This window comes from Acidobacteriota bacterium, from assembly GCA_018268895.1.
Taxonomy (GTDB): Bacteria; Acidobacteriota; Terriglobia; order Terriglobales; family Acidobacteriaceae; genus Edaphobacter.
On sequence record JAFDVP010000001.1, the window covers coordinates 115,217 to 171,185 of the forward strand.

Below are 55,969 nucleotides of genomic sequence, written 5' to 3' on the forward strand. Positions count from 1 at the left end.
GGTCTTCCTCCAGCGGCATGAACTCGATGAAGCGAACGATGACGCCTTCCTGGCGCGAAAATTCGGCAAAGCGTTCGATCTCGTGGTCATTGAAGCCGCGCAGCAGGACGCAGTTGATCTTCACTGGCCCAAGGCCAACCTCTTTGGCGCGTCGTACTCCCTCAAGTACCCGTTCAAAGCTGCGGGGCACACGGGTAATTGCTGTGAATGTCTCAGGATCGACGGCATCCATGCTGACGGTGATGCGGCCCAGTCCCGCATCCTTCAGCGGCTGAGCAAGATCGCTCAGCAGATGTCCATTTGTGGTCAGGGCGATGTCCAGCGGACGTTCGCCGACGGAGCCGTCGGGGAGATATGCGGTCTTCATGCCGGAAAGCTCGCGTACCATATCGACCAGCCCCTTTCGCAGCAGGGGTTCGCCGCCGGTAAGGCGTATCTTTTCGATCCCGAGAGAGACGAAGACACGAATCATACGCAGGTAAATATCGATAGGAAGCTCTGTGAACTGAGCGCCTTCGTTTCCGGTACGGCAGTAGACGCACTTGTAGTTGCAGCGGTCCGTCACTGAGACCCGCAGATCGGTGATGGCGCGCCCATGGCTGTCGGTCAGGCGCTCCTTCTCACGAAGCGGTGCGGGCGGCGTCTCGGGTAGGGTGCCGTCGATCGTCTCGATCTGAGAGAAGGTCGCCATGTCGCTTTATTCCGATGCGATGAGGGTGCAATGAAAACATCGGCAGCCGACGCATCCGCTTGAGTTATGAGTATAGATGGCGCTCCTCGAGAAAGGAGTCATTCCATGAGAAAAGCGACATCTGTCGATGTCGCTTTACTCGTGCGAAAGCAGTTAGCTCTTTGCCGCTGCAATGGCCTTCGTCAGTTCGGGGACGATTTCGAAGAGGTCGCCCACGACGCCGTAGTCGGCAACCTCGAAGATCGGCGCGTGCTCATCCTTGTTGATGGCGATCACGGTCTTCGATCCCTTCATGCCGACAAGGTGCTGGATTGCTCCTGAGATTCCCACCGCGAGGTACAGCTTCGGTGAAACGGTCTGTCCGGAGCTTCCTACCTGTCGCTCCATGGGCAGCCAACCGTTGTCGCAGATGGGCCGCGAGGCGGCGAGCTCCGCGCCGAGGGCCGATGCAAGCTCCTGGACGATGGCGATGTTCTCCTGCTCACCGATGCCGCGCCCGACGGAGACGATGATCGGGGCCGACGACAGGTCGACCGTCTGCGCAGACTCGCGGAAACGCTCGCCGGGTTTGTTGCGAATCCTGGCGGCATCAAGCTCAAGCGTGAAGCCCTCCATTGCGATCGGAGCAGCCCCGGAGGCTTCGGCGCGAAAGCTGCCTGCCTGTACGGAGACGAAGCATGGGCCTGGACCGGTCTGTTTGTAGTCTGCGTTCAGCTTGCCCTGAAGTAGCTGCCGCACAAACACGGGGCCGTCATGAATGGCGATGACATCGCTGATCAGTACCTGCTGGAAACGAGTCGCCAGCGCCGGGGCAAAGTCGCGCACCTGGTAGGTGTGAGGGAAGAGGACGAACGCGGGATCGAGCTTTTTGATGAGCTGTTCGATCGCTGAGGTGAAGCCGTCGGAGGTATACGTCTTCAGCAACTCATGCTCAACCGCATAGACGGCTTTCGGCTTTACATCCGTCTCCCACGGAAGCGACTGAACGCTCTCGCCAACGATGGCAGCCGAAAGCTCCGCCCCCAGTTTTGCGGCGAGCTGCTGGCCGGCGGCGAGCGCCTCGAAGCTCATGCGATTCCATGCTCCTTCGCGCTGTTCCAGAACAACAAGCACTCCGCTCATATCACCCTCGCTTCAAACTTCAGCTTCTCGACGATCTTCGCCGCAACCTCGGCAGGAGTGCCGGTAAGTATCTCCGTCTTCTTCTGCTTCTCGGGCAGGTAGACCCGCTCGAGCGTCACGGCCGCTGCATGAGCAGGAGCCTCTGCCGCCACGGTCTTCAGCTCCTTGGTCCTGGCCTTCTTAATTCCCATCAGCGTCGCATAGCGCAGTTTGTTTCCACCCGACTGGATGGTGAGCAGCGCCGGCAGGGGCATCTCGACATACTGAAACCATCCATCTTCGAGCTCGCGTTTGACCTTCAGGCCTGCGGGTGTTGCCTCGACGTGCATGATGAGAGTGGCGTGGGGAATGCCGAGCAGCTCAGCGAGAACGACGCCCGTCTGGCCGAGCCCCAGGTCGTCGGACTGCAAGCCGGTGAGGATGAGGTCCGGCGACTCGGCCTTCACCGCATTGGCCAGAAGCCGCGCAACCCCCACGGTATCGAGGTCACCAAGGTTGTCGGCCTCGATGTGAATGGCGCGGTCCGCGCCCTTGGCGAGCGCCTCGCGCAGCGTGGACTGCACGCGCTCCGGACCGGCGCAGACGACGATGACCTCTCCCGCGCCGTTCTTCTCTTTCAACTGCAACGCCTCTTCGAGCGCGTAGGCGTCCGGCTCGTTGATGGTGTAGCTGAGATCGCTCTCGTCGATCCATTTGCCGTCGGCGGCAACGCGGACCTGCGCGTCGCGCTCCGGCACCTGCTTGATGGCTACAACAATCTTCACTGCACTCCTCCAGCTTCTTTCTGTGATGCGGGAATCGCCCGCGCGGTCAGTTGCGCGATGTCGAGCAACTGAGGAGGGGCATCACTCACCGCTGTCAGCGCGTCGCGGAACATCGTATTGCAGAACGGGCACGCCGTGCCGACGACCTGCGCCCCAGTATCCACAAGCTCCTTCGCACGTACATGGCTGACGCGCTCACCCTTCTCTTCACCAAGAAATGCCAATCCGCCGCCGGCTCCGCAACAGAAGCTGCGCTCGTGCGAGCGTGGAGCTTCAATAAGCGTGCCGGCCAGCGCAACGACAGCACGCGGCTCCTCGTATACATCCTGATAGCGGCCGAGGTAGCAGGGATCGTGATAGACGATGCTCTCGCCGCCTTGCTTCGGCAGACGGTCTTTGTGCCGCGCCATGAACTCGGAGTGATGCTCGATCTCGGGAGCAATGCCAAACTCGCGCCAGTCGTTGGCGATGGTGCGGACGCAGTGCGGGCAGATTGCGACGATCTTCCGCACCTTTGCTGTCTCAAAAGCTTTCAGGCCGCTCTCGGCCAGTGTTTGAAAGACGAGATCGTTGCCCAGGCGTCGCGCCGGATCGCCCGTGCACTTTTCTTTCTTCAACACGCCGAAGCTCGTTCCGAGATACTGCATCACACGCGAGAAGTCGGCGATGATCTCGCGCCCCTTGGGATCGTAGCCACCCATGCAGCCCAGCCACAGGCAATACTCCTGCGTCCCATCGAAGATGGGAAACGCCTGCTTCTGAATGAATTTGTCGCGCTCCACGGCGCTCAGGCCAAGCGCGTTGCCATGCTTCTCGAGCGCAAGGAAGAGCTTGGTGCCATAGTCGTCCTCCCATGCTCCAGTGTTGGTCGCGCCGCGGCGCAGGCCGACGATGATGGGCACATGCTGGATGCCGACGGGGCACTGATACTCGCAGCTTCCGCAGGTAGTGCACTCGAACGCGGCTTCCATGCTGAGCAGCTTCTGGTGTGCATCGGTAGGCGCATTAGCGCGGCTCCCACTAAGCAAGGGAATATCGGAGGCAGGCCCGAACTCGTTCAGGTAACCACGCATACCGAGGACGATTTCCTTCGGACTAAGCACCTTGCCGGTGTTCGCGGCGGGGCAGTGCTCCGTGCACCGGCCGCACTCCACGCAACTGTAGGCTTGCAGCGAGATCAGTTGCGTCACATCTTTACCCGCGACCAGGCCGAAATCCTCATCGCCCGCGAGCGGAGGAATCTTCGAGAAGCCGTCGCGCTTGAGAAAGACCGTTACCGGACTGAGCACAAGGTGCAGGTGCTTGGTGTGCGGAATCAATGGAAGAAAGACCACCAGCGCCAGCGTATGCGTCCACCAGAGGGCTTTTGCACCTGCGCCACCGTCGTTGACGAAGAACTCCCCGAGATAGCTGACCATCAGCAGAAAGATAAGGAATGCGATCCACCCAGACTCATAAGAGACCTTTTCACCGAGCCAGATTGGCCTGACGAAGAAGCGGCGGATGAACAGCCCAGCAATCGAGACGGCTACCAGCAATGCCCAAGCGGCAGCGAAAAGGAAATAAAAACTTCCGACGATGCTTTGAGGGGACAGAAAGCCGAGCCCGACTCCGTTTGCCAGGTGGTTGAGGCTCACGAGTGCGAAGGCAAGAAACCCCCAGAAGACGAAGGCGTGGGCAAGGCCGGGGAGCGGTCTCTGGCGGATGACCTTGCCCTGGCACAGGACCTCCCAGAAGAAGTCCCACACGCGGAGTCCGATAGGGCTGAGGGAAAAGTCTGCGTCTTTCTTTGAGCGCAGGATATTACGGAGAATTGGCCCGAAGCGCCAGAAGAATAGCGCCGCAGAGCAGAGAAGGCACAGGACGAGAAGGCCGGACTCAAGGGAAGAGAAGTGTCCTGGTTCAGCTAGCGTGGCTGAGAGGCTGAGGCCTGGATGCTCCGTATCGAGCAACAGTCCCGCTATTTGGTAAGCACCTGCTGCCACTGCGAGCGTTCCTGCAACCATCCGAACCTGTCCGCGGCGGACAGCCCCGCAGGCTGACGCCGCTCTTTCGAATAATCTCTTCGGGAACGCCCGAGCCGATTCAGCGAATGCTTAGTAGCTGATGAACTCGTTTGTTCCGCGGCGCAGACGAATGCCCATGATGAAGAAGGCCACGGCGAGTACACCAGTGAGCACGTCCCAATAGAACATGGGGTGCGCCCATCCCGGAGAGAGCGTAATGTCCTGACCGGCCCATACCGTCACCAGCGTACTGACGATAAGAAACTGCCAGCCGATCACCAGGAAAAGCTGGCCGCGACGGCGGCGCTTGTCCAGCAGTTCGACCTCATCGGGGCTCAGATTACGTTCTTCAACGGGTATCAGCGTGTTCGCCATTGGTCTTCTAAATCTCCCTGCGTATTCTTCCGATTCGATAGGAAGGCAGCCGATGCCATAGGGCATCGGCGCTCGATTCCATTAAAACATAGCCTTCCGTTTCATAACGATTACCGCCCGCTCACAGGGTTGATCCTTCGTTTCGTCCAGCGCCGGTCAGCATAATTGAATACGGATTCATTCGTAAAGCGGCTTTGCGTAAATTCACAATAGCCCAAGGAAGACTTATATAAACGCGACCGACTGAATGCCAGCGACCTCAAAACGCTTGCGGCAGCGGATGTTTTTGCAGCCGACCATGTCGTCGCGGCGAACCATGTAGCTCTGGGCCTTGGCGAACCGTGCGCGGTCGCGATCGTCGGCGTTTCGGGGGAGCTGGGCCTTCTTGCGGCGCACGATCCAGCCCAGTTCGTACTCGCCAGGTTGTCCGCAGTGTGGACAGGTCATGGTGTGGGTGCGCTGTTCGGGCCGCTCGTCGAAAAAGTCACGTTCTTCCATCTCTGCACCTCTTCAGGGGGCGGCGGCTGTTTTGCCGTCCACGTCCCACAGCCGCCCGGCGGTTACCAGACGCTGCGAACAAAGTATTGCATAATCGCAGAGGGCCTGGCTCAACCGCGCCGCCGCCCCGGAGCTTACGAATGGCCAAAGAGAAGAAGCAGGTATTTTCCACCGTGAAGGCCGTCAAATCGAATGCGCGCGATCGCGTCGGAACTCCGCCACCCGAACGTGTGTTGCCCGACCCGAAGCAGAAGCGCGCCGCAAGGCCAAAGCACAAAGAAACCCTCGCCGATCTGATCGGCAGGACAGGAGAAGAGGCATGACCAACCTTCGCACTAGCGTCCTCACGACTGCATTTGTCACCCTCGTATCAGTCGCCGGAGTCTCAGCACAGACCATCCAGGTGAACAAGGAGAACCGCACCATTGCGATCACCGCGACCGACAAGGTGACCCTGATGGCCGATCAGGCGACGCTGCACATCGGCTTTATTGCCTACGGCCCCGACAGCAACACGGCTTACGCCAACGGGTCGCGCATCTCAAACGCCATCGTGGATGCACTCACAAAGGCCGGAATCCCGAAGGAGACGATCCAGAGCGAGAACCAGCAGGTCTCTCCAGTTCAGCCCTACCAGATCGAAAAGCTGACTGAGGCGCAGAAGGCGCAGCGCCAGTTCCAGGTAACGCAGAGCTGGACGGTGAAGATGGCCGCCAATGATGCGGCCAAGGCGCTCGACGTGGCGGTGAAGGCCGGGGCGAACCAGTCCGGCCAGATCGAGTGGGGCTTCAAGGACGACAACGCTCCCGACGCGGAGGCCGCTGCCAAGGCCCTGAAGCGTGCCCGTACCCAGGCCGAGCAGATGGCTGCCGGACTGAACACGAAGCTCGGCTCGCTGCTCTACGCCAGCAACGAGGTGCAAGCAAGCGGACCGCGCCCGATCATGATGCGCGCGATGGCTGCTGCCCCGGCGATGGACAAGGTGGAACCGCTGGCCATCAATCCGCGCGAGATCGAGCGCTTGGCGACCGTTTACGCTGTCTTTGCGATTGAATAGCCAGGCTCCAGGCGTTGCTGCAAAGTCGTCATGTCTGAGCGCAGCGAAATCCCAGTACTGTTCTGCTGAGGGACCAATCATGCCGAAGTACACCTATCGCGAACTCAAGCCCACACCCGAGGCCGAGGCCATCTATCGCCGCTGGCTGGCGCAGCTCAACGAGGAGTTCACCAGGCACCAGTCTGTCGACCGCCGGTCTGATATTGTCCGCGACGAGCTGTATCAGATATATCTAGGCAAACAGCATGGCGGTCGCATGAACGCAATGCTGAGCAGCGAGCTTGCCACCAATGTGCTCACCGAGTCCTTCGACCCGCGCAACGTCACTCTTGAGCCGGAGTACTACGGCGATATCGACGCCGAGAAGTATGCCGTTCGCAAGCCGCTGATCTGGTTCTGGCAGATGTTCGACCGCTCACCGCTGGGGCTCAACCACTGGCTCGGGTTCAAGTTTCGCTGCATGTTAGGGCACCACATCTTCCGCCACATGGGCAAGGGCGTAAAGATCTTCCACAACGTCGAGTTCACCTATGGCTACAACCTCACCATCGAGGACAACTGCACCATCCACAAGAACGTCATGCTCGACGATCGCGGAGAGATCATCCTGCGCGAGGGTTCCAGCGTCTCGGACTACGCCAACATCTACTCGCACACGCACGACATCAACGTGCAGGCAGATGTGACGAACAAGCCCACGGTGATCGGCCCACGAGCGCGCATCACCTACCACGCCACGGTATTGGCTGGAGCGCACATCGGCGAGAATGCCATGCTCGGCGCGATGGGCCTTGCGACAAAGGCTGTTCCTCCAGGAACCGTCTCCGTTGGTATACCGGCCAAGGTCAAACGTGAGAAGAACGCTTGAGGCGGGTACCGTTTTTTGAGTGCAATCTTCGATAAGCTAAAGATATGAATCAGGACGTTGTCCTCATCCTTATGCAGGTCGTGGCGCTGGTCATGGCCTTCTGCGTTCACGAGTGCGCTCATGCCTGGACTGCCTGGCGGCTGGGAGACCCCACGGCGCGCATGCTGGGTCGCGTGACCCTGAACCCGATGAAGCACCTCGATCCCTTCGGCTCGGTCCTGATGCCGCTGGTGGCGCTGGTCTACCACTGGCCGTTGATTGGGTGGGCCAAGCCAACGCCGGTTACGCCACGCAACTTCAAGAACTATCGCCGCGACGACATCCTGGTCACCATCGCCGGTCCCATCAGCAACTTGCTACTGGCGACCGCCGCATTGATTCTTCTCCTCATCATCAAGCATGCCGTTCCCGGAGGAGCGCTCTCCGTCTTCACCGCGATGGCGCTGGCCATGCACTACCCCGGGGTCTCAACGGAAAATCTGCCGGCGCTCTTTCCTCTGGCGTTACTCTTCTACTACATCATCCTGATCAACCTGCTACTGTTTGTCTTCAATCTTGTGCCGTTTCCTCCGCTGGATGGCAGCCGCATTCTTCGCCATTTTCTGCCTTACAGCGTATTGCAGGTGTATGACCGTATGGGCATCTTCGCCCTGTGGATATTTATGCTTGTCGCCGGAGGCTTCATCTTCCGCATTTTTCTTGGACCTTTGCAGTCGACCTTCGACAGCATCCTCGCCGCGCTTTAGAGTGCGTCTTCCCGTATCATCATGAATTGAACGTAATGACCGAACAGACCTCCTCCAACTCGCGCTCGCGCGTCCTCAGCGGCATGCGCCCGACCGGCAAGCTGCACCTGGGCAACTACATGGGCGCGCTCTACAACTGGGTCAAGCTGCAACACCAGTACGAGTGCTACTTCTTTATCGCGGATTGGCACGCCATGACCACGGGCTATGCCGACACCTCGAATGTGGCAAAGGATACGCTTGAAGTCGCGATCGATTTTCTCGCCGCCGGCCTCGATCCCAAGCTGTCGACGATCTTTGTCCAGTCGCAGGTTCCGCAGCACGCCGAACTGCATCTTCTGCTGAGCATGATTACTCCGCTCAGTTGGCTGGAGCGCGTGCCCACATACAAGGACCAGCAGGAGCAGCTCAAGGAGAAGGACCTCGCGACCTACGGCTTCCTCGGCTATCCGCTGTTGCAGGCCGCCGATATCCTTCTTTATCAGCCGAAGTTTGTTCCCGTAGGGCAAGACCAGGAGGCGCACGTCGAGCTCACCCGCGAGGTCGCACGCCGCTTCAACCAGTTCTATCCCGGCGACTTCTTTCTAAGTCCGGAGGCGAAGCCCTGGGAGCTTCCGGCCATTGAAGAGAAGGCGCGTAAGATCGCCGGCGACAAGAGTAAAAGCACGTTTACCGCGTATGAATTGTTCACCGCCGCACAACAGACGAAGAAGCTCACCGGGTTTGGCCGCATCGACGTGCTGCCCGAGCCGCAGGTACTGTTGACTCCTTCGCCTAAACTGCCTGGCACCGACGGACGCAAGATGTCCAAGAGCTATAAAAATACGATTGAGCTCTCCGACACTGAACAGGCTATCCGGTCCAAGATCAAAACGATGGTGACCGACCCGGCGCGCGTACGCCGCGAAGACCCGGGCAACCCGGACGTATGTCCTGTCTTCGATCTGCACAAGGTCTTTTCCACAGCGGAGACGCAACAGAAGGTCCGCGAGGGATGTACGACGGCTGGCATCGGCTGCATCGAATGTAAGGGGTGGGTGGCCGATGCCATCGTGCAGGAGATTGCTCCGATCGCTGAACGCCGTAGATACTTTGAGTCCCACACCGACGAGGTAAAGGACATTCTTGCGAATGGCAACAAAAGGGCTGCCGCAAGAGCGGAAACAACGATGAACCAAGTCAACCGAGCGGTAGGACTTCTGTAGAGAATAATGGCCGACGAAACTCTCCATCCCGAAACCGAAGCCGGCGCAGAAGCTACATCGCCAGAGATGACTGCGCAGCCTATGGAGCCGCAGCCGCAGGAGACCTTTGCTCTCAAGCACCCTGTCGCTGCTCCCGAAGCAGAGCCGAAGCGCGTTCCAAAGGACAAGGACAAAGAGAAGGAAGAGGCGTCCCAGTCGCCGTTCTCGGTCTTTGTCGGCCAAGTCTATGACGGCCCGCTCGACCTTTTGCTCGATCTTATCCGCAAGCAGAACATCGACATCTACGACATTCCCATCGCGCGCATCACCGAGCAGTTTCTGGAGTACACCCGGAAACTCCAGCAGAGCGATGTCGACGCAGCCGGCGAGTTTATCTACACCGCCTCGCTGTTGATTCATATCAAGTCGAAGATGCTGCTGCCACGCGATCCCAGCGACGTCGCCGGAGGAGACGCCGAAGACCCGCGCCGCGAGTTGGTCGAGCGCCTGCTCGAGCATGAGCGCTTCAAGGCCGCCGCGCAGATGCTGCTGCAGAAGCAGCAGATTGAAGAAGCCATATGGACCAATCCCGGCATCCGCGAGTTCCGCGAAACGGCCGAGGCCGAGCGCGAGATCGCGGCCGACACGGTCGACCTCGTCCGCGTCTTTCAGGAGATCCTTGACCGTGTCCGTAAGCGGCCTGTGCTCGACGTCGATGAAGAATCCGTCACCGTTGCGCAGATGATCGACTACGTGAAGCGCCGTCTCGTCATGGAAGACAAGCCCGTCTCGCTGCGCCGATTGCTTCACAATACGCACACGGAACGCGCGTTGATCTGCATGTTCCTCGCAATGCTGGAGTTGGTCCGGTTGCAGGCTGTGCTGCTGCATCAGCCGGTCCAGCAGGGGGACATTCTCATCAAGAAGACCGACAACTTCGACCAGGTCTTTGCCGATCAGCAACAGGCGAGAGACGACTGGCGGTAAGCCCTTTTCTTCGTTTGATCGCGCCGGAAAGTTTAGGCCTTGTTTTCCTCAGGTCGATCTATAATTAAATCGTTGCTTTTCTTATAGATACGGATAAGTTCATCTGACTGTAATGTTCCATTCATCTTCTTCAGTTACCATTGCGACGGACATCTTTAGTTTCGTGCAAGGAACGACCTGATCTTCTAGGTGATCAAGTTTATGGCAACTCAAGCCACCCTTCCGTCAGGTCGATTACTTGATGAGAAGTTGAAAAAGAGCTCTCCCGGAAAGACAGGCTTCATCGTCTTTCTGCTGTTGGTTTTAGGCGGGGTCGCCTACATTGTCAACCGGCTCGCAATTGACCTCTCGTTTGTCCATACCACGACAATTTATCCCTACCTGTTGCTTGGCGTAGCGCTGATGATCGCGCTTGGTTTTGAATTCGTGAACGGATTTCACGATACCGCCAACGCGGTGGCGACCGTCATCTATACGCACTCGCTTGAACCTCATGCCGCAGTCGTCTGGTCTGGTGTCTGGAACTTTATCGGGGTGCTGACGAGTTCGGGCGCCGTTGCCTACTCCATCATTACGTTGCTTCCCGTCGAGTTGATTCTCAAGGTGAGTAAAGGCTCCGGGTTTGCCATGGTCTTTGCGCTGCTGGTGGCGGCCATTCTGTGGAACCTTGCAACGTGGTATCGCGGCCTGCCTGCTTCGAGCTCGCATACCATGATCGGCTCGATTATCGGCGTTGGAATAACCAACCAGCTTCTGCATGGCGCAAGCGGATTCAGCGGCGTCGACTGGGACCAGGTCACCAAGGTCTTCAAGGCGTTGCTTGTCTCGCCGGTGGTTGGCCTTGTAGGTGCTGCGCTGCTGTTTCTTGTCTTCAAGATCGCGCTTCGCGACCCGCGTCTTTACGAAGCCCCCAAGGGCACGGAGCCGCCACCGTTTCATATTCGCGCGCTGCTGGTGCTTACATGCACGGGCGTAAGTTTTGCTCATGGCTCCAACGATGGACAGAAGGGCATGGGACTGATCATGCTGGTTCTGGTTGGGACGGTCCCCACGGCCTACGCCCTCAACCATGCGGTGGGAACCTCCGAGGTCCAGACCTTTGCCGCCGTCTCGCAGCAGACAACCCAGGCCATCTCGCACTACATCGATCCCAGCGTTACTGTCAGCGATGCCGGACCCGAGCTCCAGCGCTTTGTTGCAACGCGCGAGTTTCATTCGGAGACAATGCCTGCCTTGCAGCAGACAGTGACCGCCATCGAGCGAGAGGTCACTCGCTTCGGTTCTCTGCGCCGCGTTCCCGACGACATGCAGGCCAATGTCCGCAACCAGATGTATCTGGTGAGCGAGAGCATCCATCTCATGCCGAAGTACGGCCCCAGGCTCGATGAGGACGACTCGAGCATCTTCGCCAACTATGCGGGCTTTCTCGATCACTCGACGAAGTTCATTCCCACATGGGTGAAGGTTGCGGTCGCGCTCGCTCTTGGGTTGGGCACAATGGTCGGCTGGAAACGCATCGTCGTGACCGTCGGCGAAAAGATCGGCAAGACGCATCTGACTTACGCGCAGGGAGCGGCGGCCGAGCTGATCGCAATGGCAACGATTCTGGGCGCCGACAGGTTCGGTCTTCCGGTGAGCACGACACACGTTCTCTCATCGGGAATTGCCGGATCGATGGCTGCGAATAACAGCGGGCTTCAACTGAAAACTCTGCGCAACATTGCACTGGCGTGGTTCTTTACGCTGCCTGCCGCGGCCATGCTCTCGGGTGGGCTCTACTGGCTGTTCAATCAGTTCGTCAGATAGCGAACGGAGCGATTGCGGTTCTCCGGGCCAGTTTGGACGACACCCTGTCTCTGTGCAAAACGCGTCCTTAATCACACCGATCATCAGGTCAAATGGCTGCGCCGTTCTTATACACTCAGAGGGGAATGAGCCTTAAAGCCAAGATCGAAGCCGTCATCTATGCCTCAGAAGAACCTGTAACCCTCGCACAGCTAGTCGGGCTGTTAGGCCAGGAGGCCCAGGTCGAGCTGGACCAGATCGCCGCTGCACAACACTCGCTCGCGCTTGGCGAAGGCGAGGTTGTCGATGCCGATCGGGCAGACAGCGTCGAAGCGAACGATGCCGACGCACTCAATGCCGAGGTGGTTGCCGAGGAGGCTACCGAGCCTGCTGTTGAGCGCGAAGCTGCTCCGGTGGCTACCGAGCCGGACGCGGCAGTTGAGGGCGACGCTGACAAGCTGGCTGTGCGTGAGGCCAAAGACGAGAAGGAGAAGTCCCGGCGGCTGCGCGAATACTTTCGCTCGCTGCTCGATGAGCTTGTCTCCGACTATGCAAACGGCGATCGCGGCTTGGAGATACGCGAGGTGGCCAGCGGCTACCGCCTTGCAACCAAGCCCGAGTATCACGATGCAGTTCGTGGCTTTGTGAAGTCGCTGAAGCCGCCGCTGAAGCTCTCGCTGCAGGCGCTCGAAACGCTTGCCGTCGTCGCGTACAAGCAGCCGGTGACAGCCCCTGAGGTCTCCGAGATTCGCGGCGTGGACTCAGGCGGCGTGCTCGGCAGCCTGATGACGCGCAAGCTGGTCACGACAGCGGGCCGCAAGCAGGTCATTGGACGTCCCATTCTCTACAAGACGACCAAGGACTTCCTGCTGCGCTTCGGCTTGAAGGACATCAACGAGCTTCCCTCGATCGAAGAGTTCGAGAAGATGGCCGGGGAGCTGGCCGAGCAGGAAGAGATCCCGATGGACTCGGTCGCCCATGAGCACCATGCTCCTGAGTCGCCGGGTGAGCTTGAGGAAGAGCGGCACACCCATCTTCCCCAGGCCGATGGCAGTCCAGACCCCGTGGACGATCCGCTGGACGACCAGCTACCCGACGATACCCTGAGCGATGAGAGCGTTTCAGCCGTTGGTGTGGAATCGAAGCAGGACTGAATGTACTCCGTCCCTGATAACTGGATACACTGGTAGCTGAGCAACACTTGACCGCGATGAGCAGCTCCGCAGTCGGAAAGCTGGAACCAGTGTCGAAAAACAATCCCAAGAGCAAACCGGACCCTTCCCAGGAAGCTCCCACAGGCGACCGCCTGCAGAAGATCCTTGCGCAGGCCGGCATCGCCAGCCGCCGCAAGGCTGAAGAGATCATCCTCGAAGGCCGCGTTCAGGTAAACGGCCAGACCGTCACAGAGCTTGGTACGCGCGCCGACATCACCCGCGACCATATCCGCGTCGATGGCAAGCTGCTCCACGGGCGCGAGCAGCAGCGCTACTACATGCTCAACAAGCCGCGCGGCTACGTCACCACGCTCGCAGACCCTGAGAAGCGGCCTACAGTGATGGAATTGATGACAAAGACCAAGGGACCCCATGGGGACCACGTCCGTCTCTATCCCGTCGGCCGGCTGGATTACCTCTCCGAAGGCCTGCTCCTGATGACGAACGACGGGGACCTCGCCAACCGCTTGTCAAAGGCGGCGGCCGGCGTGGAGAAGACCTATCTTGTGAAGGTTTCGGGGGTGCCCACCGCTGAAGGGATTGAGCAGCTTCGGCGAGGCATCATGATCGATCGCGGCCGCCTCAACGAGATACGCAGTGGACGCCGGGACCGGGTCATCACGGCACCGGCGAAGGTGGAGCAGGTGCGGGGTGGCGACAATCCCTGGTACGAGTTGACCTTGACCGAAGGCCGCAATCGACAGATACGAAAGATGTTTGAAGAGATCGGCCATCACGTCGAAAAGATCCGGCGGATCGGCTACGGCGCTCTTCGCCTCGATGTGCCCCCAGGCGATTTCCGCGAGTTGACTGCGGGCGAAGTGACTGCGCTGGGTCGCGCCGCGCGTGGGCAGAAGGTCACTCCTAAGCAAAAGATGCCGGAGCATGCACAGCTCAAAAAGCCCGTTCCGCCAAAGTCAGCCAAACGGCGGCCGGTAAGAGACAGGCGATTCTCATAGATCATTTGTCGTAGGTGAAGAGGGCCAGGCTGAATCTAGTTAGGCACCTGCCGGAAGGGCTGGCGACGGCCATTTCTACAGCAAATTTAAATCTTTTGAAACACCCTGTTGATATCCCACAAAAGTTCGTTGTGATTCTATTGACACGTCACGATCCGGGCGAACAGAATACTCCCGCTGTTCATCTTTCGGTTGGTGACAAACGACCTTCTGGAAGCATCCAACTGAATATCGTCCGGGTAAACGGCGCAACAGCCATTAGCCAGCAGAACGAGGGTGTTGTGAGCAGTAAAGGAGTAGCGGTGGCAATTGAAAAGGCAACATTTGGAGCAGGTTGTTTTTGGGGTGTTGAAGCCAGGTTCAATGAAGTAACTGGAGTGATCGACACAGCGGCGGGCTACGAGGGCGGAGATCTCGAGCACCCAACCTATAAAGATGTTTGTACCGACCGCACCGGCCATGCGGAAGTCGTTCAGGTAACCTTCGACAACTCTCGGCTGAGTTACGAAGCGCTGCTGGACGCGTTCTTCGCGCTTCACGACCCCACGCAGGTCAACCGGCAGGGGCCGGACTGGGGAACCCAGTACAGGAGCGTCATCTTCACACACAATGACCGGCAGGCTAGCGAAGCTCGGGCAAAGATCGCCGAGTTGAACGCCTCGGGCATGTATCGCGATACGATCGCGACGCAGGTTCATCCCACCCGCACCTTTTGGAAGGCGGAGGAGTACCACCAGCGCTATCTGGAGAAGCGCGGCATGGTTAGCTGCCATATCTGATTGCGAATGAAGACAACAACGAGCCGAGGGGTCCTTTTGTTGCAGGCTCCTCGGCAACCTTTTGCCTGAAATGTGGTAAACTACTCTTGCGAGTAGTAATGAACTATCCGCAAAGCATCGCAGGCGAAGACTTCAGCTTATATCGAAGATCTGGCCAGAGACTGCGATCGCTTCCTCCCATCGCCTGTCTTTTCACCACGAAAATGTGGAGACATGAGTTGGTTGCTCTGGCTGGAGGCACGTCATCGGACGCGCTTCGCCGTGCAGCAGCAGCTTTTCGCGAATCAGATCCCGAGAGCCATGCTGAATCCAGGATTGGCGGCCAGTGCCGCATCTGCATTTCTCTGTCTGGTCGAATGAATCGGCCTTATACCAAAGGATTTTTCTTGACTACAGCAACTCTTGAGCAGCATCCGGTCTCGCAGGAACTCCCTGCGGAGCCCACACCCTCCTCCCCAAACCAGCGTTTTATCGACTTCAACATCCCGGACTCCCTCAAGAGCCGTCTGACGAACGCTGGATTCATCAACCCGACGCCGGTGCAGGCTGGAGCGATTCCGCCGGCACTCGATGGCTCCGATATCCTTGCCACTGCCTCAACTGGTACTGGCAAGACCCTCAGCTTCCTCGTACCCATCATCGAGCGCCTGGATGCGACCTCTGTGCCCAGCACGCGCGCAAAGCGTAACCCCATCCGGGCCCTCATTCTTCTTCCTACGCGCGAATTGGCAATGCAGGTCCTGGACGTTTACTGGAAGCTGATGCCCAGCGCAAAGCATGATGCCACGCTGATCTGCGGAGGACTCTCAGAGAACGTTCAGTTTGACAACCTCGACCGCGGTCCTCGTCTTGTAGTCGCAACTCCGGGCCGCCTTGAGGACTTCCTCCGCCGCCGTGAGATCGATCTCTCCAAGGTCGAAATGTTCGTTCTCGACGAGGTCGACCGGATGCTCGACATGGGCTTTCTGCCAGCCATCCGCCGTATCGTCACTGCCGTTCCCAAGACGCGGCAGACGATGTGTTACTCGGCTACGCTCGATGCCAACATCCAGGAGATCGTTCGTGACTACGTGAAGAATCCTGTTCGCATCGAGATCGGAAGCACCTCGAAGCCTTCGGACCGGGTTGAGCTGCGCGCCTATACGGTGATGCAGGACCAGAAACTCGGCCTGCTGAACCAGATGCTGAACGAAGAGCAGGGAACGTTCCTGGTCTTCTCGCGTACCAAGCATGGCGCCGACCGTATCGCGCGCAAGCTCGAGAAGCTGGGCCACGACACGAACGCCATCCACGGCGACCGCTCGCAGTCACAGCGCACGGCGGCTCTCAAGGGCTTCGCGACCGGCAAGCACCGCGTTCTTGTGGCGACCGACGTTGCCGCGCGCGGTATCGATGTCTCCGACATCGCGCACGTCGTCAACTACGACCTGCCGAACGCCAGCGAGGACTTCGTTCATCGTATTGGCCGCACGGGGCGCGCCGGCGCGAAGGGCGTTGCGACGACCTATGTCATGCCGCAGGAGCGTCACGAAGCCCGCAAGCTGGAGCGCGAACTGAAGATAAAATTCGACTGGCGCGAGGCCGATAAGAACCTCGAGAAGGAGGAGCGCAACAAGCCCCTAGACCTCAACGCGCTTCCCGCTGCTTCGTCCGACCCCATCGATGCGCTGCTTGCACTGGAGACGCGCTCCTGGCGCAACGGTTCCGGGCAGGACAGCGAAGCGTCAAACAGTGGTCGTCCTGGCGGGTTTCGCGGACGTCGTAAAGGCAACGCCGCCCGCCCGCAGGGTCACGGTAAGAGCAATAACGCGCACCCCGGACGCAATGCCTCGCACCCGCGCGGCGGCAACTCAGGCAACCGGCCATCCCGCGGCAACCGGGGACGCTGACAGTCCTCCACAACGCTCCGCCCGCAGGCCAACCAGCCCAGGCGGAGCTTGTGCTTCGTTCACATCGCGCGACAGACTTAACCGGACTCAATGGCACCGGAAAACCGACCTTCATGAACGTTCGCTTAGAGTGAGTGGTGGCCCCCCGTCGAGTTGGCAGGTCCTTACCTCCGGTCTGTATAAATCATGCATTACACTGGCTCAGCACAACAGGCTGCTTAAACTATGCCCAACGATCAAGCTGAGGGAACACAGGTGCGTTGCACCGGTTCCATGCAAAGCTACCTGCGATATGAACGCATCTTCGTCACAGTTTTTCTGCTGTTCGCATGCGCGACCCTGGGGCACTTTTCGCATGAATCCTATTACATTTATTCAACAGATCACCATGTCTCTCTGTTTGAGGCGCCGAAGGTGCTTTATGCGCCCGAGGCCTATCGAGTCGCGATTCCATGGCTAGGGCGTTTAGTCGCTCACGTTGTTCCTGGTTTGGATTCAAGCGTTATCTATGCGGCTATCGGCGTTCTATTCATTTTCCCCGCTTTGTACTTGTTCTATCTCCTGGCGGTGAAGGACATCGCGGTCGAGCGCTCGATATACGGCCGCGTTGCCGCCGTTGCGCTATTTCTGGCATTCATCCAGTTTCCTTTGACCTGGGTTGTTCCCTGGCAGCGTCCTGAAACACTGCCAAATACCTTCTATCTGGCTGGCGTTCTCTGGTTGCTTTCGAAACAAACCAGAGGCGTTCTGCCAATTGTGTCGCTTTTGGTGCTGACACTCTGGCAGAGCTTCGTTCGTGCCGATATCCCCTTTGTCTTCGGTACGGCGCTGGCCCTGGGAAGCATGTTTGGCGATGCGTTCGCGGATTTCGGCAGCAGGCGCTCCAATCTCCTGACTGGAGGGGCTATCGCTGCCCTAGCGGTGACGATACAGCTTTACCTGCAGCGAATACGCTTTCCACATCTGGAGTACCCTCCGGACACCGCAGTTGTTCAGTTGTGGCGCAACGTTACTCCTCATGGGATTGTTGGCTTTGCGCTGGCAATGATGCCTGTTGCTCTTGTCGTATTGATACTCCAGGTGAAGCGAGTTCGAGTCACAGCGTTCGATTCCCTGGTGTTGGTTGCCAGCGGCCTCTACCTTCCGCTTTGGCTCACGGTGGGTATTGTGAGTGAAGTTCGCATCTTTGTCCCGTTCCTCTTTGCTGTTTGTGCCGTAGGCGCCAGGCTGGGAGCGGCAACTGCCATCAATGCGATTGAAGGCCATGGCTGAGGCGTGCAATCTCCCAGGCGATGTGTAAGCCTCACGTTTGAATGGTGGCAGGCTTAGCGCCTGCAATGCAGTGAAGGCTGTAAAATAGAAGAAATACGATGATCTCCGTTTCGAATGTCACTATGCGCTATGGATCGAAGCTCCTCTTTGAGGATGTTTCGGTCACGTTCACCACGGGCCGCCGCTACGGCCTCACCGGCCCCAATGGCGCCGGCAAATCCACCTTCATGAAGGTGCTCACCGGCGAGATCGACGCCCAGAAGGGCTCTGTCGTTCGCCCTAAAAAAGTCGGCGTCCTCAAGCAGGACCAGTACGAGTTCGACGCCTATCGCGTGATCGACACCGTCATCATGGGCAACAAGGCCCTGTGGGCGGCGCTTGAAGAACGTGAGCGCATCTACGAGAAGCCGGAGCTGACGGACGAAGACGGTTCGCGCCTCGGAGAGCTCGAGGGCATCGTCGGCGACGAGGACGGCTATGAGGCCGAGTCGAACGCCGCAGTGCTGCTGCAAGGCCTCGATATCCCAGACGAAGTGCACGAACGCAAGATGAGCGAACTGCAGGGCGGCCAGAAGGTCCGCGTGCTCCTTGCGCAGGCCCTCTTCGGCAACCCCGAAGCTCTGCTGCTCGACGAGCCGACGAACTATCTCGATCTCGACTCCATCCACTGGCTGGAGAACTTCCTCAACCGCTACAACGGCACAGTGATCACCATCTCGCACGATCGCTACTTCCTCAATTCAGTCTGCACGCATATCGCCGACATCGACTACGAGACGATCATCACCTACACCGGCGGCTACGACGACATGGTTCTGCAGAAGACGCAGGTCCGCTCCCGCATCGAGAGCCAGAACGAGCAGCGCGAAAAGAAGATCGCTCAGCTCAACGATTTCATTGCGCGCTTCTCCGCCGGTACGCGCAGCTCGCAGGTCAACTCGCGTAAGAAGGAAGTCGAGCGGCTTGCAACGACCGAGCTTGCACGCTCGAATATCCAGCGCCCGTACATTCGCTTCGAAATGCTGCGCCCCTCGGGCAAGCACCTGCTCGAAGTCGAAGGCGTCAACAAGTCCTACACTCAACCCGACGGTAAGACAGAACACGTGATCAATAACTTCTCCTCCGCCGTCATGCGCGGTGAGAAGGTTGTTCTCATCGGCCGCAACGCGCAAGGCAAGACGACGATGCTCAAGGCGCTGCTGGCCAACGCCGGGCTCGACGAGTCGCAGGCCTCCGACATCGACTCAGGCACCGTGAAATGGGGCCACGAGGCGCAGATTGGTTACTTCGCGCAGGACCACAAGGGCTCGATCCAACTCGGCATGACGGCGGCCGACTGGCTGCACCAGTTCGACCCGCAGGCCACCAAGGAAGACATCCGCGGCATTCTCGGCCAGATGCTCTTCCGCGGCGAAGAGGGCAACAAGAAGACGGATGCGCTCTCAGGCGGAGAGGCAGCGCGGTTGCTCTTCTGCAAACTGATGCTGCAGAAGCCGAATGTGCTTGTGCTTGACGAGCCGACGAACCACCTCGACCTCGAGAGCATCAACGCACTCAACCAGGCGATCCAGAAGTACGAGGGCACCGTCTTCCTCGTCACACATGACCAGGACCTGATCGAAGAGGCCGGCACGCGCATCTGGCACTTCGAGGGCGGCCCCGACGATTTCCGCATTACGGACCACAAGGGGCCGTATGAGGAGTATCAGCAGCAGCTTGCTGTTGCCGCAAAGTAGCGCATATTTATTCAGGCGTCATACAAGAAGAGCGCGGCATTATCGCCGCGCTCTTCTTTTTATGCATGTTCTATACAGTGTTTATGCAGCTTTTCGCGCCTCTATCCTTCGGCATGGAATAATAGAAAAGAGAAGTCACTCTACTTCTTCAAAAAATCAGGCTCAGGCGGTCGATATGGCAAGTTCAACCCTGCACAGCGACACAGCAGAAGATCTCAAGGTGCAATCCACCACAACCTCGCGCCTCATCGCGCTTGAGGACAAGTACGGCGCGCACAACTACAAGCCTCTGGATGTCGTTGTCGAGCGCGCCTCAGGTGTGTGGATCTATGACGTCGAAGGCCGGCGGTATCTCGACTTCCTCGCCGCGTACTCTGCCGTCAACCAGGGCCACTGCCATCCCCGCATCCTTGCCGCCATGCAGGAGCAGGCGCAGCGCGTTACGCTGACCTCGCGCGCCTTCCGCAACGACCAGCTTCCGCTCTTCTACAAGGAGGTCTCCGACCTCACCGGCTATGAGATGACGCTGCCCATGAACTCCGGCACCGAGGCCGTCGAGTCCGCGCTGAAGCTCGCGCGCAAGTGGGGCTACAAGGTCAAGGGCATTCCCGAGGGCAAGGCCGAGATCATCGTCTGCGAGAACAACTTCCATGGCCGCACGATCTCAATCATCAGCTTCTCCACCGAACCGCAGTACCGCGACGGCTTCGGCCCTTATCTCTCCGGCTTCAAGATCATTCCGTTCGGCGATGCTGCAGCTCTCCGTGAGGCGATCACGCTCAACACCGCAGCCTTCCTCGTCGAGCCGATTCAGGGCGAAGCGGGTGTGCTGATTCCGCCCGCCGGCTACCTGGCCGAGGCGGCCGCGATCTGCAAAGAGAACAACGTTCTCTTCATGGCCGACGAGATTCAATCGGGCCTCGGCCGCACGGGCAAGCTCTTTGCCTATGAGCACGAGGGGATCAGGCCAGATGTGCTCATCGTTGGCAAGGCGCTCGCAGGCGGCTTCTATCCCGTCTCAGCGGTTCTTGCTTCGCGCGAGATCATAGGCCTGCTCAATCCCGGTGACCACGGCAGCACCTTCGGTGGAAATCCGATGGCCTGCGCGGTTGCGCGTGCCTCGATTCGCGTCATCGTCGAAGAACGGCTCGCCGAGCGCTCTGCCGAACTGGGCAGGCTGCTGATCGACCGCATCCGGCAGATTCGCAGCCCGCAGATTCGAGAAGTACGCGGCATGGGCCTCTGGGTTGCCATCGAACTGAACGGCCCGGCGCGTCCCATCTGCGAGGCGCTCATGCGTGAGGGTCTTCTCTGCAAGGAGACGCACGACAACGTCATCCGCCTCGCTCCTCCGCTCACCATCGAGCGCGAAGACCTGCTCTGGGCCTGCGACCGCATCAAGGCAGTCCTCGAAGAGATGGCATAGCCGTCAAAGGCTATGCCACAACTACTTCGCTGGCGTATCCCGCATCGGGAAGCCCCGTGTTCTGCAGAGTAAGATTGCACGGCCGATAACTGCCGTCATGCTGGCAGCGGACTGCAACGCTGTTCGCCAGCGTCGCCTTCGCATCGATCTTCCGCGACTTGGGGAAGAGCCATACCGGGTTCCACGACTCGTGCTTCGTATCGAGCGCATATTTGGCCTCCGTTGGGCATGGATACTTCGCCAGCATTGTGGGGTCGATCGTTAGCCCCAGTGCCGCAGCTTTACACATCATCCACCCCAGCGGGATCTCCGACAGGGCAGAGCCGCTATCAGCGTCTTCTGCATAGCCGCCGCCTATATCCGAGTGGACACCGGTAAAGTAGACCTGCGAGATCGTCTGTCCCGGAGCCGGAGGCGTTGTCCAAAGCGTCGCCGGAAACTCTTCTCTCTTTTCATCGATCGCGACGGCGTGATACGCGTTCAGAATTCGGGGGTTGAGGCCCGTGTCCAGGAACCCATACAGCAGCGGACTCACACCGCCGATGATTGCAGGTATTCCTAGCGCGCCTACCGTGTCCCAGACACCAACCATCTTGATCTGAGGCTGAACCATGCCATACGAACTCAACGTCGCCAGCATCTCTACTCGCTTGTCCTTGTTCCGGTACGCTTCAAACGCAACTTCAACCTGGTTCGGGTCGGGATTCTTGGTAGGCAGGCCGCAAGCACCAATCATTCCGGCTATGCTTCGCGCCGTGTAGGCTCCGCGGCTGAAGCCGAAGATGAAGATGTCATCGCCCTCTTCGTAGATGCTGGCAATACTCGAATAGCCATCCTTGACCTTCTGGAAGAGGCCGAAGCCGAAGGCTCCCCCTGCCAGCTTCTCAATCGGCAATCCATCCGCGCCAACGCCCGGATCGTAGAACTTGAATTGTTGCCCCGGAATGGAGGAGATTGCGTTGGATATCTTCCAGACGTTGCTGTTGTTTCCCGTGCCGTCCCATGTCCCGTCCGCGCAGAATGCAATTCGTCGGCTCATCGTCGTCCCTCTCACGATTCATAGATTGTGTTGGGGGCCCGTGGCACACACAATACCACCTCTCTCGCGATGGCGACTACGCAGGTTGAAGAATTCATGCGGCAGCTAAATCTTTTCAGGGCAAGGTTTGCGTCATTTCGCTTTGTCCGGCTCCGCGCGAAACGCTGCGAACGCGCGCTCCAACCCTTCACGCGTCGAGATCAGCGGCTGCCACCCGATGCTCTTCAGCTTCGTATTGCTGAACTGGTTGCCGCCCCACATCGCCCGCGTCTTGTAAGGCGTAAAGATTGCTGGAAGTTGTCCCTTCGATTTGGCGCTGTACCTCTCCACCATCTTCGATCCCCACATCAGCGCGAAGTAGGGAACCGGGATCGACTTCACCGGCTTCACCTTGCGTTTGTAGAGCTTCAGATACTCACGCGAGGTCACCAGATCGTCGTCCACCACGTTGAAGACCTGCCCATCCACACCCTCATGCAAGGCAGCGACGACAATTGCCTCGGCGCAGTTGTCCACATAGGTCAGCGGCAGCAGGTTCTTCCCGCCAAGGTGAAGAAACCTTCCGAAGAGACTCAGGCCCACGCGGTTTGAGAAGTGTCCTCCCCCGGGCCCATAGATCACGCCCGGCCGCAGCACCACCAGCTCGAAGCCATACCGCTCGCGATACTCCCAGAACAACTGCTCCTGCCTGAGCTTCGAGTGCGAGTACACATCGCGCTGCTCCGGGTGCCGCTCGAGCGGCGTGCTCTCATCGACCATCGCGCCGCGCGGCAACTCCGCGACTCCCATCGCGCCAAACGAGCTGACCAGGACTACGCGTATCGGCCGCAACTCGTTCACCACGGCCTCCAGCAGGTTGCGTGAGGCGACGACCGAGTCCAGGAACATCTCCGCCGGCGAACCCTTCAGCGCCGCTGCTGCGTGGATCACGATGCCGCATCCAGTCAGCGCCGAGCTAATCTCCACCGCGTTGCGCAGATTGACCGCAACATACTCCAGCCTTGCCGCTGGATATCGTGCGGCGATGGCATCAAGCCCACAGGCCTTCGATTTGTCGCGCAACATGCAGCGCAGGTCGGTCTCTCCGTGCGCGAGCAGCCGCTCGACGATGGCCTTGCCCAGAAAACCTCCGGCTCCGGTGACAAGTATCTTCATCGCGCACCCTCCGTCACCGTCGGCGGATACACCTGTCCGATCACGCGGTCCATTACGTCGGCCACGCGCACAATCTCGGAGTAGGGAATCGGGGGAGCGCCGCCGTCCCTGATCCCTGCGTAAAACAGCTCCAGTAGCTTCGACATGCCTGCAAAGAAGTGAAACTCGGCGCGCCGGAACTGGCCGACGTTTTTCTTCGCCTCGCCCAGATACCTCCCCGCCATCTGCAATGGAGGGGCCAGCCGTCCCACCGCGCTCGGATACCTTTGCGATGCCGTAGATACAACGGTGCGGTTGTTGAAGTCGACCTCCACCGTCGCTTTCGTTCCGTATACCTTCAGCGTGTTCGCCACCGGCCGCGCATGAGAGCATAGGCTGCCATACGCCGACACTCCACCTGCGCGCAAAAACACACGAAGCTCATCCAGCATGGCGTCCGTTGCATCGCCGCGCACGGCCTCGCGCCGCTTGAACGCAAAGGCGTGGATCTCGGGCTCCACGTCCGGAAACAGCGGAACGATGCGGTTGAAGATGTGGTCCATCATGTTCTGAAACAGCTTTCCAGGCAGCCGATGGACCCAGTGCCCGGCATCGCTCATCAGCGCCTGGCCGTAGGCTCCCGCAAGGTCGTAGCCGATGAAGGCTTCAACATGCACTGGCTCGCCAATCACGTCACGCGCTAGCATCTCCTTGAACTGCATCGCAGGCGGATCGAAGTTGGGCCAGTAGTTGATCGTCATCTGCCGCCCGCCTGCAACCACTGCGCCAATCAACTCGCGCGAGGCTGAAGCCGTTAGCGCCAGCGGCTTTTCCAGAAAGACATGAGCGCCGGCCTCGACACACTGCCGTGTCAGTGGCACATGCGCGGCAGGCGGCGTCGTGATGTGTACGACGTCCAGGCGCTCCTTCGCCAGCATCTCGCCCACGTCACCATACCAAGCGGGAACGCCGTAGCGCACCGCAAGCTGCTCGGCCAGCAGGGGCTCGCGATCGCACACGGCGGCGAGCTCCGCACCATCGAGGTGTTTGACGACCTCGGCATGCCCATCGGCGATCTTTCCGCAGCCAACGATTCCTACGCGCAGTGTCTTCAGAGACGGCATCTCTATCAGGTTACAGAAAGCAGGCGATGCAATGGCAGCTCTCTTCCGCCAATGCAGTAACGCGTGCGATAACCCTATCGCATTGCGCTTTATGTGGAACGCTTTCGCGCATTCTCACAAAATGGCATACTAACCATCCAGTAAGCGCAACGACATCGGGAAGGGAAGTGCCTGTAGTTTATGCCAGAGACCGAACCAGCCAGAGAGCCTGTAAAAGCCCGGGGAAGAAATGTGCTCGGTCAGCCGCTGGAGGTCTGCGGATGCCAGCCGATGACAGGCTTCTATCGCACGGGCTGCTGCGAGACCGGTCCGGACGATCTCGGTGTCCACACCGTCTGCTGCATCGTCAGTGAGGAGTTTCTGCGTGTTTCCCGGCTGCTCGGCAATGACCTGAGCACCCCCATGCCCCAGTTCGGTTTTCCTGGCCTGAAGTCCGGCGACCGATGGTGCGTCTGCGCCGCTCGCTGGTTCGAGGTCCAGCAGGAAGGCGCAGGCTGCCCCATCATCCTGGAGGCCACACACGAGGCGACGCTCGCCATCGTTCCCTTCGAAATCCTCATTCAATACGCTGTCATCCCCGACACGCTGCATTAGCGGCAGCACAAAGTGGCCGGAAGAGGTGCCTGGCAGTTCCGGCTTCATCGACCTGGTTCCAGCTAAAAAAGCGTCGTGTATCGACGTAAGACTTCTAAAAGCCTGTCAATAAGAGAGGTCCACGCGAACCTCTCTTGACAATTGCCTACTATTGGCTTGAACTTAGGAGTATTACCAGATTTCACCTTCAAGCCCAAACTGAATCCAGCTTCGGCAGATTTCACAGCCGAATGCAGCGGTTAGCCCTCGACTTCTCCGAGTACCGCCCTACATCGTGTTGTTCTTCAAGGAGCCAGTACACAATGAGCGATTCCTCAGGTTTTAAACGCCTACTGACAGTGGTTGCAGCGGCCCTTCTGGCCATCTCGACTGCCTTGCCCGCTTCCGCGCAGAATGCCGCCGTGGGCAACATTACAGGAACCGTTACCGATGCCACGGGCGCGGCCATCCCAGGTGCAACTGTCACTGTACTCAACAACGACACCGGGGCGACACGTTCCGTGACCGCAGGAGCAAATGGAGATTTTACCGCCCCGTTTCTGCAGCCCGGCCACTATGAACTCATCTTTTCAGGCGCCGGCTTCGGCAAGGTCGACCGTAAGAACCTTGTCCTGACCGTCGGCCAGACGCTCGCCGTCGATGCCACTCTCCCAAATGCTTCGGCGTCGTCGGAGATCACAGTGACCGATGCTTCTCCGCTGATCGACACCGAGAAGACCGAGGTATCGCAGACGGTCGATTCGCAACTGGTCGCCAATTTGCCCGTAAACGGCCGCCGCTGGGACAACTTCGTGCTGCTCACTCCCAACGTGGTTCCCGACGGCAATACGGGCCTGGTCTCGTATCGTGGAATCTCCGGCCTCTACAACACCAACCTCGTTGACGGCACCAATAACCAGCAGGCCTTCTTCTCCGAGGCGCGAGGCCGCTCGCTGGGCGCGCCCTATGTCTTTTCGGCTGACTCGATCAAGGAGTTCCAGTCCTCCGCCTCCGGCTACTCAGCCGAGTTTGGCCAGGCCGCCGGCGGTCAGATCAACGCCATCACCAAGTCCGGCACCAACGCCATCCACGGCGACCTGTTCTACACGCTGCGTTACCCTTCGCTCAACGCGCTCGATCCCTTCGCCAAGTTCACCGGACGCAACAACAATCAGCCGTTCCTTTTGCAGCCGACGGTGCATCAGCAGCAGCAGTTCGGCGGCTCTGTCGGCGGCCCCATCATCAAGGACAAACTCTTCTACTTCTTCACCTACGACGGTTTCCGCAAGGTGAACCCCATCCTCTTCACGTCGTCCGTCCCCAGCGCAACCATCCTTAGCTACGCCACCACGTCGCCCAGTGCTACGTGTCCGGCTGGCGTTACGTATCAGCAGTGCCTGGCTGCGGCGCAGTACATCGTCAACAGTCTGACTGCATTTCCTCGCGATACGAAGCAGGACATCTTCTTCCCCCGCCTCGACTATCAGCTCAACGAGAAGAACCATCTCTCCGCCAGCTTCAACTGGCAGAACTTCAAGCTGCCGAACGGCTACCGCACCGACAACACACGCAACAACGACTCCAACACCTCGAACGGCCGTAACGACTTCCACGAGCGCTTCCTGGTAGCCAACTGGGAGTCCGTCGTCACTGCGAATTCGGCGAACGCTCTGCACTTCCAGTGGTCGCGCGATCTTGAAACCAGCGGCTCGAACGCACCCGGGCCCGCGACCTCCATCTCCGGTCTCTTCTCTTACGGCGGCAACCTCGCCCTTCCTCGCCCCGCCTTTCCCGACGAACATCGCTGGCAGGTGGCCGATGTCTATTCCATCACCAGGGGCAAGCACTCCATGAAGGCTGGCGTGGACCTCAACTTCATCCACGAATACATCGCCAACCTCTTTCAGGGCAACGGAAACTATACCTACTCCGGAGCTCCCTCGGCGGCGTTCGGCAACTGGGTCCAGGACGTCTACGGCCTGAACGGCGCGCGCCACTATCAGAATTACACGCAGGTCGCCGATCAGCTGAGCAAGGTCCCCGGTTCGGACGATTTCTGGAACAAGGACCTCTCTGCCTTTGCTGAAGACAGCTGGAAGATCGTCCCCACTCTCACCGTGACTGCCGGCGTCCGGTATGACACGCAGCTTGTGCCGCAGCCTCCGCGTCCGTATACGACCAGCGCTAATGGACAGCCGAGCCCTCTTGGCCGCCTCTATACCAGCACCATCAATATCAACTACAAGATGTTCCAGCCACGCCTGGGCTTCTCCTGGTCGCCGATGTCCGGGACCGTTGTGCGTGGTGGATACGGCATGTTCTACGGCCTGACCTCGAACTCCACCTTCTACGCGCTGCGCGTCGAGAACGGCGTCTTCCAGCAGCAGTACAACTTCTCCAACCCAACTGCCGCTGGCGCTCCCGCCGCTCCGAACGTCCTCTTCACGCCTCCCGGGCCGGCGCTCGCTGCGCCCTTCGCGGGAGCTGCCACACCGCAGACCGTTGGTCTTGGAAATGCGACGTTGCCCACGATATCCTTCCGTGGTCTCAGCCCATCGTTCTCCAACCCCTTCACGCACTCCATGGACCTCAGTGTCGAGCAGGAGCTTCCGCTCCACTCTTCGCTCTCGCTCGGCTATGTGGGCACGCGCGGTATGCGTCTGCCGTACTTCATCGATGTCAACCAGCCCGCACCTTCCAGAACGCAGACCTACGATGTCTACAACACGGCCGGCGTTCTGACGCAGCAGGTGACTGTACCTTTCTCCCCTGCGACCTCAGCTCGTCTATCACCCGGCGACGGCAGCCTTCTTGCGGGATTCAGCGGCCTCAACTCGTGGTATCACTCGCTCGCCGTCACCGTGCGCAAGCCCATGGGCCACGGCGTACAGCTTCTCCTCAACTACACCTGGGCCAAGGCGATGGATAACAGCCAGGTCTCCGGCGTCAACGGAACCTTCAACGGCACGAATATCATCCTCGATCCCACTAACCTCAAGAACAACTATCCCAGCAACATCAATATGACCCGCGAGTATTCAAGGTCTGATCTCGACATGCGCTCGCGCTTCGTCGGAAGCCTGGTCGCCACGTCGAACTTCACCGTGCCCGCGTACGCGCGCCACGTTGTCAACGGCTGGACGCTCTCCGGCACATACACCGCGCAGTCTGGCATTCCGCTGACTGCGTTCATGTCGAACAACCCGTCGTCCTCGGGCGCAGCATACTCCGGCCTTGACGGCACAGCGACCGGCCTCGGCGTCAACCTGAACAACGCGCCTGGCGGAGCTTTCGGACGCGCTCCGTTCCTTGGCCGCAATGCGTATGTCTACGGTGGCGTGCGCAACCTCGACGCTCGTCTCTCGCGCGACTTCCCCATCCACGAATCGATTAAGTTCCAGATTCTGATGGAGGCCTTCAACGCGGTCAACAAGCGCCAGGTGCTCGGCGTCTCCAACCTGGCCTACTCCTTCGCCGCGCCACTTACAACCGGCGGCAACGCTCGCATCGTTCCCTATACCGCGACCGCGTTTGGCACTCCAACGCAGACGACGGGCGTTCTTTACGGCCCCCGCCAACTGCAATTTGCGGCCAAGCTGTTCTTCTAAACTGCAACCAATGCCCAAAAGCAAGCCCGGCGGATAGCCGGGCTTACTTTTGGCAAGAAGGTTTTCTTCAACGCGTCCCATCCCCAGCCGATCCAAGGGGATGTGCAAAAAACGAAGAGGTGGTGCGCCCGAGAAGATTCGAACTTCTGACCTACAGCTTCGGAGGCTGCCGCTCTATCCAGCTGAGCTACGGGCGCGTATCTCTAGCCTAGCATGATGGCCCACGATTGACAGGTCTCCATGGCACGGTTCAGCATCGAACTGTTGTAGCTGCATCACTTCAGTCCGTGAAAGAGAGACACACCATGCTTTTCCGCCCCGTCGCTTCGTTTGCCTGTACCATGCTCCTCGCCGCCTCTGGATTGGCGCAGGGTGCCAAGCCCGTCCCCAGCCCGCCCGAGTCGGCCAATGTCCAGCTCAAGAGCGGGTCGATCACCGTCAAATACGGTGCCCCGTCGATGCGCGGCCGCAAGATCGTGGGAGAGCTCGTTCCCTACGGCAAGGTCTGGCGCACAGGCGCGAATGAGGCCACAAGCCTTGAAACCAACGTGGCGCTTAAGATCGGCGGCACCAGCGTTCCGGCTGGGACCTACACGTTTTTTACTCTGCCCGGTGAAAGCCAGTGGCTGCTGATCGTCAACAAGCAGACCGGCGAGTGGGGCCTCGACTACCACCAGGACCACGACCTCGCCCGCATTCCCATGAAGTCCGCAAAGCTCGCCTCGCCGCAGGAGAAGATGTCGATTTCGTTTGAGAACACCAGCGGCAACTCTACTGAGCTTCACGTTAAGTGGGAGAACACCGACGTCTCCGTGCCCATCACCGCGCAATAGGCATCAGTGGTTCCGTTCGGTCGCTGTTTTTGGATAGAGTGTCATCCTGAGCGAGGCGCGCAGCGCGAAGTCGAAGGACCTGCGGTTTGTCCGTGACGGGAACGGTCCTTCGGCTCTACCGTTTTTCGGAGGCCTCACGCTCCGCGCGCAGCTTCTCCATCACAGCCGAGACCAGCTCCTTCGCTCCGTTCAGATTCGTCATCACAGCCTGTAAATCGAGCGCCGGAACCTTCGGGTTCCGGTTGCTTGTGCAGTACACGCCATGCTGGCCGACGAGGATCAGTGCGTCCGTCAGGCAGTCCATCGAGGCAGCAAGCCTGCCCCTCGCCTCACCCATCATGAACTCGTACTTCTCCAACTCCGCGCGCCTGTCGTCGCCGATGCTGCGGAACTCCGGGGCCGCCACGCTACCACTCCTTCGCGGCAGAGTCCGGGGTGAGTGCCGCCGTGTCCCTTACGCCATTCGGAGCAGGCTTCCAGCGCAAAACCGGCTTGCGAGCTGCCGTCGTCTCATCCAGGCGGCGCAGCCGCGTCGTCTGCGGGGCCGTCTGCACCACCTCAGGGTTCTCCTCCGCCTCACGCGCAATCTGTTTCAGTGCGTCGATCAGCAGGTCAAGCTCCTCGCGGCTCTCGCTCTCCGTCGGCTCAATCATCATCGCCCCCGGCACCACCAGAGGGAACGAGACCGTGTACGCATGGAATCCATAATCGATCAGCCGCTTGCCCATGTCGCCCGTCTTCACGCCGTTCTTTGCCTGGCGCTTGTCCGAGAAGACGACCTCGTGCAGTGACGGAGCTTTATATGGCAGCTCAAACGTGTCTTCAAGTTTTGCGCGGATATAGTTAGCATTCAGCACGGCATCTTCCGTCGTCTGCCGCAGACCGTCAGGGCCGTTCGCCAGAATGTATGCTAACGCCCGCACGAACATGCCGAAGTTGCCGTAGAACATGCGTACGCGACCAATGCTCTGCGGACGATCGTAGTCCAGCGCAAGCGTGCCGCCAGCCTTCGTCACGACGACAGGCTTCGGCAGAAATGGCTCGAGAATCTTCTTGCACGCCACCGGACCCGACCCAGGGCCACCGCCTCCATGCGGCGTCGAGAAGGTCTTGTGCAGGTTCAGGTGCATCACGTCCACGCCAAAGTCGCCCGGTCGCGTCTTGCCCACCAGCGCGTTCATGTTCGCACCGTCCATATACAGCAGTGCGCCCTTGGCATGAAGAATGTCGGCGATCTTGTGGATCTCGCTCTCGAAGACGCCAATGGTCGAAGGATTCGTAAGCATCAGCGCGGCGGTATCTTCGTCCACCATGCGCTCCAGCTCCGCGATATCCACCATACCCTGCGCATTCGACTTCAGGTTCGCCACCTGGTAGCCGCACACCGCCGCAGTCGCCGGGTTTGTGCCGTGCGCTGAGTCTGGAATAAGAATCTTCTTACGCGCATTGCCCTTGCTCTCGTGATACGCACGGGCCAGCAGGATACCGGTGAACTCACCATGGGCACCCGCTGCAGGCTGCAGCGTGATCGTGTCCATGCCGGTGATCTCCACCAGACAATCGCTCAGCAGCTTCATGATGCCCAGCGCGCCCTGCGACAGCGCCTCCGGCTGATACGGATGCGCCTCGGCGATGCCCTCAAGCCGCGATACCACTTCGTTCACGCGCGGGTTGTACTTCATCGTGCAGCTTCCCAGCGGATACATCCCCAGGTCGATCGCATAGTTCCACGTTGAAAGACGTGTGAAGTGCCGGATGATCTCGATCTCGCTCAGCTCCGGCATTACGCCCAGGTCCGTGCGCACCGCATCGCCCAGCAGCCCGGCGGCGTCGACCGCGGGAACATCCAGCTCCGCCAGCCGGTAGGCCTTCTTGCCTGCGGAAGACTTCTCGAAGATCAGGTCTTCGTTTTGGTTGACGTGCGTCGTTACTTTTCTAGGTGTTCCTACAAACCTTGTATCGCTCATTCGTCTTCCTCAAAACTCCATCTGGTCCACAGCATTTCCAGTCGCCGAATAACTCCCGGCCTGTGGTCCATCCAGATCCTCTTCACGCAGCGACAACGCAATGACCGTTCCGTTCTCCAACTTCAACGTCAGCGAGTCGCCTTCATCCAGAGTCGCTTCTTCAACCTTCTCGCCGATTTGCGCGCACAGAGCATTGCGGTATTCAGGCTCACCATACGCCAGCGAATACTCGCTGAACAGAACATGCGGCCAGGCGTAAAAAGTCAGCAGGGGAGACTCGAAGCGGAGCTGCAGATAGTCCTGCACAAACTCCACCGCGTTCAACTCCTCGCCAACGACCCCGCTGATATCCACGTCTACTCCAACACCTCTGCTGCTGCGTCTATCTGTGCCTTCGTTGTCAGCTCCGTCGCACACCAGAGGCTGGTATTCGGCCCAAGTTCCGGATACCACTTCACAAGCGGCAGGCCGCCAACGATCTTTTTCTCCAGCAGCGCAGCGTTCGCCTTCTCCGCATCTTTACCCAGATCAATCACAAACTCATGGAAGCGCGGCGCACCGCCAAACAGTACCTTGCCCGTCTTGCCCAGCGCATCCGCGGCATACTTAGCCTTCGCCAGATTCTGCACGGCGAGGTCCTTCAGACCTTCCTTGCCGTACACCGTCAGGAAGACCGTGGTCATCATCGCCACCAACGCCTGATTCGTGCATATGTTCGAGGTCGCCTTCTCGCGCCGGATATGCTGCTCGCGCGTCGACAGCGTGAGCACGAAGCCACGCTTGCCATCCATGTCTTTGGTTTCGCCGACGATGCGGCCCGGCATCTGCCGCAGAAACTTCTCCTTGCACGCGATCACGCCGCAGAACGGTCCGCCGTAGCTCGGCGCAACGCCAAAGCTCTGCGCCTCGAGCGAAACAATATCCGCCTCCGCCGGCGGCTTCACAATACCCAACGACACAGCTTCTGCAATCGAGACGATCAGAAGCGCGCCCTTCTTGTGCGCAATGTCTGCAATCGCTGCCACGTCCTCGATCGTGCCGAAGAAGTTTGGCGACTGAATCAGCACGCAAGCGGTGTTGTCCGTAATTGAGGCATCCAACGCAGCCAGATCGACACGGCCGTTCTCGGCATAGCCGACTTCGGCGAGAGGAATCTCCTGGTGCTGCGCATAGGTCGCGACCACCTCGCGATACTCCGGATGCACTGTGCGCGCAATCACTGCGCCATCGCGTCCGGTCACGCGCACCGCCATCATGATGGCCTCCGCCGCCCCTGTCGAGCCGTCATACATCGACGCGTTCGCGATCTCCATCCCCGTCAGCTCGCAGATCATCGTCTGGAACTCAAACATCGCCTGTAGCGTTCCCTGCGCGATCTCCGGCTGGTACGGCGTATAGCTCGTCAGAAACTCGCCGCGCGAGACGATGGTATCGATCAACACCGGGCGATAGTGGCGATACACGCCTGCCCCAAGAAAGCTCACATATCCGCGAGCGTTCTTGTCGGCGAAGGTGCGAAAGCGCTCAATGATCTCCGACTCGCCATGCTGGCGTGGGATCGCAAGATCGCGCTTGAACTGGTACTCCTCAGGAATGGTCGCAAATAGATCGTCGATCGATGCTACGCCAATCTCGGCCAGCATCGCCTCGCGGTCCGCAGGGGACTTCGGCAGATAACGCATCGTTTAGTGTCCGGTCTCTTCAGCGATAAACTTCTCGTAGTCGGCCGCCGACAGCAGGCCGCCCAGCTCCGAGGCATCGGTAACGTCGACCCTCATCAGCCACGTCGCGTTCGCATCGGTGTTGATCTTCTCCGGCGCGTCCTTCAGCGCCTCGTTGATCTCCGTCACCGTGCCCGTCACCGGCGAGTACAGGTCCGAGACCGCCTTCACCGACTCCACCGAGCCGAAGATCTCACCGGCCTTCACCGGATCGCCCACCTTTGGCAGGTCGACAAAGACAATGTCGCCGAGCGAGCTCTGCGCGTAATCCGTAATGCCGACCGTGCCCTTCGCACCGTCGACGCTGATCCACTCATGTTCCTTCGTGTACTTGTAATTCGCAGGATAGGGCATAGATTTTCGGAGGTCTCCTCCTCCATTGTAGTGTGCCGGAAGTGGAAAACTGGCCGGTAAGTGCCCGTTTATCGTGGGCCAAACGCCGGATACGGCTCCAGCTCCGTCAGCAGGGGAAACGATATCATCCCCAGCTTCGCCAGCGGCAGGCTTTCCACCGCCTCGCGGGCCGCGGCCTCGCTGGCCACCTCCAGCACCAGCGCAGCGCCGGGCTTGTCCTTCCGCCGCCATATGCTGCGGACCACGCCCGCCGCATACAGCTCACGCACGCGCTGGCCCTCGGCGGCGATCAGCTCCGGCGTCCACTTCTCCGCGGGGAACTCGCCGGTCTTACGCTCCGTCAAAACAAGAAACTGCATCGTCTTCTCCCATCATTCTTTCGTACTGGATTGATAAATGGTCATCCTGAGCGAAGCGCAGCGAAGTCGAAGGACCTGTATTTTGCTCTGCGCCGTAAAAACGCTTTGTACGGAACTACTTCTTCGCTCGTTTGTAGAACGGCGTAGGCACGACCCGCGCCTTCACCATCTGCCCGCGAATCTCCACGGCAACCTCAGTATCCAGCGCCGCGAACTCCACCGGCACATAAGCCAGTGCAACGTTCTTCTTCAAAAACGGCGCCGGCGACCCGCTCGTAATCTCGCCGATCCTCTTGCCACCGAGCGAGAACACCGGGTACCCATCGCGCCCAATCCCGCGCTCCACCATCTCCAGCCCAACGAGCTTGCGCCCCCCTTTGCGATCAGCCCCGCCCTCTTCCTGAATCTTCACCAGAGCATCGCGTCCGACGAAGTCGCCCTTGTCGAGCTTGGCATAGCGGCCCAATCCGGCCTCGAAGACGTTGATCGTGTCCGAGATCTCGTGCCCATACAGCGCCATCCCCGCCTCAAGCCGCAGCGTATTCCGCGCTCCCAGCCCGCAAGGCAGAATCCCGAACTCCTTGCCCGCCTCCAGCACCTCGTTCCACACGCGCGCGCTCGTGGCCTCGTCCGATGGGATGTAGATCTCGAACCCGTCCTCGCCCGTGTATCCCGTGCGAGCGATCAGCACGTTGTACAAACCGCAGACCTGCCCCCACGTAAACCAGTAGTTCTTGATCGGCGCAAGGTCGACAGGCGTCAGCTTCTGCAGCGTCGCGTGCGCCTTCGGTCCCTGGATCGCAATCTGCGTGTAGTAGTCGCTGAAGTCGTTTACATGCACACCCGGCATCGAACCGATCTGCGACCGCACCCAGGCTACGTCCTTCTCCCGCGTGCCTGCGTTGATCACAATCAGGTAGTCGTTGTCCGAAAGCTTGTGCACCACCACGTCGTCCACAAACGTCCCACTCGGATACAGCATCGCCGAGTACTGCGCCTGCCCCACCTGGAGCTTCGAAGCATCGTTCATGCACAGCTTCTGCACTGCCGCCAGCGACCCCGGCCCGCGCAGTTGTATATCGCCCATATGCGACACATCGAAGACGCCAACGCCTGTGCGCACGGCCATGTGCTCCGCCGTCAGCCCACAGCAGTCAACCGGCATGTCCCAGCCGCCAAAGTCCACCATCTTCGCCTTTGAGGCGCGGTGAACGGCGTTCAGTGCAGTTTTGCGAAGGGGGGGCTGTAGTTCTGACAAGATCGTAACCTCTGGAGTTCATCGTAGTTTGCTGGCACTGCGTGGTCAACGAACGGTGCATTGCGCCCGAAGAAAAGCTGTGGCATTGTTACTTCCATCGTTCCTGTTCCGAGGTCCCCTTTTGCGATCTGATCGTCTGTTCATCCTGCTCTACGCCTTCGCTATCACTCTCACCTGCTCTGTACAGGCTCAAAACATACCGGAGCCAATACCGGGCGTGCAGATCACTAACGGTAGCTACCCGTGGGCTGTCGATGTCTATGAAGGCAAACAGCAACTCGTCCCGATTCACCATACGAACGTCGGGGTGAACAACCACAAGGGAGCCAATGTCGCCGGCTCGCTCGCCGGTAGCGTCTTCTACAAACCAAAGATGACCACCGAGATTGAAGGAGCGCACGCTCGTGTAGCGCTGCATGCCGACAAGCCCGTCTTCTACGTCCATGTAATGGATGACGACCCCGCAGGAGATTCCTCTGGCAATCTCCTCGCCAGATGGGCCATCGTCCGGGCAAAGATCGACAAGGACCGTCGTGTCCTTGCTCGGGTCAACTTCACGCAGCTTACTGGTACCGCAAAGCGCAGCGATACCCAGGTAGACGTCGATGTCGAAAAAATTTCAGATGGCTGGCTGAAGATCACACCCAAAGAGCCTCTTGCCGTAGGTGAGTATGCTCTTCAGCCGGTGCCAACGGTTGCGAATACCTTTTCGACCGTCGTCTTCGATTTCACCGTCGATCCCAAAGCACCGAACTCCCCGGAGGCGCGCTCCGAGCCAACGCCGTAGGTTGCGAGGTCCATGGTGAATCGCTACACCACCACCGACTCCCGATACTCCCCAAACACGCCGCGCAACACGTCCGCGACTTCGCCCACAGTCGCATAACTCTCCATCGCGGTCACGATCTTTGGCATCAGATTCTCCCCGCCGCGAGCCGCATCCTCCACATCGCGCAGCGCGGCTGCATGCGCAGCCGTATCGCGCCGCGCTCGCAAGGCGCGTACCCGCTCCACCTGCCGCCGCTCCAACTCCTCGTCGATCTTCTGGATCGGGACCGCGCGCTCTTCTTCGCTCACGTACTCGTTCACGCCCACAACGACCGCGTTTTTCTCATCGACAGCTCGTTGATAGGCATACGCCGCGTTCTGAATCTCGCGCTGCACATACCCCTGTTCGATCGCCCGCAGCATCCCGTACTTGCCGCCCAGATCGAATCGTGAGATTGCAGTGATGTACTCCTCTGCACGCTTCTCGATCTCGTTCGTCAACGACTCTACGTAGTACGACCCCGCCAGCGGATCGACCGTATCCGCCACGCCGCTCTCGTGCGCAAGAATCTGTTGTGTCCGTAGCGCAATCCTCGCTGCCTGCTCCGTCGGCAGCGCCAGCGCCTCGTCGAAGCCGTTCGTGTGCAGCGACTGTGTCCCGCCCATCACCGCAGCCAGAGCCTGCAAGGTGGTGCGCACGATGTTGTTCTCCGGCTGCTGCGCCGTCAGCGTCGAGCCTGCCGTCTGCGTATGAAACCGCAGCATCCAGCTTCGCGGGTTCTTCGCTTCGAAGTGCTCGCGCATGATCTTCGCCCACATCCGCCTGGCCGCACGAAACTTCGCGATCTCCTCCAGAAGATTGTTATGCGCGTTGAAGAAAAAACTCAGCCGTGGAGCGAACGCATCCACATCCAACCCCGCGTCGATCGCGGCCTGCACGTACGTCATGCCATCTGCCAGCGTGAAGGCGACCTCCTGCACCGCAGTGCATCCGGCCTCGCGCATGTGATAGCCCGAGATCGAGATCGTATTCCACTCCGGCACCTCATCTGCCGCCCACGCAAAGATGTCCGTCACCAGCCGCATGGCGTGCTTCACCGGGTAGATGTACGTACCGCGCGCGATGTACTCCTTCAGGATGTCGTTCTGCACGGTGCCATTGAGCTTTTTCGTATCCGCACCCTGCCGCTTCGCCACGGCCACATACAGCGCCAGCAGGATCGAAGCCGTGGCATTGATCGTCATCGACGTGGAGATACCGTCCAGCCGTATCCCGTCGAACAGCCGCTCCATGTCCTCGATCGAATCGATCGCCACGCCAACCTTGCCCACCTCGCCCAGCGCCAGCGGCGAATCCGAGTCGTAGCCAATCTGCGTCGGCAGATCGAACGCCACGCTGAGTCCCTTTGTCCCATGCTCCAGCAGAAATTTGTACCGCCGGTTCGACTCCTCGGCATCGCCCATGCCCGCATACTGACGCATCGTCCACAGCCGCCCGCGATACATCGTCGGCTGAATCCCGCGCGTAAAAGGAAACTCGCCTGGCCGTCCCAATTCATCCGCGGCATCGAACCCACGCAAGTTCTCCGGCCCGTATACAAGCTCCACCGGAATTCCTGAACTCGTCTCCACGGTCTTTTCTGGCGTCTTCTCCATAGGAGCACAAGTGTATCCTCATCCTTTTCAAGAATTGAATGTGTCATCCCTCACATCCTCTTCAATTGAAAGTGTCATCCTGAGCGCAGCGCAGCGGAGTCGAAGGACCTGCGGTTGCTTGTACCGCCCTGAAGCCAAATGAACAAGATCATTTATGGAACAATGAAGCGATGAGTACCGAACTACGCAGCGGGTTTGCCTGCACCGAATGCGGGGAGTGGCACGACGATCTCCCCCTGCAGTACAGCTTCAAGGCGCCCTCCGCCATCATGGCCGTCCCGCTCGATCAGCGCGAGCAGCGCGTCGTCATCACCCCCGACCAGTGCGTCATCGACAACCGCGACTTCTATCTGCGCGGCCGTATCCTTATCCCCATCATCGGCAGCCCAGACCCCTTCGTCTGGGGTGTTTGGGCCGAGGTCAGCCCCCGCAACTTCATCCGCGCCAACGAACTCTGGCACACCGTCAGCCGCGAGAACGAGCCGCCATTCTCCGGTTGGCTCAACTCCGAGATCTTCCTCTTCGGCAATACAGTCAATCTCGAGCTCGACGTCCACACCCAGGCCGTCGGGCATCGCCCGCAGTTCACCGTCTCCGACCCCACCCATCCACTCGGCATCGAGCAGCGCGGCGGCATCACCCTCGAGCGCGCGCAGGAGATCGCAGAGATGGTCCTCCACCGCACCCGAAGCTAGGCGATCCCGGCGTTTACCGCCTGCCGCGCTCCCGTCTCCGCGCCCGTAAAAAACTGCTCGCGCAGAAATATGCAAACACTACCGCCATCGCCACATCCATCAAAAAGCGCGTGTGCCCATCGTGGTTGAGTGCTGTTTCGTGCATATCCGCACGCAACTTCCAGGCGCCATTGGCGGCGAACAGCGCAAAGATCCCAAAGAACACCCCGGTAAACTCCAGCCAGAGAACGCCTGACAGCCGGACAAAGGGGCCCCACACCGTCCGGCCAAACTGCTTGCCGCCGCGATTGAGGTTCTCCGTCGTCTGCTTTACCTGCGACGCAGCCCGCGTTACCTGTTCTGCTACGTTTGAAGCCGTGGGCCGTGAACCTCCCGCCGGCCTCGGACTCGCCTCAGAGGCTCCCGCAGGCTTGGCCGAAGGGCTGGGCGAGGTTGCCGCGTCCACGGCAGTCACCAGGGTCTTCGCCGCCGCCCTCGCTCCAATTCCCAAAGCCCGCCCAAAGCGTACCGAGTCCATACCCTGAGTGTAGCCGACCGCGTCTTTCCGCGATGAAACATCCCGCCGTCAACCTGCATCTGACGAAAACAGAGGGGATGCCACCTCTCGAACGACACGCAGGAGGGCGAATGAGGAGATTTTGCTGGATGATCGCCGGTTTCTGTGGCGCAGCGACATGCTTTATCGTCTGGGGGCCCAAGCGGATAAAGCCCGTCGAGGAGCTTGCCCACCGGCTCGAGGCCGCCTGGGCAGACCATCACACCACCGTCTGATCCCCGCCAATCGCTCCAGAATCTGCGCTGGTTCAATTTCGTTGCCGCGGCGGCAGGCCTCAGCGTATTCTGTCTCCAGAAGTTGGTTCGTGGTCCACGCAATGCCGTTCCCTCCGCTATTCAGTTGGGAATACCCGATGCGCGGTGAATCGCATATTCAGGCAGCCGGAGGTTGGCATTGAATCAGAAGGTCAAAAACCTTATCCAGAAGCTAGGCGAGGCGATCCACGAGACCGTCTCCGAGTCCGAAGATATCGCCGGTGTCGTCAAAAACATCCGCGAACAGGGGTTCGACGTTCTCCTCATGCTTGAGGCCACCATTGGCCTGAACCCCGCCGACGAGACCGAGCAGACTGAAGAAGAAGCCTCCGAAGACAATGCAGGCCCCTTCTCCGCCAGCGACCTCAGCTTTCTGAAATCGCTTCGCATCAGCATCAGCGAAGACGAGGATACCCTCGAGGCGCCTGAAGCCTGAGAGGACACATCCCCGGCAAATAACTTTTTCGCGAAAAAAAACTTCACGTGTTAGACTCGCGTTTCCTGTGGGGGACGCTCTTGCACGTTTGTGCATCCCACAAAGAGCGTCCTGCAAAGGACATTTGCCGAGGTTGTCGAACGATGAGAGATACGCTTGGGGTTCTTCTCGCCGGGGGTGCCGGTGAACGCCTTTTCCCGCTAACACGCGATCGCGCAAAGCCCGCCGTGCCGTTTGCGGGCCAGTACCGCATCATCGATATCACGCTGTCGAACTGCATCAACTCCGATCTGCGCCACGTCTACATCCTCACGCAGTACAAGGCGCTCTCGCTTAACCGCCACATCCGCGAAGGCTGGGGACCCGTCGTCGCCAATGAGCTTGGCGAGTTCATCGAGATACTCCCGCCCATGCAGCGCGTCTCGAAGAGCTGGTACCAGGGCACGGCCGACGCCGTCTACCAGAACATCTACTCCATCGGCTCCGAGCAGCCGCGCCACGTCCTCATCCTCTCCGGCGACCACATCTACAAGATGAACTACTCGCTCATGCTCGAGCAGCATGTCGAATCCGGAGCCGACGTCACCATCGCCACCCTGCCCGTCGCGCCTACCGAGGTCTCCGCCTTCGGTGTCGTCGAGGTCTCCCGCTCCGGCGAGGTCATCGGCTTCATCGAAAAGCCCAAGGAGACCAGCGTCCGCTCTCCCTTCACCCCCGACATGGTCGACGTCTCCATGGGCATCTATCTCTTCAACACCGACGTCCTGCTCCCTGAGCTGGTCAAGGACGCCGAAGACCCGCACTCCAAGCACGACTTCGGCCACAACATTCTTCCCAACCTCCTCGGACGCTTCAAGATCAACGCCTATAACTTCATCGACGAGAACAAGCAGAAGGCGCTCTACTGGCGCGACGTAGGTACCCTCGAGGCCTACTACGAGGCCAATATGGACGTAGCCGGCGTCACGCCCACCTTCAACCTCTACGACAAGTCCTGGCCCATGCGTACCCGGCCCTACCAGTACCCGCCCGCCAAGTTCGTCTTCGGCGAGCCCGGCCGAACCGGCATGGCTATCAACTCTATTGTCTGTGCCGGTTCCATCGTCTCCGGAGCCGTCGTTCGCAACTCCGTCGTCTCGCACGATGTCCGCGTCAACTCCTACGCCGACGTCGACTCATCCATCGTCATGTCGCACGTCAACATCGGCCGCCATTGCCGTATCCGTCACGCCATCATCGACCGCGACGTCCACATCCCCGACGGCACCGTCATCGGTTACGACCCCAACGAGGACAAGAAGAACTACTTCGTCTCCTCTTCGGGCCTTACGGTCGTCACCCGCGACTACTCCCTCTATGAGAACCCCGTCTCCCCCGAGTTCCTCCAGGGCAACGGATCGTAAACAGGGAATAGAAGACCAGGATGTAGAGAGCAGAAAGCGCGATCAGAGAAACCGGGTACCCCATCTTTGCGACAGCTTTATCGTCGCTAAGGTGGGATATTCGAGCGAAGCTCGAACCGGCTTCACGAAACCATCGTCAGGGAACAGGTAAGAGAACAGGCACCAAATAGAACTGGCAATCGATGCGTCATTCTGAGCCAAAGGCGAAGAACCCCAGTAGTTTCTCTGTTTCGCCGCAAATGCAAGCCAGCAAAAAAGAGCGAACACCCAAAGGTGTCCGCTCTTGCCTTCTACTCCCGATTCCCTAGTCCCTGCTCTACCGCTTCCCAATGCGATACACCACGCCGCCAGAGATCGCAAAGAAGTATCGTGTCTCCGTGCCGAAGTGTTCGACCATCATGTCCGGCGAAAGCCGTATCGCCCAGTTCTTCGATTTGTTGATGTCCACGCTTCCGCCCAAAGCCGAAACGAAGGCCGTCTTGTTCGAATACAAGCCCACCTGAGGCAGATACACGTCCGGGATATTGGCGGACTTGATTGTGTGGTCGAAGTTGCCTGCAGCCATACCAGCATATGCGTGATAGTTCAGCGCGGCATACTGGTTCTTGGGTCCGCGCCACTGAACACCGCCCATTCCCATCTGCATCGACACCAAAGCCCGCCCATTGAAATACGGGTTTGGCTTGACCGGCGTCGTTCCCCATTCGCCTCGCCACTCACCGCCGATTCCCAGCCGAGGGGTCATCCACCATGTCCCCAGCAGCTCGCCGCCGCCCAGGTTCATGCGCTTCGGAAGGTCCTGACCGGCCTGGAAGGTCATCAGGTTGATGCCGCCATAGATCTCGTACTTGTTGTCGTAGGTCACGGGCACGATCGCGCCAAATCTGCCCTTCCTTACGGCGGGCTGGGCCGGGGCCTGCGTGTCGGTCTGCGTCTGTGAACTCGACTGCTGCGGCGGTGGTGTCATCGTCTGTGCTGCGGCGCTTGCGGTCAGTATCGCAACAGCAAGCAATCCCAACCATCCCTGTCGGCCAGCCCTGTAGGTTTTCTTTGTCTCTTGCGGCAACACAAACTCCTGCGTCTTCTTCTCCAACATCAACTCCTGCATTTCGCTTACCCTTCAAAGATATAACGTTCAGGCCCAATCGTGCTCCCCATCCACCACCAAAGCAGTGTCATTCCGGGCGGAGCGCAGTGTAGTCGAGGAATCCCCGCATTTTTCCAGCGCCGCCACCAATCTTTCGTGTTTGGTAACGTGCTGCTAAGGGCACGGCTTCAGCCGTGTCGCAAGATATCGGGAGTAAAGGGGGGCTTTTAGCCCCTGAGGTAATTCCCATCATCAAGCCAGCCATGCCAATCCTGTGCGACAATATGCTTGCCGCGGTTCGTACGCGCTGACCCGGTAAATGTAAGGGAGAAACTCGTATGGGCGACCTATTTCAACCAACTCATCTCATCGTTCTCGCAGTCATCGTGCTCGTGCTCTTCGGCGGCAAAAAACTGCCTGAGCTCGGCAAAGGACTCGGCGAAGGTCTGCGCGGCTTCAAGGATGGCATGAAGGGCGTCACCGACGAGGTCAACAAGCCCGCTGATTCTACGCCGAAGCACGAAGAGGCAACCAAGTAACCTCGCGCGAGGCGGGAGCGTTCGCGGCTGACCGCGCTCCCGGCTCGTGCCACTCGGTTCTGTCCGCAAACTCAGCCCGATGAAGCTAAAGTCGCCTTACCTGGTCAAGCCGCATACGAAGGTCAAGCTCTCCCGCATCCCTGCCGGTGAGACCGGCGGCTTCAAAAGTCACACCGCAGCCGAAGAACTTCTCGTCGAGCACCGCAACCGCCTCATCGCCCTTCAGGATGTCTTTCACGCCAGCCAGAAGAAGGCCATGCTCATTGTCCTTCAGGGCATGGACACCGCCGGAAAAGATGGGGCCATCAGCCACATCTTCTCCGGAGTCAATCCGCAGGGCTGCGACGTCGCCGCCTTCAAACCCCCAACGCCGCTCGAACAGCAGCACGATTTTCTCTGGCGCGTTCACGCACAGGTTCCGCCGCGCGGCATGATCCAGATCTTCAATCGCTCGCACTACGAAGACGTCCTCGTCCCCTGCGTCCACAAGCTGCTCCCGCCGAAGACCATCAAGAGTCGTCTCGACAACATTCGTGGATTCGAGTCGATGCTGGCCGGCAACGACGTCGTTATCCTCAAGTTCTTCCTGCACATCTCCCGCGGCGAACAGACTGCGCGCCTGCAATCCCGCATCGACACGCCAGACAAGCATTGGAAGCTCTCCGAAAGCGACTTCCGCGAGCGCAAGTTCTGGGGCGAATACCAGAAGGCTTACGAAGATCTCCTCTCGGCCACCAGCACGAAGCATGCTCCCTGGTTCATCATCCCGTCAGACCACAAGTGGTATCGCAACGTCGTTATCTCCCAGATTCTCGTCGACGTCATGACCGGCCTCAAGCTCAAATACCCCGAGCCAACCATGGACGCCTCGACGATCAAGCTGTAAGGCATTAAGGTGCCACCGAACGAGCCGAAGGAGAGTCGAGGAGTCCCCGCATTTTGCCTGGGGCCACCATATAGTCCTAAGCCCGAAGCGCCATCCTCACCAATCCATCCACATCGAAGCCTTCGCCTATTCCCAGCAACTCCACGGTAAAAACATGGAAGAAGGAGCCAGCCATCAAGGCTCGCGCAGCGGTCCAGGAATCAACAGACGGTGCAATCCGCGAAAGCTTCTTCTCTTCTTCGATGTACCGCGCCAGCGTAGCCACCCCGCGCTCCGGCCCTCTGCCATCCTTGCCCAGCGACTGCCTGAACCTTTCTCGCAACTCTGGCTCGCCCACAAGCGAACACAGCATCACCATTACCCTCTGGTGGAACTGCATCAACCCTTGCACCGCGATCACAAGATTCGCTTCCACAGTGTCATGGCCGATCTTCTCCTTCAACGCGTGTAGCGGAACCAGCATCGCCGGAAGACTCTCTTCCAGAACTGCAAGAATCAGCGCCAGCCTGTCCTCAAAGTGAAAGTAGATCGCGCCTTCAGAACAGGGAACAGCCTCTGCGATCGCCCGGGTCGTCACCCCGGCCAGCCCCTTCTTCCGCAGCAAACGTTCCGTCGCCGCCACAATCTCTGCCTTACGGCTGGGCCGGCCGCGCCCCTTAACCGCTTTTGGTGCCTCTCTCATTCCCGTCCTCACACAAGAACTCTAGTTCAGGCTTGCCAGGTTGGATAAGTAATTTATATAGTGAGCAATCACTCAGTAAATACTCAGAGGTGCTCCACAATGAATCGCTCCCTCGCCGCAAAGCTTCTCCTAACCTTCGTCCTCGTAGGCGGAGCAATAATGTCCTTCATCCTTGATTGGAGCAGCAACCACCTGCTCAACCCACTCTGGCACCCTCATGCCCGCTATCACTCTGCCATTCTGCTTTTCCTTTACGCTGGAGTCGCTTCGACCGGAGCCTGGTTCCTCTGGAGGCGCTCCAAGGAACCCGCTGTAGCCTTCACCGTTGCTTCTCTCATCTCCCTCTCTTACTGGACCCCTTTCTTCTATGTACCCTCACTTCTCCCATCTGCTGCTTACTGGGCCGGGATCCCCGGACATGAACCCCACATCAGCGGACACATCGTCTACCCCAACCTGATCGTGGTTGGACTCTTCGCACTTCTGACGCTGGTGGGTTGGTGGTCAGGGCTAAACGCTGTCAAGTCTCCGGAGATCCAGGGTCCGGACTAAAGTTATGAAATTGAAAGGCTTATTCATTTGGATAAAATGCCGATTCCCTCTCCCCGGTTGCAATTCCAGAAAGCAAAGATCGAGGGATCAGAGCGTAATCATCACAACCGCCACGGCAGCTACCAGCATACCTGCCCCCTGCCGCCGGGTTGGCTTTTCATGCAAAGCCCATGCCGCCAGAAGGATGGTGGAGGCGGGGTATAGCGAGGCCAGCACAGAGGCGACATCGAGCCTTCCAGCCCGTGTAGCTGCCATAAACAGCAAGTTCCCACTGGTATCGCCCAGCGCCGTCGTCAGTGCCCACAGAACGGCCTTACGAGGCAGCCAGAAACGCCGGGTGCCCAACAGCTCGATTTTAAGAGGTGGGTTTGACGTCAAGATCGTCGCCAGCAGGATCGCTGAACAGGTCGTCAGGCTGCCGATCCTTGCCGTAGCCATCGGCCAGACCAGACCTCCAGCCGCAGCGTATTTGAGCGCGACAAAGTAGATGCCGAACCCGGCCCCCGATCCCACCGCCAGCCACATCGTCTCCGCCGAGGCAGGCAGAGCTTCAGGGTTCTCACCCGCTGCAATCATCCAGATCGCGCACCCTGCGATAACAAAACCCGCCATGCGCATCCAGCCGGGCGACCCATCATGAGCAATCGACACTGCCGAAGGAATCGCCGCCGCCAGCAGCCCGCTGATTGCGGCGGAAGCACCCATAGCCCCGCGCGAGAGCGCAATGTAGAACGCCGTCAGAGAAAGACCGCCCATCACACCAGCGAGCAGCCCACAAACCAGCGTGATGCCGTGTGGAAATCTGTCGCCGCGCAATAGAGCAATTGCTGTGAGCACCACAAAGCTGGCCGCGTGGCTGGTCAGCACGACGCGCAGCGCACCGTCCATCGGATTGCGCGCTGTGCGCGCGGCATACTTTGCTCCCATGCCGCCGGAGAAGTCGCCGCCGCCCCATAGGACAGCCGCTGCCAGGGCCAGCAGCACATTTGCCTGAAACATTGGTCGTTCTACTTGCGTTGAATCGTGTTTACCGGGCCTGAGTCACTCGCCGTCGGGTAATAGCCCTTCTTTGAGATGACCGTCAGATTCGGACGCTGCACCCGGATTTCGAGCGTGCGGTACTTCCCATCGATAAACGGTTCGTGAGTGTAGTAGCCGAGCGTGTACTGGGTGCGGACCTCTTCGAATATCTTCTGGAAACTCTCCTCGATGCCGCGCTGACGGAGCTCGGCCTCAAGATTGCCGCCGGTCGCCGATGTATAAGCGACCAGAGCGTTGTCACGCATCGTCAGCGGAAGGTGAATCTTATCGAGGAAGCCAATCACAGGAAGCGAGGAGTCGCCCACGAGCGTTCCGTAGACTGCAACCTTGTTGGTCTGAAGATATTGGATAACATCCTTCATCTTCGCCTGGCTACCGTACTCCTTGCCGTCGCTGATGACATAGACTACGCGCCGGCGTCCCTTACCAGCCTTGGCCGTTGTCTTGGCGGCTTCGAGAATGGCGTCGTTGAGGGTGTGAACTTCCTTCGGGACCTTCAGCTCGATCGCCTGACTGTTGCGGACAGGCGCCGTGTTTGGGTCGAAGACGCGGCCGTTGATGACGTTCGTCTGGGCCATGGGGCCGCCCATGTTCATGTAGACCTCGCGGCCCGGGGCCTTGGCCTGGTCGAGAGCGAAGTTCAGCCGCGCGCTCTGGCCTGCCGTGAAGTCTGTCCACTTGCGCGGACCGTTGTTGTAGCTGAAAACCGCAACCTCGTCATACGGCGCGAAGGCTCCTTGCAACGCAGCCAGGGAGTTGTTGACCTTCGTCATGTTGTCCGGTGTCAGGCTCTGGTCGATGACGATAGCAACAGACAGAGGGAAAGGATCAACGGTGAAATTAGTGATCCGCTGGGGAAGATTGTTCTCGTAGACCCTGACCTCCCGCCACGTGATACCTGGTACGGGCTTCTGTTTGTTGTCCTTGACGGTGAAGGGCACTTCGACGAAGTTCGTCTGCACGCGCAGGGTGAAGGAGTCGGCGGTGGATTCAGGAGCAGGTCCTTCATCCGGGGTTTGTGCGGAAGGCGTAGAGGGGGTCTGAGGCACCTGCTCTTTACCGGGAGCCGGTGAAGTGGCCTGGTTGCCGCTCGCGGCCGGCGTCGTGCCCATGCCGGGCCTGACCGTGTTCAGCGTGGGCAGCCCAACCTGCGGCTTTGGCGCATCGGGAATCTGCTGCGCCGAGGCCTCTTCGGTCTTCTGACCTTGCTGTCCCAGCGTCATGAACGCCAGCGCTCCAACCAATATGCTTTCCCTTACCACGCAAAAACCCCCGTACCGTGCCGCCTGACCGTCGATGGCCAAAGCCCACAACTAACAGAGTACCAGCGCCGGCAGGCCGCCGCTATCCTCTTCATAACCTGTACTGTAGGACGCACCACCCACCCAGGACGTTGTGCTAAAAACTGACCGCCAACGGCAAAAGGTGCAGGCAGCCGCCCCCGGCACAGCTGACAGGAACTTTTCCGCTGACCAGTACGCAGATAAGCTCGTCTATAAGATCATGCGCTCACCTGTCCGCCTCTCTGTTGTCCTGTTCGCCGCGTCTCTCAGCGTCGTCTCCGCCCCTGTGCTGCTAGCGCAGGAAGCTCCAACTCCCGGCGGACCACCGCCTGCCAGTACGGCAGAAGCGCAGCCGGTAGATACAGGCGACACGCAGACGCTGAAGGTCAACGTCAACCTGGTGAACCTCTACTTCTCCGTTCGCGACAAGAACGGCTACATCACCAACCTGCACAAGGACGACTGCGAGATCTACGAGGACAAGGTTTTGCAGAAGACCAAGAACTTCACGCAGGAGAAGAACCTGCCGCTGACCATCGGCATCCTGCTCGACACCAGCGGTAGCCAGCAGAACGTTCTGCCCCTGGAGCAGGAGGCAGGCGCGCAGTTTCTGAAGGACGTGCTGACTCCCAAGGACGAGGCCTTTTTAATCTCGTTCGATATCAACGTCGACCTGCTGGCCGATTACACCAACTCGCCGCGCGAGTTGAAACGCGCTCTGGACAAGGCCAGTATCAACACTGGTGCTGGAACGGGCTCGGTAACAGGTAATGGCACTCCGCGCGGGACGCTACTCTTTGACGCTGTTTATCTGGCGGCGCACGACAAGCTGCGCCAGGAGGCCGGCCGCAAGATCCTGGTGCTGCTGACCGATGGAGGCGACCAGGGATCGCAGGAGACGCTGAAGAGCTCGATCGAGGCCGCGCAGAAGGCCAACGCCATCGTCTACGTCATCATGATCGCCGACCGTGGCTTTGGCGGCTACGGCGGCTTCTACACCGGCGGCGCCGACATGGACCGCATGGCCAAGGAGACCGGCGGCCGCGTCATCAACGTCGGCAACAACGGCAAGAAGCTCGAGGATGCCTTCAACCAGATTCAGGACGAGCTGCGCACACAGTATCTTGCCAGCTACACGCCGTCGAACCTGAAGACCGATGGCAGCTTCAGGACGCTGAACATCACTTGCGGCAAAGATACCAAGGTGCAGGCCCGCAAGGGCTACTACGCGCTCGCGGACAACGGCGGGAATGAATAGCGAGTAGTTCTCAGTTGCTCAACTGCGTATTCATCTGAGTACGGACAACTGTAGTTACGCTTCCATCGCTCCCGAGTACACGGCCATACCCGCGACGGCGTCGACGCCCATTGCGTCGAGAGCGTCCACCTCGGCTCGTTCTTTGATGCCACCGGCGACGATCAACTGCTTGGCCGTCGTCGCTCGCAGAATAGCGGCAACGTCGATGGGGAAGCCGGTCATCGTGCCTTCGGTGTCGACGTGCGTGTAGAGAAACGCGGCGCAGTAATCCTCGAGCCACGTAATGGCCTCTTCCGGCGTGAGCGCAACGTTCTCCTTCCAGCCGCGCACGGCGACCTGTCCGCCCTTGGTATCGACGGAGAAGACGAGCCGGTCTTCGCCGAGAGTGTCGCGGAGCTTCTGCGCGAAGTCGAGGTTGATGAGCGGGTGCCGCTTGCGGTCGGCCTCGTTGTTTCCTCCGAAGAGCGATGAGCCGTAGATCACCCGCTTTGCACCGAGGTCGATCATGCGCTTGCCGTCTTCAGCGGTTCGCAGGCCACCACCCACCTGGCAGGGGAGCTTCGAGGTGAACTGCGAGATCAGGTCGGCGTTCGAGCCCTGCCGCATGGCGGCGTCGAGGTCGATGAGCTGGACAAGCGGGTATTTGTTGAAGCGTTCGATCCAGTAGTCGAAGTCGTCGAAGGCCAGTTTGAGTTTTTCGCCCTGAACGAGCTGGACGATGCGACCGCCCATGAGGTCAATCGAAGGTATCAACATAATTTCTCTCCTGTACTCAAACGACACCGGTCATGGTGGTTTGTTAAGGGCACGGCTTCAGCCGTGCCGAAGTGCTTCGGTAGGAAGAAGGGTTTTAGCCCCTGAGGCGCTCAGCAAGGCAGTCTCACAGATACGCCTGCTCGTTGTAGTTCGGCTTTCAGTTCCCGCGAGTCCGTTACGCCGAAGTGAAAGATGCTGGCGGCAAGTGCGGCGTCGGCCTTGCCTCGCCCGAAGACCTCGGCGAAGTGCGCCGCACTGCCTGCGCCACCCGATGCGATAACGGGAATCTGCACGGCTTCGGAGACGCGCGCGGTCAGCTCGCAGTCGAAGCCGGAGCGCATGCCGTCGGTGTTCATACTAGTGAGAAGGATCTCGCCTGCGCCGCGCTGTTCGGCCTCGCGTGCCCACTCGATCACCTTGCGGCCCGTGGGCTTGCGGCCACCGGCGACGAAGACCTCGGCGTCACCGACGGGGTCGTACCCGGGGCGCGGCGTGCCCACGCCTCTTCGTGCATCGATGGCGACGATGACGGCCTGCGCGCCGAAACTCGAGCCGATCTCGCCGATCAGCTCCGGCCGCGCGATAGCGGAGGAGTTGATGCTTACCTTGTCGGCGCCCGCGTCGAAGACTGCGGCGGCGTCTTCGGCGGAGCGGATGCCTCCGCCGACGGTGAAGGGAACGAAGAGTTCCGCGGCGGTGCGCTTTACGGTGTCGAGCAGCGTGCCGCGTCCCTCGTGCGTTGCGGTGATGTCGAGCAGCACGATCTCGTCGGCGCCCGCGGCGGCATGTCGGTGCGCGAGTTCGGCGGGGTCGCCGGCGTCGATGATGTCGACGAACTGGATGCCTTTGACGACGCGTCCGTCGCGCACGTCGAGACATGCGATGATGCGTTTGGTCAGCATGGTTGAATCCTTACGGGTGTGGAGGCGCTTACGGCGCGCTCGGCTCCTTCGGCGACGATACGTGCGATGGGCTCATCGGGCGAGAGGGTATCGCCGCTCGATGCGAACCACTCAGCGACGAGGCCTTGCAGTGGCGCGCGCAGATGAAACTCGTTTTTGCCGTCCGTCAGTACCGCGATATTCTGGCCGGTGCCGACGAGCGTTCCTTGAGGTACAAGTTGTTGCGTGAGTTTGTACGCAGACTGTGGCGACTCTTCGGCGAGTTCGAGTTCGTAGACAAAAGGCATTTTGCTATAGCTCCACGAAGTTCTTGAGGATCTGGAGGCCGACGGCGCTCGACTTCTCCGGGTGGAACTGCACGCCCATCACGTTATCGCGCTCGACCACGGCGGTGAAGTCGCCGCCATAGCTGGTGGTAGCGGCGGTGTCGGCGCTCACCGGCGCGCGCCAGGAGTGCGTGTAGTAGACGAAGCCGCCGGGGGCAACGCCGCGCAGCAGGCGCGAGTCCTCGCGGATGTTCTCAAGCGAGTTCCAGCCTACGTGCGGCGACTTCAGCTCCGCGCCATTGAAGGTGGCAGGGAAGCGCTCGCACTTCGCGGCGAAGTGACCAAGACCCGCAGTGTCAGGCGCTTCGGTCGAGCCTTCGTAGAGCCACTGCAAGCCGACGCAGATACCGAGGAAGGGCGTGCCTTTCGCCACGGCCTCGCGCACGGCAACAGTCAACGCGAGGTCTTCAAGCAGCTGCGTCGCCTGAAAGTGTCCTACGCCGGGGAGGACGATCTTGGTCGCGTTGCGTACATCGTCCGGTGACTGCGTGACGTGCGTCTCCGCGCCGAGATAATGCAGCGCTTTGAGCACGCTGGTGAGATTGCCCGCCTTGTAGTCGATGACTTGAATCATTTGCGCTTCCGCGATAATTGACTGCGGTCACCCGTTCGCTTTGCTTCGATTACGACTCCCAGCGGCTCATCTGGGCGCTTACGAAAACGCCTTCCTATAGCCACAGCTTCATTTGAAAGCAGCTTTGCTTCTGTCGCTACGAGATCATCTTCGTCAAGAGCAGAATTGACGGCTGCCAGCGGCTGTTTTGAAGCACGTCTGAGTGCCTGATGGCTGGCTTGCTTTCTCAAAGGTATGGCTTTGCGGCTTGATTTATCGTTCACGCCATAGACATTTCGTGCATCCAGAGCGAGGCTTGCGACCTTTTTATCGATCGGATTTTTTATCTTGCTCATAGCAGGCCCTTCGTGCTCGGCAGAATCTCGGCCATCCTCTCGTCGCGTGAGCAGGCTCCGCGCAGAGCGCGTGCGAAGGCTTTGAAGATTGCCTCGATCTTGTGGTGGTTGGAGCGGCCGTACATTGTTTTGACGTGGACGTTGGCCTTGGCTCCGCGAGCGAAGCCGTCGAAGAAGTCGGCGAGCAGTTCGGACTGGAAGTCACCGACGAGACGTACTTTCACTTTGTCGTCGACGACATAGGCGACGCGGCCCGAGAGATCGACGGCGGCGACGGCGAGCGTCTCGTCCATCGCCATGACGAAGTAGCCCGCGCGCAGGATGCCCTTCTTGTCGCCGAGCGCCTTGTTGAAGGCCTCGCCCAGCGCGATGCCCACGTCCTCGACAGTGTGGTGCTGGTCGACGTCGAGGTCCCCGTTGCAGGTGAGCGTGAGGTCGAAGCCGCCGTGGCGGGTGAAGAGCTCCAGCATGTGATCGAAGAAGCGGATGCCGGTGGAGACCTTGTAGACGCCGGTGCCGTCGATGTTCAGCTTGAGCGCGATCTTCGTCTCGGTGGTGTCGCGCTTGATTGTAGCGGTGCGTGCCTTCTTCGTTGCCATCGTTCCTAGAGCTCCTGTATCTGTTTCGATTCTGTTGTGGAGAAGCCGCGTTGCGGCCTCCAGCCGATCTCTTCGAGCGATGCCTTCAAGGCTTCGAGGCCCTGCGAGACCTGGTCGCCTACGCCGATGGTGATGCGCACGTAGCCGTCGCATCCCGGGTCGGAGGAGCGGTCGCGCAGCAGCACGCCGCGGCGACGCATGGCCGTGACAAGCTCTTTGTGCAGCGGGCCGATCTTCATCAGCACGAAGTTCGCCGCACTGGGGAAGTAGCCGACGCCAAGCTCGGAGAGGGCAGCCATCATACGCTCGCGGCCGATGCGAATCTGCTCGGCGTACCAGGAGATGTAAGCATCGTCCTCGATGGCGACGGAGAGGCAGTCGAGCGCGACGCCGTTGACGTTGTAGGGCGAGCTGACCTTGCGCAGGTAACCCATCACCTCAGGGCTGCCGGCCAACATGCCGAGGCGCAGATTCGCGAGGCCGTAGGCCTTGGAGAAGGTGCGCGCGACAACAAGGTTCGGCGTGGAGGCAAGGTCGTCGAGCACTGTCTCGCCATGGAAGTGGTAGTAAGCCTCGTCGGCCATCAGCACGGCGTGTGGCGCGGCGTTGGCGAGGGCGAGCATCTGCGCGCGCGTGACTGTGGCTCCGGTGGGATTGTTGGGCGAGGCGACGATGATCAGCTTCGTGCGCTCCGTGATGGCGTTGAGGAAACGCTCGAAGGGGAACTCCAGCGTCTCATCGGCCTGGATGCGGACAAGGCCGCGCGTCATCATCGAGATCGAGACGTCGTACATGAAGAACGAAGGCGTGCAAATGAGGCCTTCGTCGCCTTCTTCGAGAAAGGTGCAGCAGATGAGGTGGATCGCCTCGTCGACACCGTTGGTCAGCAGTACTTGCGCAGGGTCGAGGCCGAAGTGCGCGGCGACCTTGCGCTCCACCGGCTCGCGCTCGGGATACTTTGTCAGCTCCTCTGCGGTGATCTGCCTGAGGCGGTCGATCACTCGCGGCGACGGCGCGAAGGTGTTCTCATTGAAATCGAGCCGCAACGCATCGCGACCGGCGAGCGGAGGGTGGTACTCCGGCATCTCGAGGACGAGGCGGCGCGGCTTGACGGTAGCGGTGCTCGTGACTGTGCTCATCGGGCTGACCTCATTCTTACGCGAACGCTCTCGGCGTGGCCGACCAGGCCCTCAGCGGTTGCCAGCGCGATGGCGTGCGGGCCGATCTTCTTCAGGCCCTTAGCGGTGTACTCCTGCACGGTGATGATCTTGACGAAGTCGAGCACGCTGAGACCACCGCGCACGCGACCGACGCGGCCTGTAGGCAGCACGTGGTTGGGGCCGGAGACGTAGTCGCCCATCGACTGCGGTGCGTAGTCGCCGACGAAGACCGAGCCTGCGTTCTGCACCCACTTGAGGTCGGCGGCGGAGTCGACGGTGAGGTGTTCGGGGGCGAGGCGGTTGGTCAGCTCGCGTGCCTCAGTAACTGTTTCGGTTACAAATATCGCGCCTTGTTTTGCCAGCGACTGTTTTGCGAGCTTGTTGCTCTTCGCCTGAATTTTGACCTCAGCGGCAACTTCGGTGCCGAGCGTTCCGTTACTGGTAATGAGGACGGCGAGCGTCTCGGGGTCGTGTTCGGCTTGTGCGACGAGATCGGCGGCGATGCCGGCGGCGCTGCCGCGCTCGCTGGTGACAACGATCTCGGTTGGGCCGGCCGGCATGTCGATGCCGCACTCGGTGGAGACGAGGGACTTGGCCGCGGTCACGAAGAGGTTGCCGGGGCCAACGATCTTGTTCACCGGTGCGATCGTCTCCGTGCCGTAGGCGAGCGCGGCGATAGCCTGGGCTCCGCCGATGCGGTAGAACTCTGTCACGCCTGCGAGGTAAGCGGCGGCGAGCGTCTCGTGCACGGGCTTGGGTGAGCAGACAACGATGCGCTCGACGCCGGCGACCTGCGCCGGTGTCGCCGTCATCAACAAAGTGGAGGGAAGAGGGTAGCGGCCGCCGGGAACGTAGCAGCCGACCGAGCCGAGCGGGCGAACGATCTGGCCGGTTTTGACGCCGTCGGCTGGAGAGATGGTCCACTCCTTCGGCATCTGCGCTTCGGCGAAGGCGAGGATGTTGCCGCGCGCGACCATCATGGCCGCCTGCAACTCTGGCGCGGTGGCCTGCCATGCGGCCTCCATCTCTTCGCGCGTGACACGGAGCGCGGCGCCCTTCTTCAGGCCGTCGAACTTCGTTGCGTACTTGCGCAGCGCGCGATCGCCGTTTTTGCAAACGTCGGCGAGGATGCGACGGACAACGGGTTCGACGCGCGCCGTCGAGACCGCGCCGCGTCGCTCGATCGATTCGATCAGTGCGGCGGCGGTCGTCGCGGTGCGACCGTATGTTTTGACGAGCTTCATCATCTATCGGACTCCAGTGGCGCAGCGACAGCGTTGAACAACGGATTCCTCCACTGCGCTGCGCTCCGGTCGGAATGACACCTCTTGGTCGTTATCGCAGCTAAAGAACAACCTTGCTGAGCGGATATTCGACGATGCCGGTTGCTCCCGCGGCCTTGAGCTTGGGGATGACGTCGCGCACCAGCGACTCATCGAGGATCGTGTTCAACGCGACCCAATCGGGGTCGCTGAGCTGCGAGACCGTCGGCGAGTTCAGCGCGGGAAGAACGGCGATCACGAGAGGCAGGTCTGCCTTACGGGCGTTGAGCATCAGGCCGACGCGGCCCTGTGCGGCGATGGCTGCGTTCAACATCAGCGAGATGTTGTTGATCTTCGCGCGCTTCCAGTCGTCTTTGAAGGCGGCCTTGTTGGCGATGAGCTGCGTCTCGCTCTCCATCAGCGTCTCGATGATGCGCAGGCGGTTGGCGCGCAGCGAGCTTCCGGTCTCGGTGACCTCGACGATGGCGTCGGCCAGAGTGGGAGGCTTGACCTCGGTCGCTCCCCAACTGAACTCGACGGTGACGGGGATGTTCTTCGATGCGAAGTAGCGCTTGGTGAACTCGACCAGCTCGGTGGCGATAATCTTTCCGGCGAGGTCCTCGGCCTTCTGGAAGGGCGAGTCTTCGGGCACGGCGAGCACCCACTTCACCTTCTGGCGGCTCTGCTTGGAGTAGGTGAGGCTGGTGACGTACTCGACGTCGGTCTGATTCTCCTGCACCCAGTCGTTGCCGGTCAGGCCGGCGTCAAGCGCGCCGTGCTCGACGTAGCGGGCCATCTCCTGCGCGCGGACGAGCATGCACTCGATCTCCACGTCATCGATGCCGGGAAAGTAGCTGCGGCCGCTGGCGTAGATGTTCCAGCCGGCGCGCTGAAACAGCGCAATGGTTGCGTCCTGCAGGCTGCCCTTGGGGATGCCGAGCTTCAGCTTCTTGGTCTCACTCATTAGTTCTTCTCCGTTTCGATCTTCTTCGTGAAGCAGCTTACGGTGCCCTCGTGGCAGACCAGGCCATCGCCCTCGACCTCGACGCGGAAGAGCAGGGCGTCGTTGTCGCAGTCGGTGGAGGCCTCGATAATGCGCAGGCGGTTGCCGCTGGTCTCGCCCTTCATCCAGAGCTTGGATCGGGTGCGGCTCCAGAAGGTGACGAAGCCGCTCTCGAGCGTCTTCTGGTAGCTGGTCTCATTGAGGAAGCCCAGCATCAGCATCTCGCCGGTCTTGTAGTCCTGGACGATGCCGGGAACGAGGCCGTCCATCTTCGCAAAGTCGATCTTTGGTCCTTCAGCCATTTTCCAATCTCCATTTCGTTCGTTGCACGTAAAAAGGCCCGCTCGCGGAATGCGCGTTGAGCGGGCCTTTCAGAATCCTTGTGGTATGCGCCTTACTATTTCGCCACACCGGACACGGCCGCCAACACGCTCTCTGCATGATGATGGTGATGATGCCCGTGATGGATGTTCAGCGAACGCATCGCATGACTAGAGTAGCGTCGAGGGCGGGGGAAGTCAACTTTACCGGATTGACGAGAGGTCTTTCTCTCCCGTAACCTCCGTGAAACGAAGTGATTTTGTAGTTCGGGAGAATTCAGAACATGCGCAATCTTCGCTCGAAGTTC

At 59.8% G+C, this 55,969-nt stretch carries 59 protein-coding genes and 1 tRNA gene (2 of these 60 cut by a window edge); 27 read left to right on the forward strand and 33 right to left on the reverse strand.

The window, feature by feature from the left end:
- The 6 genes from moaA to JSS95_00505 form a co-directional block, all read right to left on the reverse strand.
- Positions 1-691, reverse strand: partial view of a GTP 3',8-cyclase MoaA gene (gene moaA, locus JSS95_00480; protein ID MBS1798277.1) — the 5' portion only. It extends 398 nt beyond the left edge of the window; the window shows 691 of its 1,089 coding nt (coding positions 1-691); its start codon is at positions 689-691; its stop codon lies beyond the left edge, outside the window.
- A gap of 153 nt (positions 692-844) precedes the next feature.
- Positions 845-1,813 (reverse strand): electron transfer flavoprotein subunit alpha/FixB family protein, encoded by a 969-nt coding sequence (locus JSS95_00485; protein ID MBS1798278.1) that lies wholly within the window; start codon positions 1,811-1,813, stop codon positions 845-847.
- Entirely contained in the window at positions 1,810-2,577 is a 768-nt protein-coding gene (locus tag JSS95_00490) for an electron transfer flavoprotein subunit beta/FixA family protein (GenBank protein ID MBS1798279.1), read from the reverse strand. Before JSS95_00490 ends, JSS95_00485 begins: the two co-directional genes overlap by 4 nt.
- Positions 2,574-4,583: a (Fe-S)-binding protein gene (locus JSS95_00495; GenBank protein MBS1798280.1), complete on the reverse strand. Its 2,010-nt coding sequence runs from the start codon at positions 4,581-4,583 to the stop codon at positions 2,574-2,576. Before JSS95_00495 ends, JSS95_00490 begins: the two co-directional genes overlap by 4 nt.
- 90 nt (positions 4,584-4,673) lie before the next feature.
- Positions 4,674-4,958, reverse strand: a complete 285-nt coding sequence (locus JSS95_00500; protein ID MBS1798281.1) for a hypothetical protein — start codon at positions 4,956-4,958, stop codon at positions 4,674-4,676.
- 225 nt (positions 4,959-5,183) lie between these two features.
- Positions 5,184-5,456 carry a hypothetical protein gene (locus JSS95_00505; GenBank protein ID MBS1798282.1) on the reverse strand — a complete coding sequence of 91 codons (273 nt, stop codon included), beginning with the start codon at positions 5,454-5,456 and terminating at the stop codon, positions 5,184-5,186.
- Positions 5,457-5,596: 140 nt separating this feature from the next.
- On the opposite strand from JSS95_00505, the gene JSS95_00510 reads away from it, so the two are divergent.
- The 14 genes from JSS95_00510 to rocD all read left to right on the forward strand — a co-directional run bounded on the left by JSS95_00510 (position 5,597) and on the right by rocD (position 21,358).
- Complete coding sequence (locus JSS95_00510; GenBank protein MBS1798283.1) at positions 5,597-5,779, forward strand: hypothetical protein; 183 nt, start codon at positions 5,597-5,599, stop codon at positions 5,777-5,779.
- A complete protein-coding gene (locus JSS95_00515; GenBank protein ID MBS1798284.1) occupies positions 5,776-6,513 on the forward strand; it encodes an SIMPL domain-containing protein in 738 nt (245 codons plus the stop codon). The genes JSS95_00510 and JSS95_00515 overlap by 4 nt, the downstream gene beginning before the upstream one ends.
- A 79-nt stretch (positions 6,514-6,592) precedes the next feature.
- Positions 6,593-7,381 carry an acyltransferase gene (locus JSS95_00520; protein MBS1798285.1) on the forward strand — a complete coding sequence of 263 codons (789 nt, stop codon included), beginning with the start codon at positions 6,593-6,595 and terminating at the stop codon, positions 7,379-7,381.
- A 44-nt stretch (positions 7,382-7,425) separates the two neighbouring features.
- Positions 7,426-8,127, forward strand: a complete 702-nt coding sequence (locus JSS95_00525; GenBank protein ID MBS1798286.1) for a site-2 protease family protein — start codon at positions 7,426-7,428, stop codon at positions 8,125-8,127.
- 35 nt (positions 8,128-8,162) lie between these two features.
- Entirely contained in the window at positions 8,163-9,332 is a 1,170-nt protein-coding gene (gene trpS, locus JSS95_00530) for a tryptophan--tRNA ligase (GenBank protein MBS1798287.1), read from the forward strand.
- 66 nt (positions 9,333-9,398) lie between these two features.
- Positions 9,399-10,298, forward strand: a complete 900-nt coding sequence (locus tag JSS95_00535; GenBank protein MBS1798288.1) for a segregation/condensation protein A — start codon at positions 9,399-9,401, stop codon at positions 10,296-10,298.
- 201 nt (positions 10,299-10,499) lie between these two features.
- A complete protein-coding gene (locus JSS95_00540) occupies positions 10,500-12,104 on the forward strand; it encodes an inorganic phosphate transporter (protein ID MBS1798289.1) in 1,605 nt (534 codons plus the stop codon).
- Between the two features lie 125 nt (positions 12,105-12,229).
- Positions 12,230-13,237, forward strand: coding sequence for an SMC-Scp complex subunit ScpB (gene scpB / locus JSS95_00545; GenBank protein ID MBS1798290.1), 1,008 nt, complete (start codon positions 12,230-12,232; stop codon positions 13,235-13,237).
- Positions 13,238-13,293: 56 nt separating this feature from the next.
- Positions 13,294-14,256, forward strand: a complete 963-nt coding sequence (locus JSS95_00550) for an rRNA pseudouridine synthase (protein MBS1798291.1) — start codon at positions 13,294-13,296, stop codon at positions 14,254-14,256.
- 302 nt (positions 14,257-14,558) lie between these two features.
- Positions 14,559-15,035 carry a peptide-methionine (S)-S-oxide reductase MsrA gene (msrA, locus tag JSS95_00555; GenBank protein ID MBS1798292.1) on the forward strand — a complete coding sequence of 159 codons (477 nt, stop codon included), beginning with the start codon at positions 14,559-14,561 and terminating at the stop codon, positions 15,033-15,035.
- 356 nt (positions 15,036-15,391) lie between these two features.
- Complete coding sequence (locus tag JSS95_00560; protein MBS1798293.1) at positions 15,392-16,924, forward strand: DEAD/DEAH box helicase; 1,533 nt, start codon at positions 15,392-15,394, stop codon at positions 16,922-16,924.
- Between the two features lie 225 nt (positions 16,925-17,149).
- Positions 17,150-18,196: a hypothetical protein gene (locus tag JSS95_00565; GenBank protein ID MBS1798294.1), complete on the forward strand. Its 1,047-nt coding sequence runs from the start codon at positions 17,150-17,152 to the stop codon at positions 18,194-18,196.
- Positions 18,197-18,294: 98 nt separating this feature from the next.
- Complete coding sequence (locus tag JSS95_00570) at positions 18,295-19,932, forward strand: ATP-binding cassette domain-containing protein (GenBank protein MBS1798295.1); 1,638 nt, start codon at positions 18,295-18,297, stop codon at positions 19,930-19,932.
- Between the two features lie 175 nt (positions 19,933-20,107).
- On the forward strand, positions 20,108-21,358 hold the full coding sequence (rocD, locus tag JSS95_00575) for an ornithine--oxo-acid transaminase (GenBank protein MBS1798296.1): 1,251 nt from the start codon (positions 20,108-20,110) through the stop codon (positions 21,356-21,358).
- Positions 21,359-21,368: 10 nt separating this feature from the next.
- Here rocD and JSS95_00580 read toward each other — a convergent pair whose 3' ends face one another.
- From JSS95_00580 to JSS95_00590, 3 genes are all read right to left on the reverse strand, one after another.
- On the reverse strand, positions 21,369-22,397 hold the full coding sequence (locus JSS95_00580; GenBank protein MBS1798297.1) for a DUF2235 domain-containing protein: 1,029 nt from the start codon (positions 22,395-22,397) through the stop codon (positions 21,369-21,371).
- 132 nt (positions 22,398-22,529) lie between these two features.
- Complete coding sequence (locus JSS95_00585; protein MBS1798298.1) at positions 22,530-23,552, reverse strand: NAD(P)-dependent oxidoreductase; 1,023 nt, start codon at positions 23,550-23,552, stop codon at positions 22,530-22,532.
- Positions 23,549-24,655 carry a Gfo/Idh/MocA family oxidoreductase gene (locus JSS95_00590; protein ID MBS1798299.1) on the reverse strand — a complete coding sequence of 369 codons (1,107 nt, stop codon included), beginning with the start codon at positions 24,653-24,655 and terminating at the stop codon, positions 23,549-23,551. The genes JSS95_00585 and JSS95_00590 overlap by 4 nt, the downstream gene beginning before the upstream one ends.
- Before the next feature lie 180 nt (positions 24,656-24,835).
- Between JSS95_00590 and JSS95_00595 the strand changes: the two genes are divergently transcribed.
- Together JSS95_00595 and JSS95_00600 are read left to right on the forward strand one after the other, a co-directional pair.
- Positions 24,836-25,249, forward strand: a complete 414-nt coding sequence (locus tag JSS95_00595; protein MBS1798300.1) for a DUF2237 domain-containing protein — start codon at positions 24,836-24,838, stop codon at positions 25,247-25,249.
- Positions 25,250-25,551: 302 nt separating this feature from the next.
- Complete coding sequence (locus tag JSS95_00600) at positions 25,552-28,836, forward strand: TonB-dependent receptor (protein MBS1798301.1); 3,285 nt, start codon at positions 25,552-25,554, stop codon at positions 28,834-28,836.
- 120 nt (positions 28,837-28,956) lie between these two features.
- Here JSS95_00600 and JSS95_00605 read toward each other — a convergent pair.
- A tRNA-Arg gene (locus tag JSS95_00605) sits at positions 28,957-29,033 on the reverse strand.
- Positions 29,034-29,141: 108 nt separating this feature from the next.
- Between JSS95_00605 and JSS95_00610 the strand changes: the two genes are divergently transcribed.
- Positions 29,142-29,669, forward strand: a complete 528-nt coding sequence (locus tag JSS95_00610) for a DUF2911 domain-containing protein (protein MBS1798302.1) — start codon at positions 29,142-29,144, stop codon at positions 29,667-29,669.
- A gap of 115 nt (positions 29,670-29,784) precedes the next feature.
- Here JSS95_00610 and JSS95_00615 read toward each other — a convergent pair whose 3' ends face one another.
- The 7 genes from JSS95_00615 to gcvT form a co-directional block, all read right to left on the reverse strand.
- Positions 29,785-30,009 carry a hypothetical protein gene (locus JSS95_00615; protein MBS1798303.1) on the reverse strand — a complete coding sequence of 75 codons (225 nt, stop codon included), beginning with the start codon at positions 30,007-30,009 and terminating at the stop codon, positions 29,785-29,787.
- Positions 30,010-30,076: 67 nt separating this feature from the next.
- Positions 30,077-31,636 carry an aminomethyl-transferring glycine dehydrogenase subunit GcvPB gene (gcvPB, locus tag JSS95_00620; protein ID MBS1798304.1) on the reverse strand — a complete coding sequence of 520 codons (1,560 nt, stop codon included), beginning with the start codon at positions 31,634-31,636 and terminating at the stop codon, positions 30,077-30,079.
- 9 nt (positions 31,637-31,645) lie between these two features.
- Positions 31,646-31,990, reverse strand: a complete 345-nt coding sequence (locus JSS95_00625; GenBank protein MBS1798305.1) for a hypothetical protein — start codon at positions 31,988-31,990, stop codon at positions 31,646-31,648.
- 2 nt (positions 31,991-31,992) lie between these two features.
- The gene (gene gcvPA / locus JSS95_00630; protein ID MBS1798306.1) at positions 31,993-33,318 is read right to left on the reverse strand and encodes an aminomethyl-transferring glycine dehydrogenase subunit GcvPA; all 1,326 of its coding nucleotides are present in this window, start codon (positions 33,316-33,318) and stop codon (positions 31,993-31,995) included.
- Positions 33,319-33,321: 3 nt separating this feature from the next.
- Positions 33,322-33,711, reverse strand: a complete 390-nt coding sequence (gene gcvH, locus JSS95_00635) for a glycine cleavage system protein GcvH (GenBank protein ID MBS1798307.1) — start codon at positions 33,709-33,711, stop codon at positions 33,322-33,324.
- A 68-nt stretch (positions 33,712-33,779) separates the two neighbouring features.
- Positions 33,780-34,070 (reverse strand): hypothetical protein, encoded by a 291-nt coding sequence (locus JSS95_00640; protein MBS1798308.1) that lies wholly within the window; start codon positions 34,068-34,070, stop codon positions 33,780-33,782.
- Between the two features lie 115 nt (positions 34,071-34,185).
- Positions 34,186-35,328 carry a glycine cleavage system aminomethyltransferase GcvT gene (gene gcvT / locus JSS95_00645; protein ID MBS1798309.1) on the reverse strand — a complete coding sequence of 381 codons (1,143 nt, stop codon included), beginning with the start codon at positions 35,326-35,328 and terminating at the stop codon, positions 34,186-34,188.
- Positions 35,329-35,449: 121 nt separating this feature from the next.
- Here gcvT and JSS95_00650 point away from each other — a divergent pair, with 121 nt between their 5' ends.
- Positions 35,450-36,115, forward strand: coding sequence for a hypothetical protein (locus JSS95_00650; protein ID MBS1798310.1), 666 nt, complete (start codon positions 35,450-35,452; stop codon positions 36,113-36,115).
- Positions 36,116-36,138: 23 nt separating this feature from the next.
- Here the strand turns inward: JSS95_00650 and JSS95_00655 are convergent, their stop codons facing one another.
- On the reverse strand, positions 36,139-37,752 hold the full coding sequence (locus tag JSS95_00655) for a methylmalonyl-CoA mutase family protein (protein ID MBS1798311.1): 1,614 nt from the start codon (positions 37,750-37,752) through the stop codon (positions 36,139-36,141).
- Between the two features lie 170 nt (positions 37,753-37,922).
- Between JSS95_00655 and JSS95_00660 the strand changes: the two genes are divergently transcribed.
- A complete protein-coding gene (locus tag JSS95_00660) occupies positions 37,923-38,447 on the forward strand; it encodes a DUF2199 domain-containing protein (protein MBS1798312.1) in 525 nt (174 codons plus the stop codon).
- 13 nt (positions 38,448-38,460) lie between these two features.
- Here the strand turns inward: JSS95_00660 and JSS95_00665 are convergent, their stop codons facing one another.
- Entirely contained in the window at positions 38,461-38,964 is a 504-nt protein-coding gene (locus JSS95_00665) for a hypothetical protein (protein MBS1798313.1), read from the reverse strand.
- 110 nt (positions 38,965-39,074) lie between these two features.
- Here JSS95_00665 and JSS95_00670 point away from each other — a divergent pair, with 110 nt between their 5' ends.
- The 3 genes from JSS95_00670 to glgC all read left to right on the forward strand — a co-directional run bounded on the left by JSS95_00670 (position 39,075) and on the right by glgC (position 41,096).
- Complete coding sequence (locus tag JSS95_00670; GenBank protein ID MBS1798314.1) at positions 39,075-39,218, forward strand: hypothetical protein; 144 nt, start codon at positions 39,075-39,077, stop codon at positions 39,216-39,218.
- Positions 39,219-39,396: 178 nt separating this feature from the next.
- Positions 39,397-39,693, forward strand: a complete 297-nt coding sequence (locus JSS95_00675) for a hypothetical protein (GenBank protein ID MBS1798315.1) — start codon at positions 39,397-39,399, stop codon at positions 39,691-39,693.
- A 143-nt stretch (positions 39,694-39,836) separates the two neighbouring features.
- Complete coding sequence (gene glgC / locus JSS95_00680; protein ID MBS1798316.1) at positions 39,837-41,096, forward strand: glucose-1-phosphate adenylyltransferase; 1,260 nt, start codon at positions 39,837-39,839, stop codon at positions 41,094-41,096.
- Between the two features lie 316 nt (positions 41,097-41,412).
- Here the strand turns inward: glgC and JSS95_00685 are convergent, their stop codons facing one another.
- On the reverse strand, positions 41,413-42,204 hold the full coding sequence (locus tag JSS95_00685) for a hypothetical protein (protein MBS1798317.1): 792 nt from the start codon (positions 42,202-42,204) through the stop codon (positions 41,413-41,415).
- A 317-nt stretch (positions 42,205-42,521) separates the two neighbouring features.
- Between JSS95_00685 and JSS95_00690 the strand changes: the two genes are divergently transcribed.
- Positions 42,522-42,722, forward strand: a complete 201-nt coding sequence (locus tag JSS95_00690) for a twin-arginine translocase TatA/TatE family subunit (protein ID MBS1798318.1) — start codon at positions 42,522-42,524, stop codon at positions 42,720-42,722.
- 79 nt (positions 42,723-42,801) lie between these two features.
- Positions 42,802-43,608: a polyphosphate kinase 2 family protein gene (locus JSS95_00695; protein MBS1798319.1), complete on the forward strand. Its 807-nt coding sequence runs from the start codon at positions 42,802-42,804 to the stop codon at positions 43,606-43,608.
- 76 nt (positions 43,609-43,684) lie between these two features.
- On the opposite strand, the gene JSS95_00700 is transcribed toward JSS95_00695, so the two are convergent.
- Positions 43,685-44,290, reverse strand: coding sequence for a TetR/AcrR family transcriptional regulator (locus JSS95_00700; protein ID MBS1798320.1), 606 nt, complete (start codon positions 44,288-44,290; stop codon positions 43,685-43,687).
- Between the two features lie 99 nt (positions 44,291-44,389).
- Between JSS95_00700 and JSS95_00705 the strand changes: the two genes are divergently transcribed.
- Entirely contained in the window at positions 44,390-44,842 is a 453-nt protein-coding gene (locus JSS95_00705) for a hypothetical protein (GenBank protein MBS1798321.1), read from the forward strand.
- An 87-nt stretch (positions 44,843-44,929) separates the two neighbouring features.
- On the opposite strand, the gene JSS95_00710 is transcribed toward JSS95_00705, so the two are convergent.
- Together JSS95_00710 and JSS95_00715 are read right to left on the reverse strand one after the other, a co-directional pair.
- The gene (locus JSS95_00710) at positions 44,930-45,841 is read right to left on the reverse strand and encodes a DMT family transporter (GenBank protein MBS1798322.1); all 912 of its coding nucleotides are present in this window, start codon (positions 45,839-45,841) and stop codon (positions 44,930-44,932) included.
- Between the two features lie 8 nt (positions 45,842-45,849).
- Positions 45,850-47,106, reverse strand: a complete 1,257-nt coding sequence (locus tag JSS95_00715) for a VWA domain-containing protein (GenBank protein MBS1798323.1) — start codon at positions 47,104-47,106, stop codon at positions 45,850-45,852.
- 280 nt (positions 47,107-47,386) lie between these two features.
- Between JSS95_00715 and JSS95_00720 the strand changes: the two genes are divergently transcribed.
- Entirely contained in the window at positions 47,387-48,424 is a 1,038-nt protein-coding gene (locus tag JSS95_00720; protein MBS1798324.1) for a VWA domain-containing protein, read from the forward strand.
- Between the two features lie 54 nt (positions 48,425-48,478).
- Here the strand turns inward: JSS95_00720 and JSS95_00725 are convergent, their stop codons facing one another.
- The 10 genes from JSS95_00725 to hisI form a co-directional block, all read right to left on the reverse strand.
- On the reverse strand, positions 48,479-49,180 hold the full coding sequence (locus tag JSS95_00725; protein ID MBS1798325.1) for a 1-(5-phosphoribosyl)-5-[(5-phosphoribosylamino)methylideneamino] imidazole-4-carboxamide isomerase: 702 nt from the start codon (positions 49,178-49,180) through the stop codon (positions 48,479-48,481).
- Between the two features lie 110 nt (positions 49,181-49,290).
- Entirely contained in the window at positions 49,291-50,082 is a 792-nt protein-coding gene (hisF, locus tag JSS95_00730; protein MBS1798326.1) for an imidazole glycerol phosphate synthase subunit HisF, read from the reverse strand.
- A complete protein-coding gene (locus JSS95_00735) occupies positions 50,076-50,369 on the reverse strand; it encodes a hypothetical protein (protein MBS1798327.1) in 294 nt (97 codons plus the stop codon). The genes hisF and JSS95_00735 overlap by 7 nt, the downstream gene beginning before the upstream one ends.
- Positions 50,370-50,373: 4 nt before the next feature.
- Positions 50,374-50,982, reverse strand: coding sequence for an imidazole glycerol phosphate synthase subunit HisH (gene hisH / locus JSS95_00740; protein MBS1798328.1), 609 nt, complete (start codon positions 50,980-50,982; stop codon positions 50,374-50,376).
- Entirely contained in the window at positions 50,979-51,317 is a 339-nt protein-coding gene (locus tag JSS95_00745; GenBank protein ID MBS1798329.1) for a hypothetical protein, read from the reverse strand. Before JSS95_00745 ends, hisH begins: the two co-directional genes overlap by 4 nt.
- Entirely contained in the window at positions 51,314-51,916 is a 603-nt protein-coding gene (gene hisB, locus JSS95_00750; GenBank protein MBS1798330.1) for an imidazoleglycerol-phosphate dehydratase HisB, read from the reverse strand. The genes JSS95_00745 and hisB overlap by 4 nt, the downstream gene beginning before the upstream one ends.
- Positions 51,917-51,921: 5 nt before the next feature.
- A complete protein-coding gene (gene hisC / locus JSS95_00755; GenBank protein ID MBS1798331.1) occupies positions 51,922-53,055 on the reverse strand; it encodes a histidinol-phosphate transaminase in 1,134 nt (377 codons plus the stop codon).
- A complete protein-coding gene (gene hisD / locus JSS95_00760) occupies positions 53,052-54,320 on the reverse strand; it encodes a histidinol dehydrogenase (protein ID MBS1798332.1) in 1,269 nt (422 codons plus the stop codon). The genes hisC and hisD overlap by 4 nt, the downstream gene beginning before the upstream one ends.
- A gap of 100 nt (positions 54,321-54,420) precedes the next feature.
- On the reverse strand, positions 54,421-55,302 hold the full coding sequence (locus JSS95_00765) for an ATP phosphoribosyltransferase (GenBank protein MBS1798333.1): 882 nt from the start codon (positions 55,300-55,302) through the stop codon (positions 54,421-54,423).
- Positions 55,302-55,643, reverse strand: coding sequence for a phosphoribosyl-AMP cyclohydrolase (hisI, locus tag JSS95_00770; protein MBS1798334.1), 342 nt, complete (start codon positions 55,641-55,643; stop codon positions 55,302-55,304). Before hisI ends, JSS95_00765 begins: the two co-directional genes overlap by 1 nt.
- Before the next feature lie 302 nt (positions 55,644-55,945).
- Between hisI and JSS95_00775 the strand changes: the two genes are divergently transcribed.
- Positions 55,946-55,969, forward strand: the beginning of a protein-coding gene (locus tag JSS95_00775; protein MBS1798335.1) for a helix-hairpin-helix domain-containing protein. Its footprint extends 300 nt past the window's final position; 24 of the gene's 324 nt are visible here — the first part of the coding sequence; its start codon is at positions 55,946-55,948; its stop codon lies beyond the right edge, outside the window.

Bases quoted from the DNA above. Each gene is read 5' to 3' on its own strand.
- JSS95_00745 (MBS1798329.1), bottom strand. From the start codon at position 51,317: ATGAGCAAGATAAAAAATCCGATCGATAAAAAGGTCGCAAGCCTCGCT.
- JSS95_00510 (MBS1798283.1), top strand. From the start codon at position 5,597: ATGGCCAAAGAGAAGAAGCAGGTATTTTCCACCGTGAAGGCCGTCAAA.
- JSS95_00665 (MBS1798313.1), bottom strand. From the start codon at position 38,964: ATGGACTCGGTACGCTTTGGGCGGGCTTTGGGAATTGGAGCGAGGGCG.
- JSS95_00525 (MBS1798286.1), top strand. From the start codon at position 7,426: ATGAATCAGGACGTTGTCCTCATCCTTATGCAGGTCGTGGCGCTGGTC.
- JSS95_00705 (MBS1798321.1), top strand. From the start codon at position 44,390: ATGAATCGCTCCCTCGCCGCAAAGCTTCTCCTAACCTTCGTCCTCGTA.
- JSS95_00590 (MBS1798299.1), bottom strand. From the start codon at position 24,655: ATGCCGTCTCTGAAGACACTGCGCGTAGGAATCGTTGGCTGCGGAAAG.
- JSS95_00710 (MBS1798322.1), bottom strand. From the start codon at position 45,841: ATGTTTCAGGCAAATGTGCTGCTGGCCCTGGCAGCGGCTGTCCTATGG.
- JSS95_00550 (MBS1798291.1), top strand. From the start codon at position 13,294: ATGAGCAGCTCCGCAGTCGGAAAGCTGGAACCAGTGTCGAAAAACAAT.
- JSS95_00765 (MBS1798333.1), bottom strand. From the start codon at position 55,302: ATGAGTGAGACCAAGAAGCTGAAGCTCGGCATCCCCAAGGGCAGCCTG.
- JSS95_00535 (MBS1798288.1), top strand. From the start codon at position 9,399: ATGACTGCGCAGCCTATGGAGCCGCAGCCGCAGGAGACCTTTGCTCTC.
- JSS95_00735 (MBS1798327.1), bottom strand. From the start codon at position 50,369: ATGCCTTTTGTCTACGAACTCGAACTCGCCGAAGAGTCGCCACAGTCT.
- hisF (MBS1798326.1), bottom strand. From the start codon at position 50,082: ATGCTGACCAAACGCATCATCGCATGTCTCGACGTGCGCGACGGACGC.
- trpS (MBS1798287.1), top strand. From the start codon at position 8,163: ATGACCGAACAGACCTCCTCCAACTCGCGCTCGCGCGTCCTCAGCGGC.
- JSS95_00700 (MBS1798320.1), bottom strand. From the start codon at position 44,290: ATGAGAGAGGCACCAAAAGCGGTTAAGGGGCGCGGCCGGCCCAGCCGT.
- hisC (MBS1798331.1), bottom strand. From the start codon at position 53,055: ATGAGCACAGTCACGAGCACCGCTACCGTCAAGCCGCGCCGCCTCGTC.
- JSS95_00495 (MBS1798280.1), bottom strand. From the start codon at position 4,583: ATGGTTGCAGGAACGCTCGCAGTGGCAGCAGGTGCTTACCAAATAGCG.
- JSS95_00615 (MBS1798303.1), bottom strand. From the start codon at position 30,009: ATGATGGGTGAGGCGAGGGGCAGGCTTGCTGCCTCGATGGACTGCCTG.
- JSS95_00560 (MBS1798293.1), top strand. From the start codon at position 15,392: ATGAATCGGCCTTATACCAAAGGATTTTTCTTGACTACAGCAACTCTT.
- JSS95_00640 (MBS1798308.1), bottom strand. From the start codon at position 34,070: ATGCAGTTTCTTGTTTTGACGGAGCGTAAGACCGGCGAGTTCCCCGCG.
- JSS95_00655 (MBS1798311.1), bottom strand. From the start codon at position 37,752: ATGGAGAAGACGCCAGAAAAGACCGTGGAGACGAGTTCAGGAATTCCG.
- JSS95_00580 (MBS1798297.1), bottom strand. From the start codon at position 22,397: ATGAGCCGACGAATTGCATTCTGCGCGGACGGGACATGGGACGGCACG.
- hisH (MBS1798328.1), bottom strand. From the start codon at position 50,982: ATGATTCAAGTCATCGACTACAAGGCGGGCAATCTCACCAGCGTGCTC.
- JSS95_00505 (MBS1798282.1), bottom strand. From the start codon at position 5,456: ATGGAAGAACGTGACTTTTTCGACGAGCGGCCCGAACAGCGCACCCAC.
- JSS95_00690 (MBS1798318.1), top strand. From the start codon at position 42,522: ATGGGCGACCTATTTCAACCAACTCATCTCATCGTTCTCGCAGTCATC.
- JSS95_00695 (MBS1798319.1), top strand. From the start codon at position 42,802: ATGAAGCTAAAGTCGCCTTACCTGGTCAAGCCGCATACGAAGGTCAAG.
- JSS95_00520 (MBS1798285.1), top strand. From the start codon at position 6,593: ATGCCGAAGTACACCTATCGCGAACTCAAGCCCACACCCGAGGCCGAG.
- JSS95_00715 (MBS1798323.1), bottom strand. From the start codon at position 47,106: ATGACGCTGGGACAGCAAGGTCAGAAGACCGAAGAGGCCTCGGCGCAG.
- scpB (MBS1798290.1), top strand. From the start codon at position 12,230: ATGAGCCTTAAAGCCAAGATCGAAGCCGTCATCTATGCCTCAGAAGAA.
- gcvPA (MBS1798306.1), bottom strand. From the start codon at position 33,318: ATGCGTTATCTGCCGAAGTCCCCTGCGGACCGCGAGGCGATGCTGGCC.
- glgC (MBS1798316.1), top strand. From the start codon at position 39,837: ATGAGAGATACGCTTGGGGTTCTTCTCGCCGGGGGTGCCGGTGAACGC.
- JSS95_00515 (MBS1798284.1), top strand. From the start codon at position 5,776: ATGACCAACCTTCGCACTAGCGTCCTCACGACTGCATTTGTCACCCTC.
- JSS95_00595 (MBS1798300.1), top strand. From the start codon at position 24,836: ATGCCAGAGACCGAACCAGCCAGAGAGCCTGTAAAAGCCCGGGGAAGA.
- JSS95_00540 (MBS1798289.1), top strand. From the start codon at position 10,500: ATGGCAACTCAAGCCACCCTTCCGTCAGGTCGATTACTTGATGAGAAG.
- JSS95_00685 (MBS1798317.1), bottom strand. From the start codon at position 42,204: ATGCAGGAGTTGATGTTGGAGAAGAAGACGCAGGAGTTTGTGTTGCCG.
- gcvPB (MBS1798304.1), bottom strand. From the start codon at position 31,636: ATGAGCGATACAAGGTTTGTAGGAACACCTAGAAAAGTAACGACGCAC.
- JSS95_00725 (MBS1798325.1), bottom strand. From the start codon at position 49,180: ATGTTGATACCTTCGATTGACCTCATGGGCGGTCGCATCGTCCAGCTC.
- JSS95_00720 (MBS1798324.1), top strand. From the start codon at position 47,387: ATGCGCTCACCTGTCCGCCTCTCTGTTGTCCTGTTCGCCGCGTCTCTC.
- JSS95_00570 (MBS1798295.1), top strand. From the start codon at position 18,295: ATGATCTCCGTTTCGAATGTCACTATGCGCTATGGATCGAAGCTCCTC.
- hisB (MBS1798330.1), bottom strand. From the start codon at position 51,916: ATGGCAACGAAGAAGGCACGCACCGCTACAATCAAGCGCGACACCACC.
- hisD (MBS1798332.1), bottom strand. From the start codon at position 54,320: ATGAAGCTCGTCAAAACATACGGTCGCACCGCGACGACCGCCGCCGCA.
- JSS95_00565 (MBS1798294.1), top strand. From the start codon at position 17,150: ATGCCCAACGATCAAGCTGAGGGAACACAGGTGCGTTGCACCGGTTCC.
- JSS95_00485 (MBS1798278.1), bottom strand. From the start codon at position 1,813: ATGAGCGGAGTGCTTGTTGTTCTGGAACAGCGCGAAGGAGCATGGAAT.
- JSS95_00500 (MBS1798281.1), bottom strand. From the start codon at position 4,958: ATGGCGAACACGCTGATACCCGTTGAAGAACGTAATCTGAGCCCCGAT.
- gcvH (MBS1798307.1), bottom strand. From the start codon at position 33,711: ATGCCCTATCCTGCGAATTACAAGTACACGAAGGAACATGAGTGGATC.
- JSS95_00670 (MBS1798314.1), top strand. From the start codon at position 39,075: ATGAGGAGATTTTGCTGGATGATCGCCGGTTTCTGTGGCGCAGCGACA.
- JSS95_00600 (MBS1798301.1), top strand. From the start codon at position 25,552: ATGAGCGATTCCTCAGGTTTTAAACGCCTACTGACAGTGGTTGCAGCG.
- hisI (MBS1798334.1), bottom strand. From the start codon at position 55,643: ATGGCTGAAGGACCAAAGATCGACTTTGCGAAGATGGACGGCCTCGTT.
- rocD (MBS1798296.1), top strand. From the start codon at position 20,108: ATGGCAAGTTCAACCCTGCACAGCGACACAGCAGAAGATCTCAAGGTG.
- JSS95_00660 (MBS1798312.1), top strand. From the start codon at position 37,923: ATGAGTACCGAACTACGCAGCGGGTTTGCCTGCACCGAATGCGGGGAG.
- JSS95_00585 (MBS1798298.1), bottom strand. From the start codon at position 23,552: ATGAAGATACTTGTCACCGGAGCCGGAGGTTTTCTGGGCAAGGCCATC.
- JSS95_00610 (MBS1798302.1), top strand. From the start codon at position 29,142: ATGCTTTTCCGCCCCGTCGCTTCGTTTGCCTGTACCATGCTCCTCGCC.